We start from the raw sequence: 47,517 nt of genomic DNA, 5'->3' as shown, positions 1-47,517 counted from the left end.
GTCTTTAGTTCACGGTGAATGTGCCGAGCATCTTCGACATCTTTGTCCGGGATGCGTATCATCCGACACGCGAAACGGTCGCCTGCTTGCCAGCGAAGCAGTGCGTTCAGAATCATCTCGGCATCGATTCGATCGGTTTTGGCACGTCGGTGCCGGCGATTCACCTGGATCGACGCCGGTTCAACGATGTGACTGAACACGCCCATCGAGACGAGGCAGCGATGGATCCAAAAGCCATCACGGCCGGCTTCGTAGCAGCTCACGACTAGCGCGTCTTCTGTTAGCTCGAAGCGATCCTTGGCTTTGGCTATTTCCTGTTCCAAGGCCGATAGGTCACCGGCCGCGACATTCTTCAGTCGTGCCTTTCGGCCGAGCTGGTCGGTGAAAGCGACCTTCCAAGTTGAGCTGGAAAGTTCGAGTGCGATGTACAAGGAGCGATCCGAATTGCTAAGTTGTAGTTGCGGGCTTGCGTTCATGGCATCACCTGGTGTTTGAGTAGTGACCAAAACCAGATTGTGTCAGACGCAAGCTCGCTTTGCGATACACATGCCCATAGCATCTCTCCCCCGCTGCGCCGCGAGCGTCAGCGAGTGAAGCAGTGGTGGGAGAGGGGCCGGGGGTGAGGGGGCTCGGGTGCAACGGCGTGACTCATAACGTACGATCCCCAGGGCCGTGTGCCGCATCGAGATACGGCCATGGCGCTGCTGCTCTGCATTCCCCCTCACCCCCGACCCCTCTCCCCCGAAGCCTGACTCGCTTAGGCTCGCCAGGCTTCGGGGGAGAGGGGAGTAAACGTCTTTTTTATGCATAGATTCCGCTGGAGTCAGCAGGTTTCAGATTTGCCTGACTCCGCCGGAATCTGTGTAGGGCTCGGAGCGGGAGAAGGCAGGGTTTTCTCCCCTCTCCCCCGCTGCGCCGCGAGCGTCAGCGAGTGAAGCAGTGGTGGGAGAGGGGCCGGGGGTGAGGGGGCTCGGGTGCAACGGCGTGACCCATAACGTACGATCCCCAGGGCCGTGCGCCGCATCAAGATACGGCCATGGTGCTGCTGCTCTGCATTCCCCCTCACCCCCGCCCCCTCTCCCCCGAAGCCTGGCTCGCTTCGGCTCGCCAGGCTTCGGGGGAGAGGGGAGAAATGTTTTCTTATCGCACATAGATTCCGTTAGAGCCAGCAAATCTCAAATCGAGCACGAGCACGATTCAAACTCGCTACTCGCTACTCGCTACTCGCTACTCGCTACTCGCTACTCGCTACTCGCTACTCGCTACTCGCTACTCGCCACTCGCCACTCGCCACTCGCCACTCGCCACTCGCCACTCGCCACCAACCAAACTCTGGCGAGTTCAGCTACGACGTCCGCTACGTCGATTCGCACAACCGATCGAAGGCGTCTTCGTCGATGATCGGGACGTTTAATTTTTCTGCTTTGGTTTTCTTGCTGCCGGCTTTTTCGCCGGCGATCAGGTAACTGGTCTTGCCGCTCACACTGCTGCTGGCTCGGCCGCCCAACGCTTCGATCCGCTGTTCGATCTCGTCGCGTTTGTAACGCTGGAGCGTTCCGGTGACGACGAACGTCATGCCTTGCAGCGGCAGCGACTCGGTCTCGACTTGCGGTTCGGTCATGTCCACACCGGCCGCGGCCAGCGCATCGAGCGTCGCGCGGCCGTGGTCGCTGTCCAGATAGTCGCGGACGCTCTTGGCGATCACCGGTCCGACTTCGTCGATTTCCGCCAATTGCTCCTCGGTGGCACCGCGAAGTCGATCCAGGGTGGGGAATGTTTGGGTCAGCCGAGCGGCGGCCCGAGGGCCGACATGACGGATCGCGACGGCGGTCAGGACGCGAGCCAGTCCGCGGTCCCTGGTCGCCGCGATCGCTTCGACCAGATTGTTGGCTTTGCGCGTTTTGACTTTGTCGAGGTGTTCGATGAAGTCTGCACGGGTTAGTCCGTACAGATCGTGGTAGTTGCTGACCAGCCCTTTGTCGACCAACTGATCGATCAGTTTTTCGCCCAGTCCGTCGATGTCCATCCCGGTGCGGCTGGCATAGAACGCCAAACGCTGGCGGAGCTGTGCCGGGCAGGCTGGATTGACACAGCGGATGGTCACGCCACCGGGGTCGCGTTCCAGGCGGCTGCCGCACTCGGGGCACTCCGTCGGGTACTCGAAAGCGGCCAGTGGTTCGGTGCGCAGGTGTTTCTCCACCCGAACCACCTTGGGAATGATCTTGCCGGCTTTTTCGACCACGACCGTATCGCCCTCGCGAACATCCAAGCGCTCGATCTCGTCGGCGTTGTGCAGCGAAGCACGGCTGACGGTTGTGTCGGCGATGTCGACCGGCTGGAGGTGCGCGACCGGCGTGACCGCGCCGGATTTGCCCACCTGTACCTCGATCTGTTCGAGCACCGTGGTCGCTTCGTATCGCTCGCGTTTGTATGCGATCAACCAGCGAGGGCTTTTGGACGTCGTACCCAGCCGCTGGCGTTGGGCAAAGTCGTTGACCTTAAAGACGATCCCGTCGACCTCAAAGTCCAGGTTCGGCATCTGCTCCTCGAGAGCTTCCGCAGCGGCCAGGGCGTCGGAAGTCGAAGCGAACAGCCGCACGTTGGGCGTCGGCGGCAGCCCCCAATGGCCGATCTCTTCGAGGAACGTCATGTGGTCGGTGGCCTGCAAACCTTCGACGTAGCCCACGCCATGACAAAAGAACCGCAGTCGTCGCTGGGCCGCGATCCGCGAATCCAGCAGACGGATGGTCCCGGCGGTCACGTTTCGGGTGTTTTTGTAGGCGGGCAAACCGGCGGCGGCTTGCTTTAGATTCAACTCCACCAGGTCCGCATTGGTCATGTAGACCTCGCCCCGCACCTCCAGCACGGCCGGCATCCGCTCGCCGTGCAGCCGCAGCGGCACCCCGCCGACGGTGCGAAGATTGTGAGTGATGTCGTCGCCGACTTTGCCATTGCCGCGGGTGACCGCCCGCACCAGGTGGCCGTCTTCGTAGATCAGCGAAGCGGCCACGCCGTCGATCTTGTATTCCATCACCCACTGGATCGCTTCACCGTCGAGCGATTTCGTCGTGCGTTCGAAGTAGGCGGCCAGTTCATCCAGGCTGTAGGTATTGTCGATCGACAGCATCGGCAAGCGATGCGGCACCTGGTCCAGGTGGGGCACCGGGGCGTCGCCGAGCCGCCGGGTGGGACTATCGGCCGTCACCAGCTCCGGATGAGCGGCCTCCAGCTGCTTCAGCTCGTCCAGCAGGGCGTCGTACTGCCGGTCGCTGATTTCCGGGCGGGCTTCGACGTAGTACAGCCGGTCGTGATGGCGGATCTGGTGCCGCAACGCTTCGGCCCGTTGGGCCGGGGAAGTACTTGCCATAGAACGTCGAGATGCGTTTTTACGGAGTTCAGAGAAGGCGGACACGGGTCTCGCGGCAGCGCACACCGGGCCACGTCCGCGGCCCCTTGCTGCTCGATCGGAGGCTCTATCCTAGCGAAAAGTGGGTCTGCGGCGGAATGCCGCGCACTGCCCTGCTCCGTGGGGGCTCTCAGAGCTGGGGAGGCCCCCCAGAAAACCCTCTCCGGGCCTGAGAGCCCGACTCTCCCAGAGGGAGAGTAATGCCGAAACCCGGTTTGCGACGTGCTGAACCGTGGCGAACGCCAAAACGGCTGAGACACCGAAAAACAAAGCCTAGTGGTATTGCGGGCTCTCGGTTACCTTTAAAGACAGCGACCTATCAACAGTGCGCTCCCGATGATCTCCGGTTTCGTTCGTTTTTCCAGGCTTTGCCTCCCGATGCAGTTACCGATTGTTACGGATTCCCCCGCTCCCGCCGCCGCCTCGACCGAAACGGGTCCCGGAGGTCGCGGAAATTACGCAGTCATCAGCTTGGGATGTCCGAAAAACCTGGTCGACACCGAACAGATGCTCGGACGCCTGGACCAGGATGGTTACCGGATGACGGGCGAGACCGACGATGCGGATTTCGTCGTGATCAACACCTGTGGTTTCATCGATTCGGCCCGCCAGGAATCGCTGGGTGCGATCGACGAAATGCTGCAGTTGAAACGCGAAGGCAAGATCCGCGGCGTGATCGTGACCGGATGCCTGGCCGAACGCCAGCGGGAAGATCTGTTGTCGGCTCGGCCCGAGATCGATGCCCTGGTCGGGGTTTTCGGCCGCGACGAGATCGTCCAGGTCGCCGATCGGCTCTCGGGCGGCTTGAGCGAGCAGCGCACGCTGTTTCGCCCCGCGCCGGTGCGAGCCCTGCCCGATACCCACCGCGTGGCCGTCACGCCCCAGCACTTTGCATATCTGAAGATCTCCGAAGGCTGCGATCGACTGTGCACCTTTTGTGCGATCCCCAAGATGCGCGGCAAACACGCCAGCAAGCCGATCGAAAAGATCGTGCAGGAAGCTCGCCAGTTGGCCAAGTCGGGCGTTCGGGAAATGGTCGTCGTCGCCCAGGACACCACCTACTACGGCATGGACCTGTACGGCGAACCGCGGCTGCGCGAGTTGCTCGAACAACTGGACACAATCGAAGGGTTGGAGTGGATCCGCCTGATGTACTTCTATCCGATGTACATCGACGACGCCCTGCTGGACACGATCGCCAACAGCCAGCGGATCGTTCCCTACATCGACATCCCCTTGCAACATGGCAGCGACATCATGCTGCGGCGGATGGCGCGACGCGTCAATCGCGACTCGATGCGTGAAATCCTCGGACGCCTGCGTGCCAAGATCGATCGCCTGGTGCTGCGGACCACGTTCATCACCGGCTTTCCCGGCGAAACCGACGAAGACTTTGCCCAACTGGCCGAGTTCGTCGAAGAACAGCAATTCGAACACCTGGGCGTCTTCACCTACTCGATCGAAGAGGATACGCCGGCGGCCAAACTGCCCGGCCGCGTTCCCGCCGCGGTCGCCGAGCAGCGCCGCGAGCAATTGATGGCCATCCAGCAACCGATCGCCTTCCAGTGGAACGAGCGCCGCGTCGGCACCTGCGAAGACGTGTTGATCGACAGTGTCCTACCCGACCAGGAAGGGGTGTGGCTGGGCCGCACCTACAGCGACGCGCCGGACATCGATGGCCTGGTGTATGTCACCGAAGATCCCCAGCATCCTCTGTCGGCCGGCCGGATGGTGCCCTGCGAGATCGTCGCGTCCCAGGGATACGACTTGGTTGCGGTTCCGGTTGGCCCTGCGAGGTAAGTAAAACGGATGGATCGAGAGATTAACGAACCCATGACTACGGTACCCACAACCGCAGCGGCTTCGCCGTGGAACGTCCCGAACCTGCTGACCACGATTCGTCTGGTCCTGGCCGTGGGGGTGATGGCGTTGATCGCCAACCACTGGTACGGCTGGGCATTCATCGCCTTCGTCGTCGCCGCCTCGACCGACTGGATCGACGGTTTCTACGCTCGGCGGTACGGACAAGTCACGAAACTGGGACGCATCTTCGACCCCTTCGTCGACAAAATCATCATCTGCGGCGCGTTCATCGCCTTGGTGGAGATCGGCGGTTCGGGGATCGCCGCCTGGATGGCGATCATCGTCGTCGCTCGGGAATTGTTGGTGACCAGCCTGCGCGGCTTGATCGAAGGCGCCGGAGGCGATTTTTCGGCCAGTCAGCTGGGAAAATGGAAGATGGTGCTGCAGTGCGTTGCCGTCGGTGCGGTACTGCTGTGCCTGCGACAAGACCCGCCGCCGCAGTGGCTGTCCTGGCTGCGCTTTGGATCGGTTTGGGGAGCGGTGCTGCTGACCGTGTACTCCGGATTCGATTACGTGGTTGGAGCCGCTCGTATTCTCAATTCCGACGAAGCGGCGTAGCGACGGCCCATGACCGATATCGGGATCAAGATGATCTTCGTACTCCTGCTCAGCCTGTGCGCGGGCGGGTTGGTCGCGTGGACGATTACCATTCGACGCTGGCTGCGACGGTTGCCGGCCTATCCGCCTGAGCCCCGCCTGGTATCGACCTGGGGCTTCGCTGAGTTCCTGTTGTGCCTGGGCGTCTACATCCTGTTTACCGGCTTGGCCGGGATGGCCCTGCTGCGAGCCGGTTTTCATCTCAGTCCTGAAGAGTCGGCGTCGGACGTGGCCGCGGTGGTCAGCGGCACCCCGGGTGAGTTAGGCGAGCCCGGCGAGCTCGCTCCCACGGTTCGGCAGAAGGATCCGGAGTCGGCCGACATGGACGCTGCGGCGCAGCCTGAAGCCGAAGACAAGGCGGCCGATGACAACGCGGCCGATGACAAGGCGGCCGATGACAAGGCGGCCAAAGACAACACGGCCGAAGACAACACGGCCGTAGACAACGCCGCCGATGCGACCAAACTGCGGCAAGCTCGCGAGCGAACCGGGGCCCTGATCGCCGCCGATGGCATGGCTCGCTTGCTCACGATCGCCGTGGTCCTGACGATGTTGGGCGTGTCCGACCGCTTGATCCTGCGGCGGTTTGGATTGATCCCTCGAGCACGCGACATCGCGATCGGATTGGTGGCGTCCTGCATGCTGCTGCCGCCGGTGTTCGCGATGCAGGCGGCGCTGACCCACTGGGTTCCCTATGAACACAAGGTCCTGGAACTGCTGACCGAAGCGCCTCCGGCGTGGGTCCTCGTATCGATGGCTTTCACCTCCATGATTGTGGCTCCGGTGGCCGAAGAGTTTTTCTTTCGCGGGCTGCTGCAGGGTTGGTTCCAACGCCTGGCCGGCTCGCGAGGAAACGCGGCTGCGTCAAGGAGCGTGACCGACGACGCCCAGCCAACCGACTACACGGCCGATTCGCCTTACCGGTCGCCGGGCGAATCAGACGCAGCGGACGATCCCGCGCGGCTGGTCTCAGGCGATCAGGTGCAGCAGTGGCCGTGGTGGCCGGTGATCGCCTCGAGCCTGATCTTTGCGCTTGCGCACTTCGGGCAGGGAGCGGCTCCGGTGGTGCTGTTCTTTCTGGCCCTCGGCCTCGGCTACCTCTACCGCGTTACCGGCCGGCTGTGGCCCAGCATCACCGTGCACTTCGTCCTGAACAGCATCAGCACCCTCATGACGATCTTCGCCAGCTAGGCTCCGGCAAGATTTAATCTTAGGGTCTGGCCGTAACGGAAGTCGCCAGACTTTGGCCCTTCTCGCCGCTTCGATCCAATTACTGGCCAGCTCGGCCGCTTGAGAATGGTATGCCGCCATGGATGACGTCGTGATCGTGGGGGGGCGAGTCCTCGGTTGTTGGAACGGTTCATGCCGCGACCGAATCGCTCGGGATGAGACCCGAGGCTAGCGTCTACGGCTCAGGAGGCGATTGGCCAGGGAACGTTTGTGGCGGCGGTAAACCCGTCAGCCGACGCCGCGCACCTTCGCGCGTCGCTTCATCGCGGGCAACAAAAAAACCTGCACGTCGCGGAGGACGTACAGGTCGATGGGCTGGCGGCGTTTCGCTCGGCGGCCGCTGTTATTTGGACAACGGACAGCGAGCCGAGGGCTGCTGGATTCCGACATAGATGACCGGGGCGTGCTGGCCAACGGCACCAGTCTTTTCCGCTTTGGGCGGCATCAGCACCGAATCGATCACGTGGATCACTCCATTGGACGCGTCGAGGTCCGTCTTCAGCAGCTGGGCATCGTTGACCATCGCTTTTCCATTCGTCGACTGGATCTGCACGGCTGGTCCCTCTAGCGTGTCCGCTTCACCAGCCTTCAACGCCTGGTCGCTGTACACGCGGCCCGAGACGACGTGATATTTCAGGATCGCGGCCAACTGTTGGCGGTTCTCTGGTTTCAGCAACTGCTGGACAGTTCCCTCGGGCAATTTGGCAAAAGCGTCGTCGGTCGGAGCAAACACGGTATAGGGGCCCTTGCCCGCCAACGCTTCGGCCAGTCCCGCGGCTTTGGCGGCGGCCAGCAGGGTGTTAAACGCTCCGGCGTCCTTGGCCGTTGCGACAATGCTGTCCTGGCTGGGCATCAGCACACTGTCGACAACGTGGATGACGCCGTTAGAGCACTGGATGTCGGCCTTGACCACTTTGGCTCCATCGATCGACACGCTGCCATCGTTGGCGTCGATGTCGACGCGCTGTCCGTTGACTGTCGAGGCGGTCTTCATCTTGACGACCTGGCCGGAAGGCACCTCACCGGCGACGACGTGATAGGTCAGGATGCCCACCAACTTCGATTTATTTTCGGGTTTCAACAACGACTCGACGGTGCCATCGGGCAGTTGAGCAAAGGCTTCGTCCGTGGGGGCGAACACCGTGAACGGTCCTTCGCCCTTGAGCGTATCGACCAGCCCGGCGGCTTGTAGCGCGGCGGCCAACGTGTTGAACGAGCCGGCTTCGACGGCCGTATCGACGATGTCTTTGTCGGCTGCTTTCACGGTCACAGGATTCGCGGTGAAGGCAAAGGCCACGGCGGCCAACGCGAGGTGGCAGATTGTCCATTTCATGGTACTAGTCCAGTTCGGAGTAAATGTGGTCGGTTTGGTAAGCGAAAGAAGCTTCGTAGTGGCCACTGCGTTTGCTCTTCTCTAGCACCCTAGAGCTACACCCGAACGCGACAACCGAAAAACAAAAAACATTTTTGGTCTCGATCGGCCCGGCTACGGGACAACCCCCGAACCGTCGCTCTTTCGTTCGTGCGGCTCGGCGGCGAAAAGACTCCTGCCCGCTCGTTGCCGCTTGTTTGATGGAGCACCAAGGGAGCGGCCGATTCGGTATAGTGAGAGCAGGCGGTCGGGTCTTGAATTGGTTCCGGACCGCGGGAGCTTCGAACTAGACAGGAGTCAGGCATGAGTAAGTCGTTGCAATCGTTGGTCGAAACCGGGACGAAACTTTATCTTGATAGCGTCGCTCCCGAGGAGGTCGACAAGAACCTTCAGTGGGGCGCCGTCGGCGCGACGTCGAATCCGGCCATCATCGCGGGCATCGTCCAGGAAGGAGGCTTGGATTCGGAGATCGAGTCGCTGTTGGACGCGGGCCACGACGACGCAGCGATCGCCTGGAAATTGACCGATAAACTGGTTCGCGAAGCCCAGGACAAATTCCTTCCGATCTGGCAGTCCACCAAGGGCAATGCCGGCTGGGTCAGCTTCGAACTGGATCCGCTGCTGGAAGACCCCGAAGAATCGTTTTCGGATGCCGACCGCACCGAACGTTATGTGGAACTGGGCAAACAATGGTCCGAGGGGCACCAGAACCGCATGATCAAGGTTCCCGCCACGCCCGCCGGCCTGGCCGCACTGGAACCCTTGGCCGCCGCGGGCGTGACCCTGAACGTGACCCTGATCTTTACGCTCCAGCAGTACCGCGATGCTCGCGACGCGGTCTGGAAAGGTGCCCAACAGCGCAGCAACCTGGAAGGCTTTAAGAGCGTCTACAGCATCTTTATCTCGCGCATCGACGTCTACACCGCCAGCGAAGTCCCCGAGTTGTCCGATGCGGCTCAGGGCCAGGTGGGCATCCTGAACGCCAAACGGGCGTGGGCCGAAAACCAAGCGTTCTGGCGCGACCTGCCGACGACCTTAGAGCAGGAAATGATCTTTGCCAGTACGGGCGTCAAAACCGAAGGCGACAAACCGTGGCGGTACGTGCAGGCCTTGGCCGGCAGCGACATCCAGACCAACCCACCGGAGACCAACGAAGCGATCGCCGAGAACGACCTCACGTTCACGCGTACCGTCGATCAGTTGCCCGACGAAGCGGTCCAAAAGGAGATCGATCAGAAAGTGGAAGAGAAACCGTTGTACGACCAGTTGATGGCCGAGGGCGTCGCGAAATTCGTCAAGCCGCAGCGGGCTCTGCTGAAGATCATCGCCGAGAAACGAGCGGCGCTGACCACGAAGTAATCGCGTCGCCTTTCGCAGTGTCGCCTTTCGCTCCGCGAAAGTAGCTGCTGTATTCCTCGGCTACTTTCGGCGGAGCGAAAGGCAACTCTCTACTTTCGGCGGAGCTGCTGCAGGAGATCGCGCATCTTTTCCAGCTGCTCGGGATGCTCGGCGGCCAGGTTGTTCTGCTCGCCGCGGTCGGCCTCGGTGTCGTACAGGGCGCCCGGAGGATCGATCGAGATCCGTTGCCACGGTCCCAGATGGTCTCGGGTGCGTTGCGGGGGCACGAATTTCCATTTGCCCATCCGCAGCGACAACGCGCCGGCTTCGTGGACCAGGTGCGGGCGTCCGGTCGCGTCCTCGCCCAGCAGCGTATCCAGTTCGTTACGGCTGTCGCCGCAAGCTCCGTCGGGAACTTTCACCCCGGCCAGGGCCGCCAGCGTGGCGGCCAGGTCGACTTGACCGAACAGGGCGTCGCTGACCTGTCCGGCGGGCACCTTGGCGGGCCACTGCAGGACCATGGGAACGCGGGTGCCGCCTTCGAACGCAGAGTACTTGCCGGCTCGCAGATCGCCGCTGGGTTGGTGATCCCCCAGTTTTTCGTTGGCGAAATCCTCGTAGCCATCGTCCAGCACCGGACCGTTGTCGCTGGAAAAAATCACCAGCGTGTTGTCATCCAGGTCCAGCTGCTGCAGTCGATCGAGCACCTGGCCGACGCACCAGTCCAGCTGCACGATCGCGTCGCCTCGCGGTCCCATCCCCGACTTGCCGGCAAAACGCGAATGCGGCACGCGTGGGACGTGGATATCGTGGGTGGAAAAGAACAGGAAGAACGGTTCTTCTTTGTGGTCGTCGATGAACTCGACCGCCTTGTGCGTGATCACGTCGGCCATGTCTTCATCGACCCAGCGCGCCGCTTGGCCGCCGGTCATCCAGCCGATCCGCGAGATGCCGTTGACGATCGTTTGGTTGTGGCCGTGGGACCAATCCTGTTTCAGCGTCTCCCGGGCCTCGGCACCGGACGGGCTGGGATCGATCCGCTCGCCGTAGCTGACCTGAATCGGGTCGGCCGGATCCAGGTCCACGACTCGCCCTTGTTCCAGGTACACGCAGGGCACACGGTCGCCGGTGGCCGGGATCAGGAAGTGATAGTCGAAACCGATCTGGTTGGGACCAGGCTGGACGACTTGGTTCCAGTCGACCTTGCCTTCTCCCAGCCCCAAATGCCACTTGCCGACCACGGCGGTCGTATATCCGGCTTCTTGCAGCAGCGAGGGCAGGGTCACGCTGCCGGGCGTGATGATCAAATTGGCGTTGCCGCGGAGGATGCCGGTGCCCTTTTGACGAAAAGCGTATTGCCCGGTCAGCAGGGCAAATCGCGAAGGCGTACACGTGGCGGCCGAACAATGGGCATCGGTAAACCGCACTCCCGCCTTAGCGATCCGGTCGATGTTCGGCGTGGCGAGTTCCGTAGCGCCGTTACAGGAGACATCGCCGTAGCCCAGGTCATCCGCATAGATCAGAACGATGTTGGGCGGCGTATCAGCAGCATTAGCTGCGGGCGTGAACACCGCGGCCCCGAGTAGCGCGGCGATCAGACAACCGGCCAACGAGGAGGAAAGGCGAGCAAACAGAACCGAACCGGGGCGAGGCTCGGGCGTTACAACAGAAGCCGGCAGAATCGACATACGGAAGACTCGGCAATAAAAAAAAGAAACAGAAGGCGTCCCGACCGGAATCGGTCGCCTTCAGTTTCCTTGCCAGCGTCGGTCAAGTCAAACCAACGAACGGGGTGCGGCGGGGAGGGTCAATCCGAGAGGTGTTTCTCCAGCAGACGAGCGTTCCGCAAATTGGCTTTCCAAAACACGTCGAACACATCGCCGACCAAAGGCACCGTTCCCACCGTGGCGTCGACCGCAATGTTTCCCACCATTTTAACCAAGGTGCCGCGTGTGACCCCCGCACCGTAGGCTTCGCGCAGCAGCCACGCGCCGGTGGCGACCGAAACCAAGTCGCCCACGCCGGGCACCAGTCCGACGATACTGTCCCAGCCGAACTTGATCGGGGTTCCAGGCACTTTGAACGAGGAGTCCATCATGCGCGCCATCCGCTGCACCCGCCGCAGCCGCCGCATTTGTTGACGCGTGGACGAGGCGGGGAGTTGCAGACTGCCACCGATCCGGTGGCGAGACGCCGAGGAAGAGGTATCAGCACTCATCGATCGCTTCACTTTCGATATTTCATCTGCAGGATCGGGGCGAGCACATCTTTAAGCGCCTGATCATCGGTCGTCCGGCCCGCCATCAGAGCCGAAGTGCGAAGCCGGTTCAGGGCCGTCGCCACGCTCGCATTCAAATTGTCTTGCTGTCCCAGCGAAGCGTAGTGCAACTGGTTTTCGTCCAGACGCAGCTGCACCCAGGCGGCATCCTGTTTGTGACTCGCCGGATCGGCCGTCGTATACCGCTGGACCGCCGTAGGCCGCACCGCTGGCGACTGCACGCCCGGCGTTGCCGGCAGGGCCGCCGATTCCTGTTCGCCTTCATCGATCGGTGCATCGGACGTTTGCGGCACGGCCGGGGCGGGCCGTTCGGACTGGGGCAATGTGGCGGGCGTTCGTCGCACCAACGGGTTGGCATAGGTGCCTGGACGCACCACGCCCACTTCGGGATCCAAAGCGACCGCGGGCTCGTCATCGACGGCCGAGTCAGTCGTGGACTGCGCGGCGACTTGTTGGTCGTCGTCGAGCAGGTCGTTGGTCCGGGGGTCTGCGGAACGCGGAGCCAGCGGGTTGTCGACTTGATAGTCCACATCGGGATCATAGTCGTCGGCATCGTAGATGGAATCCACACTGTAGGGCAGCGTGGTCGAGCGCGTTTGCATCTCGCGTTGGCTGATCCGCCCCGCGCCGACTTCGGGGCCGGGAACGTCCGAAGCGGGCGCCGCGGCGATGGCTGCTTCCACACCGTCCTCGGCGGCATCGACCGGGTCGACCGATTCGCCGGGCGTTTCGTCGACATAGTCCTCGACGCCAAACGGTTCGATCTCCCGCTCCGGCCCCGTGGCCACTTTATCCTCCACGGCTCCGGGCGCCGTGCGGCCACTGGTCGCGTGCGGATCGCCCACGGTCAAAGCACGCGGCGGCGGATCGACGGCAGGCCGCCGCACGACCTGAGCGTCGGCCGCGACGTTTCGTGCCAGAGCAGGGTTCGGCGTCGCTGGGCCGTTTTCGGCCACCTGCGTCGGCCGCGGCGTTTGCTTCCAACCGAATTGCTCCAGCGCCTCGATGACCTGGGTCGACTGCGCGATCAAGCGTCGCAGCGCCTCGGCATCGACTTGCTCGGGTTGTTTGCGAAGGGCATCGATCGCCAGCTTCTTGGTCAGACTCGCGTCGCTCCAGACCACCCCGGCCAATGCCCAATCGCTGATCACTTCCGGAGCCACCGCAGGGGCGGCGACCTCCGGTGCAGGCGCCGTCTGGACGGGTTCGGCCTGCAGCGGTTGGGCCGCCATAGCGGACGTGCCTAGAGAAAGCCCGGCCGCGGCGGCCAAGGACAGCGGCAGGCGGCGGATCGTTGTTCGATGAATCATTGCGTTCGTTCCCATTGGGTTGTGTGAGGCGTGCACGAACCGGCTCGGCGGACCAATGCACTGCGGCAAAGCTCTGCCACGGCTGCATGGACAGAGATCTGTCACAGCGCGCCGAAGAACCGTCTCGGTCGTGTCGTGGAACCGTGGCCACCGAAGGCGACCACCACGCGGGATGAATGTGCAAATCCAATACCAACGATTGCCGCCTGCTGCGGCCATGGTCCCTCGAGCCCCGACGCCCCGCGGGCCGGTTGACGGGCTGTGGATTCATTCGAAAACGCAAGGCTTACGTGAGCCGTTTGGGCGACGGCTCCGGTTTTGCAGTGACGAAACCGAAGCTAGCGCATAAACCTCGCAATAGATCGACCGGCCGCTCGAGGATGCAGCTGGCCAGTTTGGAATGAGGTTTGCATTTACCGTTTCGCAGCGTCCCATTTTTCTGGCGACGCTTGGGCGCTCGGCACCAGCGAATGTGCCGATCTCGGTGCCCGGCGAAACATGAACGTGACCATTTAGAACGCACGTTCGAAAAGCAAACGAACCTACAGGAGAAGCAGGTATGTTTTGGTTATTGGGCTGGATCGTGTTCGGTTTTCTGATCGGGCTGATCGCCCGTGGGCTGTATCCGGGCCGTCAATCGATGGGGCTGGTCGCGACGACGTTGCTGGGCATTGCCGGCTCGCTGCTCGGCGGCTTCGTCGGTTACCTGATCGCTCCCAACGGTTCCATGCTGCAAGGCGCCGGCTGGATCGGCTCGTTGCTCGGCGCGGTGGCTTTGATCGCCATCGCCCAACGAACCGGTCGGCGGCGAATCGAACAGCCCTAGTGGCCGCCTTCTTTCATGGCGGCGCGGCGCTGTAGCTCCGCCGCCAATTCGTCCAGCTCGTCACTATCGACTTCTTCAAAGTCGATCTTGGCTTGTTTACCGCTGACGGCGATGGCAACCCAAATCGCCGCCGGCCAGTTCCACAGGGCAAAAATGCCGCCGGTCACCAGAGACGCGATCCAGCCGCCGTCGAAATAAACCAGGATCGCATAGGCAACCGGATTCAAGAGGAACTCGCCAATCGACAATTTGCTCGCCCCGCGACTGGTCATCGCGATCAAGTTCATGCAGGCCACGATCGCATGAATGTTTCCTGCGATCGTAAAGCCGGCAAACAGAAACAGCCTCAGGCTCAGCAGCCCGATCACCATCGCGATGCCCTCTTCTCCGCTGACAGCCACCCCGATGATGACTACCAACAGAAAGATGATCAGCCCGATGGCGGCCAGGATATTCAGCGAAGCGGCAACGATCCCGAAGATGCCCGGCGTCCGGTAGTAGGCTTTCGGCCGTTTGTACGTTTTTTTCCCCTTGGGGATGTCCGTGCCCGATTTTTTTGCGAACAGCGGGTTCGTCGCCTGGAAATCGCTGTCGGTCAGCAAGCTGTCATCGACCTTTTTCTCCTGACCGAAGGGAGAAAAGGCGGGCGGTGCAGAAGGGGCCGGCGGCGTGGTCGCCATCGGGGCTGCGGTTGCCGTGGCCGCCGTGGCGGACGGGACGGCCAAGACGGTTCCACAAGCCGGGCACTTGACCCGTTTCCCGGCCGCTTGATCCGGCGCTTTTATTGTGCGGGAACATCCAGAACAACGGATCGGTATCGGCATGAGCGCAGAAGCATGGAGGAAAATCGGCCAGGGGCGTCCACCCTACTGTACCAAGGAACCTGGTTTGCGAGCAATAAAAGCAAGGAGGCTCTTGCCGGAAACCGATGGAATTGGCATACTACGACCGTAATGCTCGCACGACTGCCCGCCGACTGGCATAGCGTTTCCCCGCCGTTCGGTTTGGGCAGGTCGGTTCCAAGAGGATTTTGGAATCTTTAAGAATGGTCGCGAGCGAACGTCCCCCGTTTTGTTCAACAGAGAAACGTAATCGATGGCACCCCGTCCCCTCAGCAACCGTAGCCGCGCCCGCAAACGGTCCCGCGTGCGTTCGCGTACCAAGAAACGTGATCCGATCTTCGTCGATGGCCAACGGCCGCGTCCGATGTACATCGATTACAAGGACGTCGAATTGCTGAGCAAATTGGTGAACCGCCACGGCCGTATCGTGGGTCGTCGCAAGAGCGGTTGCACGGCGGTCAGCCAGCATGCTGTGTCGGCGGCCATCAAACGCGCCCGCTACATGGGCTTGATGCCCTACGTCGGCGAATAAGCGGCGGCGCGGCGGCCTTGCCTCCAACCCCTCGGTTCGTCCACACACGCCGCGTCGAGTTTCGTGACACCGACGCGGCCGGGATCGTTCATTTCTCGGCCTTCTTTCCGATGATGGAAGAGGCCGAACACGCGCTGCTGCGCTCTCTCGGCCTGTCCGTCATGCAACCCGACGGACCCGATGCCCACCTCGCATGGCCACGCGTCGCCGCCCACTGCGACTATCAAGCGGCGGCCCGCTTTGAAGACGAGCTGACGATCGAGGTCGCCGTCGAGCATCTCGGTGGCAAGAGCGTCCGCTATGGGTTTGCGTTTCGCCGTGACCAGACGCCGATCGCCCGCGGTCAGTTGACCGCCGTATGCTGCCGCCTGTCCGACCAAGGCCTCGAGTCGGTGCCGATCCCCGCCGACATCCGCCGCAAGCTCGCCCCAAAGTAGCTCGGCTGTCCCAAAGTAGCTCGGCTGTCCCAGCCGAGACGAAGACCAGCCTCGGCTGGGACAGCCGAGCTACTTTTTCAAATTCCAGCCTCGGCTGGGACAGCCGAGCTACTTTGTTTTGCTGGAGCCGGGGGGGGGGGGCGGCCTGGAAACCGGCAAGACCGCGGCGGAAAATCGGCGAACCCGATAGCAACCGCCTGCGTAATGCCTGCTCCAAGCTCTTTTCCTGTCCTTCTTCCGATTCCGAACTCGTGGATTTTGCGTGATGCTAGACGCAGGGCTATTGTGCCATCTCGACCCGATGGCGACCGTTGGCATGGTCCCCATGGAAATATCACAGTGGTTGCCGGTATGGATCACCCCGTTTTGGGTCATCGCCGTGGGCCTGACCGCTGGCCTGGTGTTGGTCGCGGCGATCTATGCCGTCCTGGCCGCCCTGTCCTTCGTTCCCGGCATCGGCACCCTGGCCGACAACCGCCCGCTGGCCACGACCGTCGCCGCGATCATCGCCGCGGTCGTTGCCTTTGCACTCTGTTGGCAGTACGTGCCACAGGTCGAACCGGCGAAGTACAGCCTGCACCTGGTCCTGCCGATGATCATGGTCGGAATCATTATCGGCTGGGGAATCGTCTACGGAGCCTGGTCGCGCACGCGCCGCGAGCTGCTGCAGATCGCCCGCGAGGGGCCGATGCCATACCTGCTCGGTACGGCTGTCACTCTGATCGTGATCGGGTTTGCGGGCACCAAACTGGTGGAGAATCCTCGAGGCATCCTGGCATCGGTCCGGCAGGTGAATCTGCTGGACGACGGCACCGAAACGATCTCGGTCACCGTTCCCGGAATCGACAGCGACACGCAAGCCAGCCAGGCGCCGTTCGTCAAGATTCAAGACCTGCGGTACGACCAGGATCGCTTGACCGAGATGCGGGTGGAATCGGATAAGTTTGTTCGCATCGCCGATGCCGAAGACCCGGATGACTTTACGATGATTCCGGTCGCCCTCCAGCCGGCCGAAGAACTGGTACACCGCGACACCGACAACACGCCTCCGCCGCTGCCTCGAGACAGCGACGGCATCTACGTCCAGAACACCGAAACCGACGACGCCACGATCACCTTTACGCTGGTCCGCCACCCCAAGATCAAAGAGGCCTCGACCATTCCCTTGGTGGCCGTATGCCTGACGTTGACGTTGATGGGATTCATCACGTTCCGGCAAGCCGCTCCGCGCATCGCGGCCGTTGCCCTGTCGACGGCCAAAAGCGAAATGGCCCAGCCGTTGTACTTGGTTTTGACGGCCGTGGGCATCGCCACCATCATCCTGCTCGGCATCGTGCCGTTCTATACGATGGGCGACGACATCAAGATCATGAAGGACTGCTGCATCACCTTGATCATGGTGTTTGCGTTGATTCAGTTCGTCTGGTCCGCCGGCTCGACCGTGTCCGAAGAAATCGAGGGACGGACCGCCCTGACGGTGCTGAGCAAGCCGATCAATCGCCGCGGATTCCTGCTGGGCAAGTACACGGGGATCCTGATCACGGTGCTGGTCCTGTTCGTTCTGCTGGGAGCCGTGCTGCTGATGTCGGTCAGCTACAAACCGCTGTACGACGCCCGCGAAGCGTCGATGAAGCAGCCCGAATGGACCGTGTCGCACATGGAGATCCTGTCGACGATCCCGCCGCTGGCCCTGTACTTCATGGAAACCATGGCGATCGGTGCCATCGCGGTGGCTCTGGCGACCCGATTGCCGCTGTTGGCCAACTTCATCTGCTGCTTCACGATCTACGTGATCGGCAACCTGACCGCGCCGCTGGTGCAGTCATCGGCTGGTGAAAACGCGTTGGTCGGATTCGTCGGAAAACTGATCGCGGTGATCGTCCCGAACCTGAACTCGTTCAGCGGCCAGTCGGCGATCGACGCGGGGATTTCGATCCCGCCGATCTACCTTGCCGGGGCGTTCAACTACCTGCTGTGCTTTTGCGTGATGGTGCTGATGCTGGCGTTGCTGCTGTTCGAAGACCGCGACCTGGCGTAGTCGTAGGGGCCAGAGCGCAGTCGTTCGGCCCAGAGCTCAGTCGCGCGGCAGCGTAGTCGCGCGGCGGCTCAGCCGTCGCGATCGATTTGTCGCAGCTCCGCGCCACCGGCCAGCACCACCTCGACCTCGCCCTGGCGCCGCTTGGCGGCGACGCCGTACAGGGCGACGCCCTGGGCTTCGGCGTACGCGCTGGCCGCCTCCCGTCCGGCGACGAACAGGCCGGTGGCCAACGCATCCGATTCGGTCGCCTGCGCGGTGACGACGGTCAAGGACTCCAGGTCGCCGGCCGGCATCCCGGTGCGAGGGTCGATGACGTGGCCATAGCGTTTGCCACGGTGATGAAAGAACTGCTTGCCCGGGCCACTGGTCGACATCGCCGCATCGCACAGCCGGATCTCTCCCAGCCGCTGCTTGGGAAGCTGGGGGTGCTGCAGCCCCACCAGCCAACCGCCGTCGGGATCGCTTTCGGGATCGGCGGAACCTCGAGCGGCGATGGTGCTGTTGCCGCCGTGGATGAGGAAATCGGTCACGTCCCGCTGCAGAAGATCCGCAGTGACCCGATCGATGGCGAACCCTTTGCCGATGGCGCCGAAATTAATTCGCGCCGATGGGCTGCCCAGGCGGACGCGGCGACGGTCGGCATCGATAGCGACCTGTCGCCAGCCGACCTCCGCCAGAGCCGCGGCAATCTCGTCGGCCTGCGGCTTGCGGCCACTGCGCGTGGTGAATCCCCAGGCATCGACCAGCGGCCCGGCGGTGATATCGAACGCCCCTTCGGTTTGCTGGGAAACGGCTGCGGCGCGCTTGAGCACTTCGATGACGTCCGCGTGCACCTCGCACGGCTCGCCGCCGGCCCGATTCAACCGCGACACGTCGCTGTCGATCCGATAGACACTCAGCCGAGCCTCGATCTCGGGGACCAGCCCGAGCGCATCGAGCGCCGAATCCAACTGGTGACCGCAGTCCGGCGGCAACAGCACCACAAAATCCGTGGCCATGGCTCGCACACGCACCTCGTGCAGGAAGCGAGGCGAAGCAGAGCCAGCCGGAGAAGAACGAGATTTCCGCATGTTTTTTTCAAGATTTGAGGTGCCCGCAGCCGTTAATACGGTGTCTGGATGGCGGGTGAATTATAGAAATCCGCGAGAGACGAAAAGTGCGGGTTGCAGATTTCGGCCGGATACAGCAAAATCTGGCCCTGCAACGTCACGGAGCGGTGGCTGAGTGGTCGAAAGCGCCGGTTTGCTAAATCGGTGAAGGGGTCAAACCCTTCCGCAGGTTCGAATCCTGTCCGCTCCGCTTTCAGATGCAGACCGGTTCGTCGCCCTGGGCGGCGAATCGCTAAGTGAAGTCGGAGGTGTAGCTCAGTCGGTAGAGCAACGGACTTTTAATCCGTAGGTCCTGGGTTCGAGCCCCAGCACCTTCACTTCATTTTTTTTCTTGCGTCCGCTGCTGCGGTGCCCGATCTTCTTTCTCGGGCCTTTGGGCTGGCTATAATAGGCCGTTTCCCGCCTCTCTGCCCGCCCCTTTTCCTGGTCTGGACGATGATACGATCTTTGTTGTTGGTTTGCGTACTTTGCGTGGCCCGCTCCGGTGCTCCTGCCTCGGCTCAGTGGCCCGACCGACATGGCCCCAAGCTCAACGGCCACGTTCCGGCCGAGCACGCCGAGGAATTGCCGCTGAGGTGGAGCGAGGAACAGAACGTCGCCTGGAAAGCTCCGCTGCACGACGAAGGCCACTCCTCGCCAGTGATCCTCGACGGCCGCATCTGGTTGACCGCGGCCAGCGCCGATGGCAAGCAGCAGTACGTCCTGTGCTTTGACGAACAGACCGGCGAAACGCTGCACGACGTGCTGTTGTTTGAAAACGAAACGGTCGAACCGCTCGGCGGTGCCGTCGGGTTCAACAACTACGCCGCACCGAGTTGCGTGCTGGCTCCCGGCGCGGTGTACGTTCACTTTGGCAGCTATGGCACGGCGCGACTGAATCCGGAAACGGCCGAGGTTGTGTGGCAGCGCCGCGACCTGCCCTGCCAGCACTTCCGCGGCCCGGGATCCTCGCCGGTCCTTTACGGCGACAAATTGATCCTGACCTTCGACGGCGTCGACCAACAGTACACCACCGCCCTGGACACCGAGACGGGGGAAACGCTGTGGCGGACCGATCGCAGCACCGACTACGGCGACTTGGGGCCCGATGGCAAACCCAAAAACGATGGCGACTACCGCAAGGCCTACTGCACGCCGGCCCTGGCACCGGTGGGCGACCGCATGCAATTGTTGTCGGTCGGGTCGCGAGCGATGCAGAGCTACGACGCGGACACGGGCGAAGAACTGTGGAAACTGCGTCACAGCAGCTACAACGCCGGCATCCGTCCGCTGTACCTGCCCGAGCACGACCTGGCCCTGATCAACACCGGCTCTCGCGGTGCCGAGCTGATCGCCGTGGAACTGGACTCGGCGACGCAAGGCGATATCACCGATAGCCGCGTGCGCTGGGTTCGCGAGAAACTGAATCCACGTTTCGCGATGCCGATTTATTCCGACGGCCTCATCTTTCAAGTCACCGACATGGGGGTGGCCTCCTGCATCGACGCCGAAACCGGCGATGAGCTGTGGAAGAAACGGATTCCGGGCGAGTACTTGGGTTCGCCCATCCTGGCTGGCGACCACCTGTACCTGTTCAGCAAGCAGGGCCGCGGAACCGTGCTGAGAATGGCCGATGAATTCGAGGAAGTTGCCGTCAATGAGGTCCCCGAGATGGGCACGACCGCCTGCCCGGCGGTTTCCGAGGGCGCGATTTTTGTCCGCGGCAAAACGCACCTCTACAAGATCGCCAACGCGGACCAATAAGCGACCAGGCGGCGGGTCCTGCGATTTCCCCAGGGCCCGCCACAAGGCGGCTGCGGACGGGTTTCAACCGCTAGCAAGACGGAGGGTTCTAAGGTATCATCCCGCACCATTAGGACATTCTCCCTTCGAATCGCATTTGGGACCTTTGTTTTCATGGCCGCACCTCGCAACATGGTCGTCGCACAAAGCGGCGGCCCCAGTCCCGTCATTAACAATACACTCCGCGGGATCATCGAGACCGCTCGGGACCTGCCGGAGATCGGAACCGTTTATGGGGCGCGACACGGCATTGAGGGCGTGCTGAAGGAGGAGCTGCTGGATCTGACGGCCCAGTCGGCCGAAGAAGTGGCGCTGTTGCGTTACACGCCGGCGGCCGGTTCGATCGGCACGTGCCGCTACAAATTGAAAGAAGGTCAGGACGAGGATTTCGACCGCGTCATCGAAGTCTTCAAAGCCCACAACGTCGGCTACTTTGTCTACATCGGCGGCAACGACTCGATGGACACCGCCAACAAGATCGCCCAACTGGCGCAGTCGCGCGGCTTGGATCTGGTCGGCATCGGCGGCCCCAAGACGATCGACAACGACGTCGGCGACAGCGAATTCAAGCTGATCGACCACACGCCGGGCTACGGTTCGACGGCCAAGTACTGGATGCACAACGTCCAGTACGCCAACGAAGAAAACGGCGGCTCCTGTCCGGCCGACCCGGTGCTGGTCTTGCAAGCGATGGGCCGGCGGATCGGGTTCATTCCCGCCGCGGCGCGTCTGGCCGACCCCAACCGGGAAATGCCCCTGCAGATCTATCTGGCCGAAAGCCCCTGCTCGCTGGAGCAGATGACCGACAACATCAACGACCAACTGAAACGCGATGGACGCTGCATCGTGGTGGTCAGCGAAGGCTTTGACGTCGGCTCGCTGGGCGAAGTCCGCGACTCCTTCGGACACGTCTCCTTCAGCGCCAGCCAGATGACCGTGGCGCAGAAAATCGTCAACCACCTGAACTCGGTCGGTTTGGCCGCCAAGGGTGCCGCCCGGGCCAACGTCGCCGGCACCGACCAACGTCACTCGATGGGCTACGCCTCCACGGTCGACCTGGAGGAATCCTACCACGCCGGCGAAATGGCTTGCCGCCTGGCCGCGGGTAACGAGTCGGGATACATGTCCACGATCCTCCGCAACGAGGGTCCCATCTACAGCGTTCGCTATGACAAGGTCCCGCTGTCGGAAGTGGCCAACAGCGAGCGTACGTTCCCCAAGGAGTGGATCACCGAAAACGGCTACGACGTCACCGACGAATTCGTCCGCTACGCCATGCCGCTGGTCGGCGAAGGCATGCTGAGCCTGCCGATGGTCGGTGGTCGCCAACGCATGACCCGTTTCGAAAAAATCTACGCCGATCAGAAACTGTCCAGCTACGTTCCCCAGGCCGACCGCGACAGCAAGTAAGCCCTTCGGGGGCGCACGCGCGGCGTACGGACATCCAACTCATTCTCAGCGACAATCAATCATGTACAGCATTGAACCCAAGCAAGAGTATTTCGTCGGGATCGATTCCGATGGCTGTGTCTTTGACACGATGGAACTGAAGCACAAAGAATGCTTCATTCCCAACATCATCAAGTACTACAACCTGCAGGCGATCAGCAAGTACGCTCGCGAAGCGGCCGAGTTCGTGAACCTGTACAGCAAGAGCCGCGGCATCAACCGCTTTCCGGCCCTGGTCGAAGCCCTGGAATGGCTGCAGAAGCGCCCCGAAGTGCAGGCTCGCGGTGTCGAGATCACGATCCCTCAGTCCCTGCGGCAGTGGATTGAAACCGAAACCAAGCTGGGCAACCCGGCGCTGAAAGCCAAAGTCGAAGAGACCGGCGACGAGGACCTCAAGCATGCCCTGGAGTGGTCCGAGCAGGTCAACCGGACGGTCAGCGAATTCGTCCACGACGTGCCGCCCTATCCGATGGTTCGCGAGTCGCTGCAGAAGCTCTCCGGCAAGGCCGACATGCTGGTCTGTAGCGCCACGCCCAACGAAGCCCTCAAGGCGGAATGGAGCGAACACGACCTGACGCAGTACGTGACCGAAATCTGCGGCCAGGAATCGGGCAGCAAAAAGGAAACCCTCTCCAACGCCAGCAAGTACGCGGCCGACCACAGCCTGATGATCGGCGACGCCCCGGGTGACTACAAAGCCGCAGTGGCCAACAACTGCCTGTTCTACCCCATCAATCCGGGCGAAGAAGAAGCCAGTTGGAAACGCTTTCACGACGAAGCGATCGATCGCTTCTTTGCGGGCACCTTTGCCGGCGAGTATCAACAAAAGCTGCTGGAAGAATTCGACAGCTACCTGCCAGAAAAACCCAAGTGGCCCGTTTCGGCCTAAGCACCTGACATACCTTTCTTTCCATACTGGGAAACCGCAGCAATGAGCGATTGTGATTTTGGCCTGATCGGTCTGGCCGTGATGGGCGAGAACCTGGCCTTGAACGTCGAAAGCCGAGGCTACAAGGTGGCCGTCTACAACCGCACCACCGAGAAAGTGGATGCGTTGATCGAGGGCCGCGCCGCCGGCAAGAACTTCGTCGGCTGTCACTCGATCGAAGACTTCGTCAAAGCCGTCAAGCGGCCGCGCAAATTGATGCTGCTCGTGAAAGCCGGTCCGGCTGTCGATGCGATCATCGATCAACTGATCCCCCTGTGCGAAGAAGGCGACATCATCATCGACGGTGGTAACACCTACTACGTCGACACCGAACGCCGCACCAAGAAGGTCGAAGACGCGGGACTGCTGTTCGTCGGTACGGGCGTCTCCGGTGGTGAAGAAGGCGCGCTGAAAGGACCCAGCCTGATGCCCGGCGGCAGCGAAGCTGCGTGGCCGCACATCAAGGAAATGTTCCAGTCGATCAGCGCCAAGGTCGGCCCCAACAACGATATTCCCTGCTGCGAATGGGTCGGTCCCCGCGGTGCCGGGCACTACGTCAAAATGGTGCACAACGGCATCGAGTACGGCGACATGCAGCTGATCTGCGAAGCCTACCAGTTGCTGAAAGAACTGGGCGGACTGAACAACGACGAATTGTACGACGTGTTCGACCAGTGGAACCGCGGCGAACTGCAAAGTTATCTGATCGAGATCAGTCGCGACATCTTCAGCGCCAAAGACGACCAGGGCGGGGACGCCTACCTGGTCGACCAGATCCTGGACGTCGCCGGTGCCAAGGGTACGGGCAAATGGATGAGCCAGTTGGCGCTGGACCTGGGTGTGCCCAGCACGCTGGTGACGACCGCCGTGTTCGCGCGTGGTTTGTCCGCTCAGAAAGAGGCTCGAGTCCGCGCCAGCAAGGTCTTGAACGGACCGGCCGAAGGCTCCAACCCCGAAATGGTCAGCGCCGCTCGCGGTCTGATCGGCGACCGCAAACAATTTATCGAAGCGGTCCGCCGGGCCTTGTACGCCTCGAAGATCGTCAGCTACGCCCAGGGCTTCGTCCAGTTGCAAGCCGCTTCGGCCGAACACAACTGGAACCTGGACTACGGCCAATCGGCCCTGCTGTGGCGCGGTGGCTGCATCATCCGCGCTCAGTTCCTGGACCGCATCAAGGAAGCCTTCGACGATCAACCCGATCTGGAAAACCTGTTGCTGTACCCGTACTTCGAGAAAGCCCTCGAAGAAGCTCAGGAAGCGTGGCGAGCGGTGGTGGCCGCGGCCAGCCTGCTGGGAATCCCGGTGCCGGCCTTCAGCACCGCCCTGAACTACTACGACGGCTACCGCTTGGCCCGCCTGCCAGCCAACCTGCTGCAGGCCCAGCGAGACTACTTCGGCGCCCACACCTACCAACGCGTGGACCGGGAAGGCGCCTTCCACAGCGAGTGGCTGGATCTCCGCAAAGACCCGAAATAGTTCGGCTGCCCCAGCCGAAAACCAGTAGAAATAGTAGCTCGGCTGTCCCAGCCGAGAGCCAGCAAACTTCCCAGCCACGAAGCTTTCCCGGGACTTACGCCGGGCGGTGTTTCGCGGCAGGAGGGAAGCGTTCGAGGATCCTCGCGTGGGACACACGAGCTACTTTTTGTCGCGTCGCGGCTGCACCCAAGGCCGTGACTGCGACTTTCTGTCCATTGACACCGGGGGCGGAAACGTCCACAATGCGGGCACTATTGAGACTCATTCTCAGTTAATGGACCCCCCACGCATGTCGCCCACCAGTTCTCTGGCCTCCGAGCCAGTCTCGCCTTCGGCCCCGGTCGTTTCGTCACAGCGTTTGTCGGCGGCGGATTGCGGCCAGTTTCAGATCACCGGCTTTGAACTGCCCTCCGATCAGGAGCATCGTCTGCGGACGATGGGTCTGTATGAAGGCCAGTCCTTGGAAGTGCTGCGCCGCAGCGATCCGGTGATTTTTAAAGTTGCTGGAGCGAGAATGGCCCTGGCGCGAGCGATCGCCGGCGGCGTCCACGTGGCGAGCGCAAACGGCGGCTGACCCCGTCCGAAGGCTCGATTCCAATCCCATTGTTCGAGACGCGCTCTGGCGTCCTCCGTTAGCAATCCCTTTTTGGCGTGCTATGAACTTGCCCATCGTCGACTCGGTCGAGCCCCAACGACCGACGGCTACGCTTCCGTCTTCACCCGCCAAGACGATTGCTCTGATTGGCAATCCCAATGTCGGCAAGACGTCGCTGTTTAATCGGTTGACGAATCTTCTGGCGAAGACGTCGAACTTTGCCGGCACGACGATCGAGCGACGGGTCGGTTCGCTGCGATTCTCGCGTTCCGCGGGGACGCCCCCCCAACCGCAGATCCGCGTCGTGGACCTGCCCGGCGTGTATTCGCTGGACGGAACGACACTGGAGGAAACGGTCACTCGCGAATACCTCGATGGCGTGCGCAGTGACGCCAAAATCCCGCTGCCCGATGCCCTGGTCGTGGTGGTGGATGCAACCAACCTGCAGCGCAGCCTGTTTATTTCGCGTCAGGCGTTGGAGCTGGGTAAACCCACGATTGTGGCGGTGAACCTGCACGACGTCGCCGCGCGTCGCGGAATCGAAATCGATTGCGAGGGGTTGTCGCGAGAACTGGGCTGTCCGGTGGTCGCCGTCTCGGCTCGCAGTGGCACCGGCATTGAACAGCTGGAGTCGTTGGTGTTGGACGCGACGGGCGAATCCGCCGCGACCGCCACGGTGCCGGAATGCTCCAGTTGTTCGGCCTGTCCGTATGCTCAGGGACACCAATGGGCCGCCTCGGTGGCCGCCGGGAACTCGCGGCGGCGGTTTGTGGCTTCGGCCGAATGGACCGACCGGCTGGACCGCTGGATGACCAATCCCTGGCTGGGTCCGGTCGCCTTCGTAGCGGTCATGCTGTTCCTGTTTTCGCTGGTGTTCTGGCTGGCTCAGTACCCCATGGAATGGCTCGACGGCGGCTTCGGCGGACTGGCCGAAGTGGTCGGTGGTGTGTTGCCCGAGGGCGACCTACAGAGTCTGGTGACCGACGGCGTGATCGCCGGCCTCGGCGGCGTCCTGGTCTTTCTGCCGCAGATCATGATCCTGTTCTTCGTGCTGACGTTGCTGGAAGACTCGGGTTACCTGTCGCGAGCGGTGGTGGTGGTGGACCGCTGGATGCGGCGAGTGGGCCTGCCGGGTCAAGCGTTCGTGCCGCTGTTGACGGCCCACGCCTGTGCGATCCCCGCGATCATGTCGACGCGCACGATCGCCGACCGCCGCGACCGCTTGGTGTCGATCATGGTGATTCCCTTGATGACCTGTTCGGCGCGTTTGCCGGTGTACACGATGATCGCCGCGATGCTGTTTCCCCAGCAAGCCTTGTACGCGGGGTTGATGTTCGCCGGAGCCTACTTCCTGGGCATGATCGCCGCGTTTCTGATGGCGCTGGTGTTCAAATGGTCGATCCTGCCCGGCCAGCCGGCGCCCTTGATCCTGGACCTGCCACCCTACCGCATGCCGTCGCTGGTCAATGCCCTGCGGACGGCTTGGGACCGGGGCTGGGCCTTCATCCGCGACGCCGGCACCATCATCCTGCTGATCTCGCTGGCGATCTGGGCCCTGTCGACGTATCCCAAGCCCTCCGAAGATCAATTGCTCAGCCAGATGGCGGCGGTGCAGGCCAGCGAGTCGGCCGTGACGCTTTCCAGCGACGCCGACATCGACCGGCTGCGCAGTCAACTGCAGCAGGAACATTCGGCCCTGGGGCGGATCGGCAAAGTCGTCCAGCCGGTGTTCGCGCCGCTGGGTTTCGACTGGAAGACCAGCGTCGGAGTGATGGCGTCCTTTGCCGCCCGCGAGGTGGTCGTTTCCACGCTGTCGATCCTCTACGGGATGGGCGAGGACCCGGGTGACGAGGAGATCGCTTCGCTGCACACGCGGCTGCGCACCGCCACCACGGCCGACGGCGTGCGGGTGTTCGACACCGCCACCAGCGTGGCCCTATTGGTCTTCTTCGTCTTGGCGATGCAGTGCTTGCCGACGCAGGCCGTCACGAAGAAGGAAACCGGTTCGTGGAAGTGGGCGGCGTTTCAGTTCGGTTATATGAGCGTGTTGGCCTATGTCGGAGCCTTTGCGGCTCGGCACCTGATCCTGGCACTGGGAATCGCCTGATTCGGTCTTGGCTCGGACTGGGGAATCCGCGTAAGCTGCGCTTTCTGAGGCACCTTTTCCGCCCCCCCAAAACCGTAAGAAGTTGAGCCAGTCAATGAGCAAGTCGGCACTGATCACCGGCATCACCGGCCAGGATGGTAGTTACCTAGCCGAACTGCTGCTGGAGAAAGGCTATACCGTCCACGGATTGGTTCGCCGCAGCAGCACGTTCTCCACTGAACGCATCGATCACATCTACCGTGATCCGCACGAAAAGACGCAGATGTACCTGCACTACGGCGACCTGACCGATGGCCAGGCGCTGACGAACCTGACCTTGGACGTCGAACCGGACGAGATCTACAACCTGGGGGCGCAGAGTCACGTCCGCGTCTCCTTCGACCAACCGGTCTACACCCTGCAGACCGTGGGCGTCGGGGCCCTGAACGTGCTCGAGGCCGCACGCTTGCTGAACAAACGCAAGCCGGTCCGCGTGTACCAGGCGTCCAGCAGCGAGATGTTTGGCGACGTGATAGAAACGCCGCAGAAGGAAACCACGCCCTTCAGACCCCAGTCGCCGTATGCCTGCGCAAAGGTGTACGCGTTTCACCAGACGATTAATTATCGCGAAAGCTACGATCTGTTCGCCTGCAACGGCATCCTGTTCAACCACGAATCCGAACGCCGCGGCGAGACCTTCGTCACCCGCAAGATCACGCGGGCCGCGGGCCGGATCAAAATGGGCCTGCAGAAAAAGCTGTACCTCGGAAACCTGGACGCCAAACGCGACTGGGGCTACGCCAAGGATTACGTCAAAGCCATGTGGTTGATCCTCCAGCAGGAACAGCCCGAGGATTTTGTGATCGCCACCGGCGAAACGCAGACCGTGCGTTCGTTCCTGGAACTGGTTTTCCAGCAGCTGGATCTGGATTACCGCGACTACGTCGAAATCGATCCGCGATACTTTCGTCCGGCCGAAGTGGAACTGCTGCTGGGCGATCCCAGCAAAGCCAAAGAGAAGCTGGGCTGGACGGCCGAGACAGACCTCCGCGAGCTGGCTCGGATCATGACCGAGCACGACCTGGAACTGGCCCGCCGCGAAGCCCACGCCGAGAACTACGTCACCAGCAAATAACGCCGGCTTGGATACCAGAGTAGCTCGGCTGTCCCAGCCGAGTTTCCTCGCGTGGGACACACGAGCTAAGCACGTCGCAAGATGTTTTTAGGTATTACTCTCCCTCTGGGAGAGTCGGGCTCTCAGGCCCGGAGAGGGCCCACACGAAGACCCTCCCCGGGCCTAAGAGCCCGACCCTCCCGCTGCGCGGGAGGGTGTTGTCGTAGGGTTATACCGAAATACTCATGCCGACGTGCTTACTTTGTGCGACTTCTATCGCTCGATAGCTAGTCCAGGCCGAGCCATCTAAGATAGAGCGTTTCCGATCTCGCTCTATTTCTGTCCTGGGTTGCCGATGCGGCTTCGCTGTCCCGAATGCCAACACCGCTTTCGCATTCCGGCTGCCAAGCCCGGTCGCTACCAGCCGCGTTGCAAGCGGTGCGGACGGCGGTTTCGGCTGACGATCGATGCCGGCGACCCACCGCGGGTGCAGGTCTCGCGGATTGCGCCCAGCGAATCGCATGACCAGCCCGAGCACACGATCGCCGCCGACGCGGCCATCGCGGCCGAGCGTCCTCCGCACGCCACCCCTCCGCCGGTCGCTTCTTCAATCCCCGAAGAACCGCCCGCGGGCGAACCCGTCCCCACGCCGGCCGACAACGCGGTGGAGACGCCAAAGCACCTGGGCGGCTATCGCGTGGTGCGACTGATCGGCATGGGATCGATGGGCGCGGTCTACGAAGCTCGTCAGTTGTCGCTGGACCGGACGGTGGCGCTGAAGACGATCCTGCCGCGCTGGAGCGATCAACCTTCCTCGATGGCTCGCTTTACGCGCGAAGCCTACGCCGCGGCCCAACTGGCGCATCCCAACGTCGTGCGAATCTACGACTTCGGTTTCACCGACGGCCGGTATTATTTTTCCATGGAGTGGGTTCGCGGCGGGTCGTTGGCCGATGCGGTCCGCCGCTCCGGGCCCATGGCCCCCTTGGTTGCCGCCGGTTATATCCTGCAGGCCGCTCGCGGATTGCAGTACGCCCATCGCATGGGCATGATCCATCGCGACGTCAAACCGGCCAACCTCCTGCTCGACGACGACGGCACGGTCAAGGTCGCGGACTTGGGACTCGTCAAGTTGCCCGACCAGAACGATTTCTCCGGGGCCGAAGAGGGCTTCCCGGACGCGGCCGGCAGCGACAGCGTGACCGAAGTGACCATCGCGGGCAGCACGGTCGGGACGCCCTCCTACATGCCGCCCGAACAGGCCGTCGACGCGGCCTCGGTGGATCACCGGGCGGACATCTATTCTCTGGGTTGCTCGCTGTACCATCTGCTGGCCGGCAAGCCACCGTTCGGCGGCGCGGACGTCTCGCGGGTGCTCGCCCAGCATCGCAACGCAACGCCCGTCCCGCTGTCGCGTATCCGCGCCGACATCGACGAGGCGCTGGGACGCATCGTCGGGCGAGCCATGGCTCGGCGCGTCGAGGATCGGTACGAGAACCTGGGCCAGATGATCGACGAACTGCAAACCTATCTGGGCGTCGCGGGCGATTCGCCCCTGGCCGACGCCGGCGCACAAGCCGGACGCCTGAAGGCGGCGATGGAACAGTTCGAAGCAGCGCCGCAGGCCGCTTACCAAACGCCCGCCCTGGCCGCCTTTTGGACCGCCGCCCTGGTCCTACCGATTCTGTCGGCCTTGTTGGACGTCACCTGGTTGCTGCTGTTGCCGGCTTGGGTGATGGGTTTGGCCGGCGGGTACCTGGTTCCGGCCACCTGGTTTGGTAACAGCCCCTTGCAGCGTCACCTTCATCAATGGGTTCGCCTACGGCCCTGGCAGTCCTGGGCCGTCGCGGCGACGTTGGTGTTGGTGTGGGGCGTCGGTGTGGTGCTGATGGGATGGTCGGTTGCGGCAGTCGCCCTCGCGTTTTTCGGTACAGCCTGCGGTGCGGGACTCTGGGCGAGCCTCCAGTGGCGCTTGTCCGCGGTGCGGAGGGAAGCGATGAAATCGGCCGAACGGGTTCTGCGAGAGATGCGGATCGGAGGCGTCGACGAGATCCGGCTGCGTGAATTCATCGCCGGACATGGCGGCCGGCATTGGCAGGCGTTCTTCGAAGCCCTGTTCGGCTACGAAGCCCTCGAGCGGGAACGCGAGCGACTGGCACAGCGAAAACAGCCGACGACCGATCCGCTGGCCGGGCGGATCCGCGCGGCCGTCATCCGCTGGCTGCAGCGACGGATCGAAGCGGCCCGGCTGGCCGAAGACCGCAAGAAACTGGCCCGCGTCGAACAACAGGGACTGCGTGCCACTGGCATGAACGACGCGCAGGCCGAAGCCGAAGCGTGGCGGCGGGCCGCCGCGGTGATCGAAGCTTCGCGATCGGCCATGGCCGAAGCCGGCCAGGACGAGGGACGTCCCGGCGAGAGTCCGCTGGCGGCGATCGATGCCAAGGCCACCGCCGCCCTGAAGCGAGCTCGCATCAAAGCCATGTTGGCCGACGCCCGCAGCGGTGCGGCGACGGCGGCCGCCTCTCAGCCGGCCGGCCCCCCTGCTCCGCCCGCCCGCCTGCTCGGCCCCACCCCGCGACTGGTCGTCGGGGCCGTGCTGTTGCTGCTGTTCGGCGTCTGGGCGCACCACAACCGATTGTTCGGCGTTCGCGGCGCCCGGCTGGTGCTTCACAGCGTCGAGGAAGCACTGCCCGAACACCTGTCCGATCCGCAGCCCGGCGAAGACGCCCCCGAACCAACCGCTGCACCCGAGAACGGCGCTGCACCCGAGAACGCCGGCGAGTCCGAGACCACGGCGTCATCGGACGCCGCTGCGGCGATCGAAGCCGGCACGGTGGAGGCCGACGGACCGCCGCCGCCCACCTACCGGCCGCTGCCGCTGGTCGGCCGCTGGTTGGACGGGGTCCCGTTGCTGGTCGCCGGACTGTTGTTGGTGTTGTCCGCCGGGGTATCGAGCTGGCGCATGAGTCTGTTTGCGTATCCGGTGGCCGCCATCGCCCTGTGGGGTGCGATGCTGGGGATTCCGGCTGCCGGACCGTTGTCGGCGCAGTCGCTCAGTTTTGTTGTCGCCGGCGTGCTGTTCGTCGTCGGCGTGTTCGCCTCGCACGACCCGGCGGCGGACACGTTTTAATAATTCATCTCGACCAACGGCCGCGTGCTCTGCGCTGGCGACTACTGCTCGACGGCGGTGGTCGCGTCCTCGGGTTTGGCGGTTCGGCGGCGGGCTCGCTTGCGATTGGGCTTGGCGATCCACTCCTTGGTCAAGGCCTCGAAGACCTGCGGGGATTCGTAGCGGACGATGTTTTTGTTTTCCGGCATGGGGCCGACAAGTCCGCGAAAGATCGGCAGACCGCGAAGCGCCAGATCGGTGCTGCAGTCGTCGATGCCGATCTGCATGTGAGTCTTCAGCAGCGGTTCGACGTTGGGGTAGTCGCGGATCTGCAAGGAACCGTCTTCGGCGCGGGTGACGACGCGGAAGGTATCTTTCTTGGCCATGGTACCTCCAGGATGGATTGGGGTGCGCCCGCTGCGAGGGCAGGCACAGGGCGAGGACAGGCATCAGGCATCTTCGACGCGACCACAACAATCGGTCTTCACGGATTGCGGAGGGAGGTCGCCCGGTGCCAACTGGAACCAGGGCAGGCGACCGGCAAGTGAGTCCCGTTGCAGGCAGGACGTGGCCGCGTCGAAAATGCTCGATGGGGGAAGGCCGAGGCGGCTTTCTAAGAAGTCTTTTCGACACGCCGCGGTCAGAAAGCAACAAAAGAGTTGTCGCGCCGCACGTTGGACACATCGGGCAGAAACGGTGCAAGCGTTACCGTGATAACGCTTGGCACCACCCCGCCCGGGCAACTAGCGCAGGGTATCGCGTTCGATCACCTGTCGGGCTTCGCCCTTGCCGATCAGAACCAAGGCGTTCTGCTGCGGCCGGCCGGCGGTCTCGGCCACCCGATCAAAGGGAACCGCATAGCAGGCGTACGCCCCGGTGCTGCTATCGAGCACGTAGACGACCGCCCCGGAGCTGATCGGTTGATTCGAAGCCCCGGGAAAATCCGCAAAGCCGGTCACCATCAGGTACCCACCGCCTTTGCCGCCGCCGGGCAGAACCTCTTTGACGTTGGCGGCAAAACTGGCCCCGAAGCGCCCCATCCGCGGATACAGCACGTGGCACTGCAACAGGCCCGTGTCATGGTCGAGCATGAAGAAGCCCTCGGAGCTCTTGCCGACCGAACCGGTCGCGACCGAGAAACTATCGCCCGTCGCGCTAGCCGTGGCATCGAGCGGCAAGGCGGGGAAGTCTATCGTGGGCGTTGCCGCGGGAAGGCCGTACCGCCCCGCCAGGAAGGCCAGCCCCAACAGGCTGGAAACCCCCAACATCGTAAGGGCGATGCGGGTTCGGGACAGACGCGGTCGTGGGACGCTACTCATGCGCGACACTCCTGTTCATGCGGTGTGCAGGGTCAAAGGAAAAAGGTTCAGCGTTACCTCCGATTGTACGCAATCGTAACGAACTTTACGATTGTGGCTCGAGAGAACTTCATCCATTTGCATCCAGCGACAAGGGAATCTCCATGGGCATCAACGCTCCGCTCAACCGTAAACTCCGCATGGGCCTGGTCGGCGGTGGCCAGGGGTCGTTCATCGGTCGCGTGCATTCGATCGCCGCCTGCCTGGACAATCGTGCGGAATTGGTCGCCGGGGCGCTGTCCAGTAACCCCGAGCGGTCCAAAGCCTCCGCGCCGGACTACGACATCGACCAACAGCGGGCCTACGGTTCCTACGAAGAGATGTTCGAGGCCGAAAGCAAGTTGTCCGACGATGCCCGGATCGACTTTGTCAGTGTGACCACCCCCAACCACACGCACTACGCGATCGCCAAAGCCGCGGTCGAAGCTGGTTTCAACGTGATCTGCGACAAACCGATGACGTTCGATCTGCAGCAAGCCGAAGACCTGCTGAAAACCGTCGAAGCCTCCGACGTCGTCTTTGCGGTCTCGCACAACTACACCGGGTACCCGCTGGTACGGCAAGCCCGCGAGATGATCCTCGGCGGCGAACTGGGCGAGATCCAAGCGATCCGTACCCAGTACATCCAGGGCTGGCTGCGCGACCGCCTGGAAGCCGAAGAGCAGAAGCAGGCGTCGTGGCGAACCGACCCCAGCAAAAGCGGCGCGGCCGGCGCCTTCGGCGATATCGCTACCCACGCCTATAACCTCGGCCGCTACATGACCGGATTGCTGCCCGATCAGGTCAGCTGTCACCTGCGGACGTTTGTCGAAGGACGCCAACTGGATGACTACGGCACGGCCGTGATCCGGTACGAAAACGGCGGACTGGGAACCGTGACCGCTTCGCAGATCAGTCACGGCCGCGAAAACGATGTGCTGATCGAAATCGACGGCACCAAGGGATCGCTGCAGTGGCGCCAGGAAAACCCCAACGAGATGATCGTTCGGCAAAACGGCCAGCCTCACAAGATCTACACTCGCGATCCCGGGGCCAGCTACACCAATGCCGCCGGAGCCGCCGCCTGCCGGTTGCCGGCCGGACATCCCGAAGCGTTCTTCGAGGCCTTCGCCAACGTCTACGTCGCTGCCTACGATGCCATGGTCGAGCGTGCCGAGGGCGGCTCGCCGCAGCAACGCGACACGGTCTATCCCAACATCTACGATGGCGTCGAAGGGATGTACTTCATCCAACAGTGCGTCCAGAGCAGCAAGCAGGACGCGACCTGGTTGCCCCTGAAACATCAGGCGGCTCGCCGATAACGCTATGTCCCCCTCGGAATCGTCCCCCGCTGAAGCGTCCCCGTCTGAATCGTCCCTCGCCGGCGAGGCTGCGAACGTCCCGCCGGGATCGGTGGCCGCGATCCTGCCGGCGGCGGGCCAGAGTCGGCGTTTTGCCGAGCGCGGCGAGAAAAAGATTTTCGTTTCGCTGGCCGGCAAACCCGTCTGGAGGCACGCCGCCGAAACCCTGCGGTCTTGCCCCGCGATCGGACCGATCATCCTGGCCGTCGCCGATTCCGACCGGCCCCGATGGCAGCAGTGCGAGGCCGAACTGCGGCGGCTGGACATCACGCTGTGCAGCGGCGGCGCGGCCCGCAGCGACAGCGTGAACAACGGCCTTCAACTGGTCGGCGAAGCGGCGTTGGTGGCGATTCATGATGCCGCGCGCCCTCTGCTGCCGCCCGAAGATTTGCAAAACGTCGTTGCCGCGGCCCAGCGGTCCGGAGCAGCCCTGCTGGCCACGCCGGTGCGCGCGACGCTGAAGAAAGCCGACGACGATCTGTCGGCCTGCCACACCGTGGACCGGCGGCGGGTCTGGGAAGCCTTGACGCCCCAGGTCTTCCGAACCTCCGTGCTCCGCAACGCCTATGCTCGCTGGCAAGGCCGGCCCGCCACCGACGACGCGGAACTGGTCGAACGCAGCGGCCACGCCGTGCAGATCGTCCCGGGGTCGGCGATCAATCTGAAAATCACGCTTCCCGAAGATTTGGATATTGCCGCCGCCCTGCTGAACGCTTGAAGCAAACTCCGCGATACAGGACAATAGCTCGCCGCCCTGCGGCCCGTTTCCGATCAGCCACCCCAGACAACTCTTACCCTTCTCAGGCCAACCGGGTCTCGAACCGTTCGACAGAGGAATGATGCATGAATGAGGCGGATGGCGGAACGACGCGCAGGAAATGGCAGGAGAACCACGGCAACGTTCTGGCGATCTTCCTGGGAATTGTCCTGATCCTGGGCGCGCTGTTGGTCGTTTACCGCCAGAACCGAGCCCACAAAAGGCACTCGCCTCCCGACGTTCCACCCCGCGTCTACGCCCCGGCGCCCCCATCCCCCGCGGACGCGGATTCGCCCGCGGACGCGGATTCGCCCGCAGACGCAGATTCGCCTGGGGACGCGGATTCCCCTGCGGACGCGGATTCGCCCGCGGACGCGGCGTCGATGGGTGCAGCCGAATCCGCCGGCTCGCCGGACGCCCCGGCCGGGCGAGCCGACGAGGATGCGACTCCGACGCCCGTTGATCCCGAAACACCGGCCGGCTCCGCACCGGAGCCGCCTTCGGAATCGGCATCGAATCTCCAGCGGCCGAACGCAGACCAGCTCCAGGACGATTCTTGATCGATGTGGTTTGAACCGTTTTCCATCGTGCTGGCCCTGCTGCCACTGGCCTCTTACCTGCTGCTGCTGGGCGCGATCCGGCTGTTCTCCCAGCCCCTGGTGACCAGTGGCGGCCGCGACTTGGCGGCCCTCTCGGTGGCCCTGGTCGGATGGGTGGCGATCGGTCCGATGGAATTATTTTTTCCCGGCGCGGCGGCTGCCACGTTGGGCCCCTACGTCTGGCTGTGCCTGCTGCTGTTCTTTATCCTGTCCGTGACGCTGGTGATCCTTTCGTTGCCGCCGCGTTTGGTGATCTATGGCGCGTCGGCTCCGGAGGTGCTGGATCCCCTGCTCGAAGCGGCTCGGCGACTGGATCCCGCCAGCCAGCTGGATCGCGGCGAACGCCAGGTGTGGATGCCCACGTTAAAGATTCGTCTGCGAGTCGACGGACACCACAACTTTGACATCTCGCAGATCGCCGCTTTTGAACAGCATTTGAATCCGGCCTTCTGGCGGCAGCTGCTCGGTGGCTTGCGGCACGAAATCCGCTCCGCGCCCACGGCCTCGCGCTGGGGAGGCCTGGGAATGTTGGCGTTCGGAATGTTGTTTTTGGGCGGCGTGCTGTTGGTTGTCTGGCTGCAGCCCGGGGAACTAGCCGCCGGGTTCCGCCAGTGGCTGTGGCGCTAGGCTTCCTTTTGGAGTAGCTGATCTCGCCAGAGATTGGACCGAAGCGGCCAGCAGATCCAAAGTCTGGCGACTTCAGCTACGCCCAGACCTTAAGATCAGCCGTCTTGTCGCAGTTGCCGCGCCGCATCGCGTGCAAAATAGGTCAACACGCCGTCCGCGCCGGCACGCTTGAACGCCAGCAGACTCTCCATCATCACGGCCGTGCGATCGAGCCAGCCCTGCTCGGCGGCCGCGGCCAGCATCGCGTACTCGCCGCTGACCTGGTAGGCGTAGGTCGGCACGGCAAAGCGTTCTTTGACTCGCCGGACCACATCCAGGTAGGGCATGCCCGGTTTGACCATCACGCTATCGGCGCCTTCGCGAAGATCCAGCGCCACCTCGTGCAGGGCCTCGTCGGTCGCCGCCGGATCCTGCTGGTAGGTCTTCTTGTCGCCGCCGCCCAGGTTCCCCGATGACCCTACGGCATCGCGAAACGGGCCATAGAACGCGCTGGCGTACTTGGCGGCATAGGACATGATCTGCACATCTTCGAAACCGTGGCCATCGAGCGCCTTTCGGATCGCCCCGATTCGGCCGTCCATCATGTCACTCGGCGCGATGATGTCACAGCCGGCCTCGGCCTGCACGATCGCCTGTTGACACAGGACCTGGACGGTTGCGTCATTGACGACGTATCCGCCGCGGACCAGTCCATCCTGGCCGTGGCTGCTGTAGGGATCCAGGGCCACGTCACAGACGACGCCCACGCTCTGGCCAACCTCCTGTTTGACCGCACGCACGCTGCGGCAAACCAGGTTGTCGGGATTGACCGCTTCGGCCGCATCCTCGGTCTTCAATTCCGCCGCGGTCGCCGGGAACAGGGCCACCGCCGGAATCCCCAATTCCGCCGCCTCGGCAACCGCTCGCCGCAGCGAATCGCTGCCCAGCCGATGCACGCCCGGCATGCTGGGAATCGCTTCGTCGCGATCCCCCTCCACCACGAACAGCGGCCAGATCAGATCGTCAACCGACAGATAGGTTTCGCGAACCAGCCGCCGCGACCAGTCATGTCGTCGCAGCCGACGCAGCCGCACAGCGGGATAGCTCCCACGGGGCGAATCAAACATCACAGCTTCCCCTTTGGCACCCTCAAACGTCCAAGCCCACGGCAACCGCCAGGGTCGGCGCGATTACCAAGGGCCACGCACGTAGTACACACCGAATTGATCGGTGTGACTAGGCCACGCCGGCGTGTTCTGGAAGCCCGCTGCCGGAGCGTAACCGTAACCGGGGTTGGAACGGCCGTACTGGTGGTGCAGCGGGTACATCAGGTTCTGGCTGACGCCCCAGGAGTAGGTCTGACGCATGTGAGCCGTCGGCGGCACGACCAAGGCCAGCGGCTGGCCGTATTCGATGTGCTGGTAACCGCCGTGCCAGGGGCGGGTCTGAGCAAAGTTATGCGACCACACGTGCGTCACGGCGTAGGGATCGAACGCATGGGCTGGCGAGCTGTCGCTGGCAACCGCCGCGGCGGCCAACACCGTCAGGCAAAACAGTTTTTTCAACATGATGATCTCTTCAGTTCGACAGGCGAGAGGAGAAAAACCCCGGGGGCAGAAAACCGCAGGTCAGGGCAGCCGACGGCGTTAGCGAGGAATTCGCAGCACGTTCCAGTAAAAATTGCTGGCCGCCCGGCCGACGTGCGGGTACGTGTAATGCACCCTGGTGCGATTCATACCGCGACCGTTGTCATAGTAGTTGTGGTACCGGTCTTTGTGGGCGTACAGCATCTCGTGCGGCATAAAGGGCTGGTACGTGTAGTAGGTGTGCCCCACGTTCGGGGGAACCGGCCGAGGCGCCAAATACATCTGGGCGTTGACCCGGTTGGCATAGCCCTGGGTGTAGTAGTTGTAGAACAGGTCGGGCTGGCCGTAGGGCCGGCGGGCCATCATCCCCCCATCGACGACGACGCCGCCATCGACGACCGCTCCGCCATCGACGACCGCTCCGCCGCTGCTCAGGTCGCCCACGTACTGGCTGCCTGGGGCTGCGACCACTTCGTCGGAGACCACATGGGAATTGACGATGTACTCGCCGTGTTGCTGTGCGCTGGCAACCGACGCGGTCACAACCGCCAACGCCGCCGTCGCGATCACCGTGTGAAATTTGATTTGCATGACGTTCGCCCTTGCTTGAATCGAACTGCCTGTTGAATCGCTGGTTCGCCCACCCTCAGTGGACCACCTAGGTTAACTCCGCATTGACGCTCAATCGGCCATCGCCCCCTTCCCGGACCAATGTTTCTTTACCGAATCCCCCGTTGCCGCGGATATTGCCGGCGCTTCCCAAATTGACGTCTGGGGCCATTGCGGTGCAATCGTTACAATCCCCAAAGGCTGCCTCTGGCACCGGGGCGGGAAGAAACAGGTCCCTGGCAGTCGACATACAATCCAACGCCTCACGAACCGACATTCCGCTCCATCCAATAGGACCTTCTGCGTGGCGAAACGGCGCACTACGTCTCGAACCAAGGCCAAGACCAACGGCAAGGCAGCGAGCCCCCAGGCGGCGATCGAACAATCGCTTCAGCAATCCTCGGCGGTCCCGCTGCGGCTGGCCGCCCAGTCCCGCTATCTGAACTACTCGCTGTCGGTGATCACCTCGCGAGCCCTGCCGGACGTGCGCGATGGGCTCAAGCCGGTCCAGCGGCGGATCCTGTATGCGATGGACCAGCTGAACCTGACGGCCACGTCGAAGCATCGCAAGTGCGCGAAAGTCGTCGGCGATACGATGAGCAACTATCACCCGCACGGGGATAGTTCGATCTACGAGGCCCTGGTGCGGATGGCCCAGCCGTTTGCTCTGCGGATGCCCCTGGTCGACGGCAGCGGCAATTTCGGGTCGGTCGACGGCGACAACGCGGCGGCCATGCGGTACACCGAGTGCCGGATGACGGCGGTGACCGCGGAACTGCTTGCGGACCTGGCCACACGGACGGTTCCGTTCCGTGCCAATTACGACGGCACGCGTCAGGAACCGGTGGTTCTGCCCAGCCGGATGCCCAACCTGTTGGTCAACGGCGCCACGGGCATCGCCGTGGGGATGGCCACGAACATCCCGCCGCACAACCTGAAAGAGGTTTGCAATGCGCTGCTGAAACTGTTGAAAGATCCGGACATCAAGGAATACCAACTGGTCGCCAACGATGCGGTCCAGGGACCTGACTTTCCGACCGCCGGCCAGATCATCAACACCAAAGAAGAACTGCGGGAGATCTACGCCACCGGCCAGGGCACGATCAAGCTGCGCGGCACCTCGCAGGTGGTCCAGCCGGAGGGCGCGCGGCGAGGCAGCAAGCGGCGGGCGGCCGGACAACAGCCGGTCCTGCAAATCACGTCCATTCCCTACGGCGTCAACAAGGCGGCGATGGTCGAACGGATGTCGGAACTGGTTTATTCCGGCAAACTGCCTCTGGTCGAAGAGGTCCGCGACCTGTCGACCGACGAGATCCGGGTCGACCTGCTGCTGAAGGCCGGGGCGGATGCCGACAAGGTGCTGGCTTACCTTTACAAGCACACGCCGCTGCAGACGCTCTTTCACGTCAACCTGACCTGCTTGGTTCCCAATGCCAACGCCAATGCCGAAACCAGCTCGCCGGCCCGGCTCGGCCTGAAGGAGATCCTTTGGCACTTCCTGCACTTCCGCCTGGAAGTGGTCACCGAACGGTTGACCAACGAACTGAACACGCTGGAAAAACGCATCCATCTGCTGAAGGGATTCGCATTCGTCTTCGATGTGCTGGACGACATCATTCGCATCATCCGGCGCAGTGACGGCAAAGCCGACGCGGCGGCAAAGATCCTGAAAAAGTATCCGGCCGAAAAAGGCGGACTGGACGCGGAGCAGACCGATGCGATCCTCGAACTGCGGCTGTATCGTCTGGCGCGCTTGGAAATCAACGTGGTCCTGGATGAATTAAAAGCCAAACAGAAGCGGGCTCGCGAGATCCGCAAACTGCTGAAGGACGACACGGCCGACACCAACGCCTCGGGCCGCTGGCAGATCGTGCGAGAAGAGATCGAAACACTCCGCGACACCTACAGCAGCGACAAAGCGAATCGGCGGCGGACCGTGATCGCGACCGCCGCGGAAGAACCCGAGTACAACGCCGAAGACTTTATTGTGGCCGAGGACTGCCACGTGTTGATCACCGGCGACGGCTGGATCAAGCGGCAGAAACAGATCGTCGATCCCAGCAAGAGCCGCCTGCGGAGCGGTGATTCGGTGTTGGCTTGCATCGCCGGCTCGACGCGTCATACCCTGGCGCTGTTCTCGTCGCTGGGCGTCTGTTATACGGTGCGTTTTGCGGACATCCCCCAGTCGACCGGATTCGGCGAACCGGTCCAGAAACTGTTCAAGTTGAAAGACGGCGAGCGGATCATTGCGGCGTTGTCGCTGGACCCGCGAGTGATCGGTGACATCGCCGAAGACCCCAAGAAACCGGAACTGTGTCCGGAAACCCATGCTCTGGCCGTCACCGACAACGGCTTTGCCCTGCGGTTCGGACTCGAGGGTTTCGTCGATCCCTCGACCCGCAGCGGCCGCCGCTTCGCCCGCCCGGCCGCCGGCGCCGCGGTGCTGGACGTGCGACCGGTTCACGGCACCGAGACCGTGCTGGCGGTCAGCGAGAACTGCCGGGCGATGGTGTGTCCGGCCGAGGAAGTGAATTACCTGTCGGGTCCGGGCAAGGGCGTGACCCTGCTGCGGCTGGCCAAGGGCGACCGTCTGCTCGGCTTCAAAGCCTCCGAGGGCGACCGCGACCTGATGGTCGTCAAAACCAATCGCGGAGCCAAGAAGACGATCTCCACGGCCAAGTACCGCGTCACCTCGCGTGGCGGCCGCGGCACCGAAATCCAAAAGAACGGCAAGATCGCCGAGATCGTCGTCGATCCTCCGGCCGCGCCCGCCCCGCTGGAGGAAGTTTGAGATTTGCTGGCTCTAACGGAATCTATGTATGAAGAGATCTATGTATGAAGAGAATCGTTTTCTCCCCTCTCCCCCGCTGCGCCGCGAGCGTCAGCGAGTGAAGCAGTGGTGGGAGAGGGGCCGGGGGTGAGGGGGCTCGGGTGCAACGGAATGACTCATAACGTACGATCCCCAGGGCCGTGCACCGCATCGAGATACGGCCATGGTGTTGCTGCTCTGCATTCCCCCTCACCCCCGACCCCTCTCCCCCGCCTCGCTTACCATCTCCCTCGTTTTCAAACTACGGAAAGTACCGCCCCTGTGAGTACGGTTGCCAAACAATACAACGCTAAAGACATCGTCGCCCTGGAAGGTTTGGAACCGGTGCGAAAGCGACCCGGGATGTACATCGGCGGCGTCAGCAGCGCCGGCCTGCATCACCTGGTCTGGGAAGTCGTCGACAACAGCGTCGACGAAGCGATGAACGGACACGCCACCGAGATCAAGGTCGTGCTTCACAAGGACGGCTCGTCGATCACGGTCAGCGACAATGGGCGGGGCATCCCGGTCGACAAGCATCCCAAGACCAAGAAGCCTGCTCTGGAGATGGTCCTGACGGTGCTGCATGCCGGCGGCAAGTTTGACGGCAACAACTACAAGACCAGCGGCGGCCTGCACGGCGTGGGGGCATCGGTCGTCAACGCCCTGTCGAAAGAGTTGACGGCGGTCGTCAAACGCGATGGCAGCCAGTACCGCATGCAATTCGCCAAGGGCGTGGCCACGTCGAGGTTGCAGAAATTAAAAGGCACCGTTCGCGGGACCGGTACGGCGATCACCTTCGCCCCCGACCCGACCATCTTTCCCAAGACGCACTTCGACAGCGAAACCATTCGCCAGCGGCTCGAGACGGTCAGCTTCATTCATCGCAGTCTGAAGGTCACCTACGTCGACGAAGCGGCCGGGACCCAGCAAACCTATCTGCACGAACAGGGCATCGTGGACTACCTGGGCAAAGTGCTCGAGCAGCGCAGCGCGCGGCCGATCCACGAGAAACCGTTCACCTTGCGTGAGGAGAACGAGCACCGCCTGGAACTGGTCCTGCAGTGGACCGAATCGACCGACGAACACGTTCGTTCCTACGTCAACGGCATCCCTACCGGCAGTGGCGGCTCGCACGAGACCGGCTTCCGCAGCGGTTTGGCCAAGGGCGTTCGCAACTACATCGACACGCACAGCCTGACGCCTCGCGGCGTGAAGCTGTCGCACGAGGACATCCGCGAAGGCTTGATCGCGATCGTGTCGGTGTTCACGTCCGAGCCGCAGTTTCAAGGCCAGACCAAGGACCGCCTGAACAACCCCGAAGTCCAACCGTTCGTCGAAGGACTGGTGCGTCCGGCGATCGAACAGTGGATGAACGACAACCGCTCGGTCGCCGACACGATTGTCGCCCGGATCATCGCGGCGGCCCGGGCCCGGGCCGCCTCGCGAGCGGCGTCCGAAGCGGTCTCGCGCAAAGGCGGATCGAAACGCACGATGCTGCCGGGCAAGCTGAGCGACTGTGTGTCCAGCGGTCGCGGCGATTCGGAGCTGTTCATCGTCGAAGGTGATTCGGCCGGCGGCAGCGCCAAACAGGGTCGGGACCGCAACTTCCAGGCGATCCTGCCGCTCCGCGGCAAGGTGCTGAATACCGAGAGTGCGACGATCAAAAAGATGCTGGAAAACAAAGAGATCCAGGACATGCTGACGGCCATCGGCTGTGGGATCGGCGCGGGCCTTGACCTTTCCAGCCTCCGCTACGACCGCATCATCCTGCTGGCCGATGCCGATTCCGACGGACACCACATCACGACACTCCTGCTGACGTTCTTCTACCGGCACATGCCGGCCCTGATCAGCGACGGACGTCTGTACATCGCCCAGCCGCCGCTGTTCCGCGTCGACATCGGCAAAGAAACCTACTGGGCCGCCGACGAAGCCGACCGGGACCGCATCCTGCAAGAACACAAGGGCCGAGCCAATCCCGAGATCACACGTTTTAAGGGCTTGGGCGAAATGATGCCCAAGGTGCTGTGGGAGACCACGCTGAACCCGGCCACGCGGCGATTGTTGCGGGTGGAGGTGGACGACCACTTGGAGACCGACCGGGTGATCGCCGACCTGATGGGCCGCGACGCTTCGGCCCGTTTCCGCTTCATTATGGAACGAGCCGAAGAGGTCGAAGAGCTGGACGTGTAGGCCAGAGTCGCCTTTCGCTCCGCGAAAGTAGCGGAGCATCCCCTCTCAGGCTTCGGTGCCTGTGAAACAGTTTGTTCTCGGCTGGGACAGCCGAGCTACTTTGTGGCTTAGGCGGCGGCCGTTTGTTCGTCGGTTGCGGGCAGGCGGATGATGAAGGCGGTTCCTTTGCCGACGGTGCTCTCGACCCGAATTCGGCCTCGATGCGTCTCGATGATCTCTTTGCAGGCGGCCAGTCCCAGCCCCGTGCCTCCTTTACCGCTTTCGTCCGGCCCCTGCTTGGTGGAATAAAACGGCTGGAAGATCTTGGGCAGTTCCGACGCCGCGATGCCGCTGCCGTAGTCTCGCACCGACAGCACCAACTCGCCGCCGTCGGCCCGGGTCTGGATCAAAACCGTACCGCCTTCGGGCATCGCTTGCCGCGCGTTGATCAACAGGTTCAGCAGCACGCGTTGGATTTGGTTGGCGTTGGCCACGGCCAGGGGCGTATCGTCGGCCAGGTCGGTTTCGATGGAAACGCGATACTTGCGCATTTCGCGTTCCAGCAGGACCAGCGAATCGGCGATCAACTCGCGCACATCGGTGGGTTTTAATTCGCCATCGCGATGACGGGCCTGGGCGAGGATGGTGGCCGTGATCTTGGCGGCCCGCTGCGAGGCGTCCAGGATGCGGTCGAAGGCTTTGTCCCGCGAGGACTCGTCCTTGTTGCGGATGCCGAGGCGCGCGTAATTGATAACGGTCGTCAGCACGTTGTTGAACTCGTGCGTCGCCGTGCTGGTCAACTCCCCCAGGGTGGCCATCGACTGCATGGCCGAGAGTTGCTGCTGTAGCTGGGCGACTTGCTGTTCCAGTTGTTCCGACACGGATCGGCTACCTTGTATGGGGGGCAATGACGTCGAGGGATGGATTCCGGTTGGAATGATCTATCGGGACGTAGCAGCCGTTCGCTATAGAAGGATTACGTCGGCCCGCACGCTTTGACATTCGATGCTTTAGGTTTGTCCTGCCGTGGTGCCGACAAGCTAGGCACGCGATCTTTCTTTCGGTCGCAATCCAAACTCCCACCGAGGGTGTCGAGATGTCTGAGAGCCAGCAGGATGCTGCCGTAATCGAACGAAACGTGGTCCAGCGAATGCGTCAGCGGCTGGCCGAAGCTCGGCGGGCCGGGTTTCGCATCCGCACCGAATGGCTTTGTGGCGAGACCACTGGCTGGTGCGAATTCGGCGGCTCGCGTTGGATCTTTGTCGACCTCTCGCTGTCCCTGCCGGAACAGCTCGCCCAGCTGGAAGAAGCCCTGCAGTCCTACCACGCGGCCGCCTAGCATCGTGGCCTGCGGCTTCCCTACTCAAACATCTGTCGCCGCAGCAGGCCAACCGCCTGCTTCTCTGCGGCGGTCAATTGGTCGTCGGCATCGGCGACGGCTTGATCAAAACGATCCGGCAGGACGAACAGGATGGCCGGGTTATCGATGTCGCTGTTTTCGGCGATCGTGTGCAGCAGCGTCTGATGGTGGTAACTGATGCGGTGCAGCCGGCACAGCTGGTTCCACAACCGTTCGGACGCTCCGATCCGCCGCTGTTCGGGATCGCTGTAGCAGTAAACCGCATATCCGGCCAGGGCGGCCAGGATCGGTACGGCCGCCAGCACGGCATAACTGGTCAGAGAACCGGGATGGATCATGCTCGAGCCTCGTTTCGGTGCTGCAGGGCCTCCAGGGCGGCATCGCGAATCGCCCCGACGGGCCCCTCGGACAACTGCAGCAGTAGGCGGTAGGAAGATTCATCCGTCGCGAATTTCAACGCATCGAGCGCCCGCACGCGAGCCTCCAAGTGATCGTTGGCCACCATCCTCAGCAGCGGTTCACAGACGTCGTCGACGACCTCGAGGGCCACAGCCGCCAGGATCCCTTCCAGACGTCGCCCGAGCACCGGATGACGCAGTCGATCGGTAACGGTCGCGATTGCCTGAGGATCGATCTGCAAGACGACGCGTCCGATCCTCCGGCGGGTCGCCATCCGCAGCTCGTCCCACTGGCCCATCACCGCCGCTGCAGAGAGCGGCGAAAAGATGCGGCGGAGCGGTTTGGCGTAGGGCGATCGGTCCTCCGCCAGAGCGTGAATGGCTCGCCGCAACAACCGCACGGCCGGCTCCTCGACCTGCACGGCCCGTTCGGCGACCTGCGCGACCCGTTCGGCGACCTGGGCGGCGGGCTCGGCGGCGGGCTCGGCGACCTGGGCGGCCCGTTCGGCGGCCGCCAGGCCGGGACTGGCCGCCGCTCGCAGCAGCAGATCCTTGTCCAGGACCGGAAACCGCAGCAGCGTCTGCATCAGCGGACCGGCCAATTCCGAAGCGTCCTGATCCAAACTCTCCAGAGCGTCCAGCAACCGCGTGAGCGCCCGCACCGAGTCGCGATCGCTGACCGCGTAGACCAGAGCCAGCGTCAGCCGGTCATGACGAGAAAGCGTTTGCGGCTCCAGGTGCTCGGGCTGGAAGCATCGTGGCAGTCCCATCAGCGCCAAGTTCCGCCGCGTATGGCCGCTGAACTTGTCGCCGATCGAAGCCAACAACTGCCTGGCAAACACCGCGTCGCTACGCTCGGCGATACGCTCCTCCAGCTCGCTGCACAGCCGTTGGCGATGGACCATCGCGGCCAACAGCTCCGTGACGGCGGCCTCGCGGCTGGTTGCCAGCCGCCGCAGCAGCACCTCTCGCGTATCGGTTCCCGGGGCCAACAACGTCAACAGCTCGCTGTCGTTGGGCCCACAGCAGCTGAGCAGGGCATCGACCAGTCGGTCCTGTTGATGGACCGGGTAACGCAGCACCGAAGTCGCCAAGGCTCGCTGCAGGGGCCGTCGGACGAGCGGACGATCGCGGTCCTGCCGGGCTTCTGCGCCGATCTCGCTGGCCAGGTCGAAGACGGTCCGCTGCGCCAAGACCCGCACCGGCTGGCTGGCATAGCTTTCCGCCACATCGATCACGGCCGGAACCAATCCGAACGAGCGGAGCGTGACCATCATCTCCAGGGCTCGCAGCAACCGCGCGTCGTCCTGGCCCTCGAGCACCGTTTGCAGGGCGGCAGCCAACCCGGCCGGCGCGTCGGCCAACCGCGCCCGGGCCTCGCCGTCGAACTGGTCCCAGAGGTCGATCACCAACTCGTAACCCTCCGGCTCGTCCCGCCGCACGATCGTCTCCAGAGCCCGTCGCCGCACCACCGCTTGGTGCGTGCGCAGGGCCGGCCGCAGCACCTCGAGGACGGGGTCCTGCGGAGCGGTCTCGAGGAATTGAAAGGTGCGTTCCAGGCCGTTCATGAAAGGCAACGAGCAGAGGGATGGCGGTTCCGGATAAAAGACCTCATCGATTGCCTGACCGGCAAGCTTGACTCAGAACACAGGCTTTGCCAGCGAACCATCCCAAGTGCCGCCTTGGAATCGTTGCAACCCACAGGATCCTCGCCCCGCCCGACCTCTCCATCGACGTCGCGGAAACGGTATACTGAGTGGTTGAACGTTGCCTCCCCCTCCCACCTTTGACTGCTATGTCTTCGCCAGCTGACGCTTCGACGTTGCTTGACCGTCATTTCCTGGAAGTTCGCGCTCGACTGCTGGAAGTCGCGGCGACCTTGGACCGTTTGGACCGAGCTCAAGGGGACGTGTCGGGCGACCCGCGTAAAGACCAATTGGACCGAGCCATCGCGATGTTAGCGGACCCCGAAGCGGGACGTGCCGAGCGATTACAGCGATTGTTCTCGCGGGCCTACAGCGAGGACTGGCGGTCCCAGATGGAGTTGTAGGGATTGCCGGCTGGCCTTCGAACAGCGCTCCCCCCAAACGGTTCTCTCTGAAGCTTCTTTTTTTCTCGCCCCCATCCGCAGCCGCAACGACATGGATTACATCGATCCGCACATCCACATGGTCTCCCGTATCACCGACGACTACGCGAC

The 47,517-nt window shown here is 62.9% G+C and carries 40 protein-coding genes, 2 tRNA genes and 1 pseudogene (1 of these 43 cut by a window edge); 27 read left to right on the top strand and 16 right to left on the bottom strand.

All coding sequences use genetic code 11. The features are described from left to right. Positions 1 to 476 (bottom strand): annotated as a pseudogene (locus GE027_RS10515) (IS110 family transposase); the annotation flags it as partial. A gap of 881 nt (positions 477 to 1,357) precedes the next feature. Continuing rightward, a complete protein-coding gene (gene ligA / locus GE027_RS10510; protein WP_153557144.1) occupies positions 1,358 to 3,367 on the bottom strand; it encodes an NAD-dependent DNA ligase LigA in 2,010 nt (669 codons plus the stop codon). A gap of 417 nt (positions 3,368 to 3,784) precedes the next feature. Here ligA and rimO point away from each other — a divergent pair, with 417 nt between their 5' ends. Genes rimO through GE027_RS10495 form a run of 3 tightly spaced genes read left to right on the top strand, consistent with a single transcriptional unit; the run spans position 3,785 to position 7,057 of the window. Next, positions 3,785 to 5,206: a 30S ribosomal protein S12 methylthiotransferase RimO gene (rimO, locus tag GE027_RS10505; protein ID WP_153557143.1), complete on the top strand. Its 1,422-nt coding sequence runs from the start codon at positions 3,785 to 3,787 to the stop codon at positions 5,204 to 5,206. A 33-nt stretch (positions 5,207 to 5,239) separates the two neighbouring features. Then, on the top strand, positions 5,240 to 5,827 hold the full coding sequence (gene pgsA, locus GE027_RS10500) for a CDP-diacylglycerol--glycerol-3-phosphate 3-phosphatidyltransferase (protein WP_153557142.1): 588 nt from the start codon (positions 5,240 to 5,242) through the stop codon (positions 5,825 to 5,827). Positions 5,828 to 5,857: 30 nt separating this feature from the next. Then, entirely contained in the window at positions 5,858 to 7,057 is a 1,200-nt protein-coding gene (locus GE027_RS10495) for a CPBP family intramembrane glutamic endopeptidase (RefSeq protein WP_162006670.1), read from the top strand. A gap of 382 nt (positions 7,058 to 7,439) precedes the next feature. On the opposite strand, the gene GE027_RS23900 is transcribed toward GE027_RS10495, so the two are convergent. After that, positions 7,440 to 8,429, bottom strand: coding sequence for a fasciclin domain-containing protein (locus GE027_RS23900; protein ID WP_153557140.1), 990 nt, complete (start codon positions 8,427 to 8,429; stop codon positions 7,440 to 7,442). A gap of 342 nt (positions 8,430 to 8,771) precedes the next feature. Here GE027_RS23900 and GE027_RS10485 point away from each other — a divergent pair, with 342 nt between their 5' ends. Beyond that, entirely contained in the window at positions 8,772 to 9,827 is a 1,056-nt protein-coding gene (locus GE027_RS10485) for a transaldolase family protein (RefSeq protein ID WP_153557139.1), read from the top strand. 89 nt (positions 9,828 to 9,916) lie between these two features. Here GE027_RS10485 and GE027_RS10480 read toward each other — a convergent pair whose 3' ends face one another. The 3 genes from GE027_RS10480 to GE027_RS10470 all read right to left on the bottom strand — a co-directional run bounded on the left by GE027_RS10480 (position 9,917) and on the right by GE027_RS10470 (position 13,394). Further along, positions 9,917 to 11,494, bottom strand: coding sequence for a sulfatase family protein (locus GE027_RS10480; RefSeq protein WP_153557138.1), 1,578 nt, complete (start codon positions 11,492 to 11,494; stop codon positions 9,917 to 9,919). 119 nt (positions 11,495 to 11,613) lie between these two features. Beyond that, positions 11,614 to 12,024: a DUF4112 domain-containing protein gene (locus tag GE027_RS10475; protein WP_202617384.1), complete on the bottom strand. Its 411-nt coding sequence runs from the start codon at positions 12,022 to 12,024 to the stop codon at positions 11,614 to 11,616. 8 nt (positions 12,025 to 12,032) lie between these two features. Next, entirely contained in the window at positions 12,033 to 13,394 is a 1,362-nt protein-coding gene (locus GE027_RS10470; protein ID WP_153557137.1) for a hypothetical protein, read from the bottom strand. 559 nt (positions 13,395 to 13,953) lie between these two features. Here GE027_RS10470 and GE027_RS10465 point away from each other — a divergent pair. Beyond that, on the top strand, positions 13,954 to 14,220 hold the full coding sequence (locus GE027_RS10465) for a GlsB/YeaQ/YmgE family stress response membrane protein (RefSeq protein ID WP_153557136.1): 267 nt from the start codon (positions 13,954 to 13,956) through the stop codon (positions 14,218 to 14,220). Here GE027_RS10465 and GE027_RS10460 read toward each other — a convergent pair. After that, positions 14,217 to 14,945: a hypothetical protein gene (locus GE027_RS10460; RefSeq protein ID WP_153557135.1), complete on the bottom strand. Its 729-nt coding sequence runs from the start codon at positions 14,943 to 14,945 to the stop codon at positions 14,217 to 14,219. The genes GE027_RS10465 and GE027_RS10460 overlap by 4 nt on opposite strands. Before the next feature lie 370 nt (positions 14,946 to 15,315). Between GE027_RS10460 and rpsR the strand changes: the two genes are divergently transcribed. The 3 genes from rpsR (at position 15,316) to GE027_RS10445 (ending at position 18,069) form a co-directional block, all read left to right on the top strand. After that, positions 15,316 to 15,594: a 30S ribosomal protein S18 gene (gene rpsR / locus GE027_RS10455; RefSeq protein ID WP_153557134.1), complete on the top strand. Its 279-nt coding sequence runs from the start codon at positions 15,316 to 15,318 to the stop codon at positions 15,592 to 15,594. Positions 15,595 to 15,611: 17 nt separating this feature from the next. Next, positions 15,612 to 16,031 carry an acyl-CoA thioesterase gene (locus GE027_RS10450; protein ID WP_237607451.1) on the top strand — a complete coding sequence of 140 codons (420 nt, stop codon included), beginning with the start codon at positions 15,612 to 15,614 and terminating at the stop codon, positions 16,029 to 16,031. A 325-nt stretch (positions 16,032 to 16,356) separates the two neighbouring features. Then, positions 16,357 to 18,069 (top strand): ABC transporter permease, encoded by a 1,713-nt coding sequence (locus GE027_RS10445; RefSeq protein WP_237607450.1) that lies wholly within the window; start codon positions 16,357 to 16,359, stop codon positions 18,067 to 18,069. Positions 18,070 to 18,137: 68 nt separating this feature from the next. Here GE027_RS10445 and GE027_RS10440 read toward each other — a convergent pair whose 3' ends face one another. After that, a complete protein-coding gene (locus tag GE027_RS10440; protein ID WP_237607448.1) occupies positions 18,138 to 19,139 on the bottom strand; it encodes an FAD:protein FMN transferase in 1,002 nt (333 codons plus the stop codon). Between the two features lie 140 nt (positions 19,140 to 19,279). Between GE027_RS10440 and GE027_RS10435 the strand changes: the two genes are divergently transcribed. The 10 genes from GE027_RS10435 to GE027_RS10390 all read left to right on the top strand — a co-directional run bounded on the left by GE027_RS10435 (position 19,280) and on the right by GE027_RS10390 (position 31,741). Beyond that, positions 19,280 to 19,368: transfer RNA gene (locus GE027_RS10435), tRNA-Ser, on the top strand. Positions 19,369 to 19,422: 54 nt separating this feature from the next. Continuing rightward, positions 19,423 to 19,495 (top strand) — tRNA-Lys (locus tag GE027_RS10430). Positions 19,496 to 19,613: 118 nt separating this feature from the next. Then, complete coding sequence (locus GE027_RS10425; protein WP_153557132.1) at positions 19,614 to 20,921, top strand: PQQ-binding-like beta-propeller repeat protein; 1,308 nt, start codon at positions 19,614 to 19,616, stop codon at positions 20,919 to 20,921. Between the two features lie 153 nt (positions 20,922 to 21,074). After that, the gene (locus GE027_RS10420) at positions 21,075 to 22,370 is read left to right on the top strand and encodes a diphosphate--fructose-6-phosphate 1-phosphotransferase (protein WP_153557131.1); all 1,296 of its coding nucleotides are present in this window, start codon (positions 21,075 to 21,077) and stop codon (positions 22,368 to 22,370) included. Between the two features lie 61 nt (positions 22,371 to 22,431). Next, entirely contained in the window at positions 22,432 to 23,298 is an 867-nt protein-coding gene (locus tag GE027_RS10415) for an HAD family hydrolase (protein WP_153557130.1), read from the top strand. Positions 23,299 to 23,340: 42 nt separating this feature from the next. Next, a complete protein-coding gene (gene gnd, locus GE027_RS10410; RefSeq protein ID WP_153557129.1) occupies positions 23,341 to 24,813 on the top strand; it encodes a decarboxylating NADP(+)-dependent phosphogluconate dehydrogenase in 1,473 nt (490 codons plus the stop codon). A gap of 289 nt (positions 24,814 to 25,102) precedes the next feature. Next, a complete protein-coding gene (locus GE027_RS10405; protein ID WP_162006669.1) occupies positions 25,103 to 25,387 on the top strand; it encodes a FeoA family protein in 285 nt (94 codons plus the stop codon). Between the two features lie 82 nt (positions 25,388 to 25,469). Beyond that, positions 25,470 to 27,515 carry a ferrous iron transport protein B gene (gene feoB, locus GE027_RS10400; protein ID WP_153557127.1) on the top strand — a complete coding sequence of 682 codons (2,046 nt, stop codon included), beginning with the start codon at positions 25,470 to 25,472 and terminating at the stop codon, positions 27,513 to 27,515. Positions 27,516 to 27,609: 94 nt separating this feature from the next. Continuing rightward, positions 27,610 to 28,629 carry a GDP-mannose 4,6-dehydratase gene (gmd, locus tag GE027_RS10395; RefSeq protein ID WP_153557126.1) on the top strand — a complete coding sequence of 340 codons (1,020 nt, stop codon included), beginning with the start codon at positions 27,610 to 27,612 and terminating at the stop codon, positions 28,627 to 28,629. A gap of 334 nt (positions 28,630 to 28,963) precedes the next feature. After that, positions 28,964 to 31,741, top strand: a complete 2,778-nt coding sequence (locus GE027_RS10390) for a protein kinase domain-containing protein (RefSeq protein WP_153557125.1) — start codon at positions 28,964 to 28,966, stop codon at positions 31,739 to 31,741. A gap of 41 nt (positions 31,742 to 31,782) precedes the next feature. On the opposite strand, the gene GE027_RS10385 is transcribed toward GE027_RS10390, so the two are convergent. Together GE027_RS10385 and GE027_RS10380 are read right to left on the bottom strand one after the other, a co-directional pair. After that, on the bottom strand, positions 31,783 to 32,106 hold the full coding sequence (locus GE027_RS10385) for a hypothetical protein (protein WP_153557124.1): 324 nt from the start codon (positions 32,104 to 32,106) through the stop codon (positions 31,783 to 31,785). A 357-nt stretch (positions 32,107 to 32,463) separates the two neighbouring features. Next, positions 32,464 to 33,039, bottom strand: a complete 576-nt coding sequence (locus GE027_RS10380; protein ID WP_153557123.1) for a hypothetical protein — start codon at positions 33,037 to 33,039, stop codon at positions 32,464 to 32,466. A gap of 143 nt (positions 33,040 to 33,182) precedes the next feature. Between GE027_RS10380 and GE027_RS10375 the strand changes: the two genes are divergently transcribed. The 4 genes from GE027_RS10375 to GE027_RS10360 all read left to right on the top strand — a co-directional run bounded on the left by GE027_RS10375 (position 33,183) and on the right by GE027_RS10360 (position 36,401). Continuing rightward, on the top strand, positions 33,183 to 34,379 hold the full coding sequence (locus tag GE027_RS10375) for a Gfo/Idh/MocA family protein (protein WP_237607447.1): 1,197 nt from the start codon (positions 33,183 to 33,185) through the stop codon (positions 34,377 to 34,379). Between the two features lie 4 nt (positions 34,380 to 34,383). Then, complete coding sequence (gene ispD / locus GE027_RS10370) at positions 34,384 to 35,136, top strand: 2-C-methyl-D-erythritol 4-phosphate cytidylyltransferase (RefSeq protein ID WP_153557122.1); 753 nt, start codon at positions 34,384 to 34,386, stop codon at positions 35,134 to 35,136. 125 nt (positions 35,137 to 35,261) lie between these two features. Further along, a complete protein-coding gene (locus GE027_RS10365; RefSeq protein ID WP_153557121.1) occupies positions 35,262 to 35,735 on the top strand; it encodes a hypothetical protein in 474 nt (157 codons plus the stop codon). Between the two features lie 3 nt (positions 35,736 to 35,738). Then, complete coding sequence (locus GE027_RS10360) at positions 35,739 to 36,401, top strand: hypothetical protein (RefSeq protein WP_153557120.1); 663 nt, start codon at positions 35,739 to 35,741, stop codon at positions 36,399 to 36,401. A gap of 95 nt (positions 36,402 to 36,496) precedes the next feature. Here the strand turns inward: GE027_RS10360 and hemB are convergent, their stop codons facing one another. The 3 genes from hemB to GE027_RS10345 all read right to left on the bottom strand — a co-directional run bounded on the left by hemB (position 36,497) and on the right by GE027_RS10345 (position 38,557). Then, complete coding sequence (gene hemB, locus GE027_RS10355; RefSeq protein WP_153557119.1) at positions 36,497 to 37,507, bottom strand: porphobilinogen synthase; 1,011 nt, start codon at positions 37,505 to 37,507, stop codon at positions 36,497 to 36,499. Positions 37,508 to 37,570: 63 nt separating this feature from the next. Then, positions 37,571 to 37,948, bottom strand: a complete 378-nt coding sequence (locus GE027_RS10350; protein WP_202617382.1) for a hypothetical protein — start codon at positions 37,946 to 37,948, stop codon at positions 37,571 to 37,573. A 78-nt stretch (positions 37,949 to 38,026) separates the two neighbouring features. Then, positions 38,027 to 38,557 carry a hypothetical protein gene (locus GE027_RS10345; RefSeq protein ID WP_237607446.1) on the bottom strand — a complete coding sequence of 177 codons (531 nt, stop codon included), beginning with the start codon at positions 38,555 to 38,557 and terminating at the stop codon, positions 38,027 to 38,029. Positions 38,558 to 38,879: 322 nt separating this feature from the next. On the opposite strand from GE027_RS10345, the gene GE027_RS10340 reads away from it, so the two are divergent. After that, positions 38,880 to 41,366, top strand: a complete 2,487-nt coding sequence (locus GE027_RS10340; protein WP_153557117.1) for a DNA gyrase/topoisomerase IV subunit A — start codon at positions 38,880 to 38,882, stop codon at positions 41,364 to 41,366. Positions 41,367 to 41,666: 300 nt separating this feature from the next. Then, on the top strand, positions 41,667 to 43,580 hold the full coding sequence (locus GE027_RS10335) for a DNA gyrase/topoisomerase IV subunit B (protein ID WP_153557116.1): 1,914 nt from the start codon (positions 41,667 to 41,669) through the stop codon (positions 43,578 to 43,580). 107 nt (positions 43,581 to 43,687) lie between these two features. On the opposite strand, the gene GE027_RS10330 is transcribed toward GE027_RS10335, so the two are convergent. Beyond that, on the bottom strand, positions 43,688 to 44,440 hold the full coding sequence (locus tag GE027_RS10330) for a sensor histidine kinase (protein ID WP_390621584.1): 753 nt from the start codon (positions 44,438 to 44,440) through the stop codon (positions 43,688 to 43,690). 215 nt (positions 44,441 to 44,655) lie between these two features. Between GE027_RS10330 and GE027_RS10325 the strand changes: the two genes are divergently transcribed. Continuing rightward, positions 44,656 to 44,898: a hypothetical protein gene (locus tag GE027_RS10325; RefSeq protein ID WP_153557115.1), complete on the top strand. Its 243-nt coding sequence runs from the start codon at positions 44,656 to 44,658 to the stop codon at positions 44,896 to 44,898. Positions 44,899 to 44,918: 20 nt separating this feature from the next. Here the strand turns inward: GE027_RS10325 and GE027_RS10320 are convergent, their stop codons facing one another. Continuing rightward, on the bottom strand, positions 44,919 to 45,257 hold the full coding sequence (locus GE027_RS10320; RefSeq protein ID WP_153557114.1) for a hypothetical protein: 339 nt from the start codon (positions 45,255 to 45,257) through the stop codon (positions 44,919 to 44,921). Next, positions 45,254 to 46,885 (bottom strand): hypothetical protein, encoded by a 1,632-nt coding sequence (locus GE027_RS10315; protein WP_153557113.1) that lies wholly within the window; start codon positions 46,883 to 46,885, stop codon positions 45,254 to 45,256. Before GE027_RS10315 ends, GE027_RS10320 begins: the two co-directional genes overlap by 4 nt. A 227-nt stretch (positions 46,886 to 47,112) precedes the next feature. Between GE027_RS10315 and GE027_RS10310 the strand changes: the two genes are divergently transcribed. Continuing rightward, entirely contained in the window at positions 47,113 to 47,367 is a 255-nt protein-coding gene (locus GE027_RS10310) for a hypothetical protein (protein WP_153557112.1), read from the top strand. Between the two features lie 91 nt (positions 47,368 to 47,458). Beyond that, on the top strand, positions 47,459 to 47,517 hold the 5' portion of the coding sequence (locus GE027_RS10305) for a TatD family hydrolase (protein WP_153557111.1). 754 nt of this gene lie beyond the right edge of the window; 59 of the gene's 813 nt are visible here — the first part of the coding sequence; its start codon is at positions 47,459 to 47,461; its stop codon lies off the right edge, out of view.

The sequence above is a fragment of the Roseimaritima sediminicola genome (genome assembly GCF_009618275.1).
Classification (GTDB): domain Bacteria; phylum Planctomycetota; class Planctomycetia; order Pirellulales; family Pirellulaceae; genus Roseimaritima; species Roseimaritima sediminicola.
The sequence above is the reverse complement of the archived record's forward strand: the minus strand, read 5'-3'. Positions and strand labels throughout refer to the sequence as shown.

Bases quoted from the DNA above. Each gene is read 5' to 3' on its own strand.
- GE027_RS10480 (WP_153557138.1), bottom strand. From the start codon at position 11,494: ATGTCGATTCTGCCGGCTTCTGTTGTAACGCCCGAGCCTCGCCCCGGT.
- GE027_RS10325 (WP_153557115.1), top strand. From the start codon at position 44,656: ATGTCTGAGAGCCAGCAGGATGCTGCCGTAATCGAACGAAACGTGGTC.
- GE027_RS10425 (WP_153557132.1), top strand. From the start codon at position 19,614: ATGATACGATCTTTGTTGTTGGTTTGCGTACTTTGCGTGGCCCGCTCC.
- GE027_RS10315 (WP_153557113.1), bottom strand. From the start codon at position 46,885: ATGAACGGCCTGGAACGCACCTTTCAATTCCTCGAGACCGCTCCGCAG.
- feoB (WP_153557127.1), top strand. From the start codon at position 25,470: ATGAACTTGCCCATCGTCGACTCGGTCGAGCCCCAACGACCGACGGCT.
- rpsR (WP_153557134.1), top strand. From the start codon at position 15,316: ATGGCACCCCGTCCCCTCAGCAACCGTAGCCGCGCCCGCAAACGGTCC.
- GE027_RS10465 (WP_153557136.1), top strand. From the start codon at position 13,954: ATGTTTTGGTTATTGGGCTGGATCGTGTTCGGTTTTCTGATCGGGCTG.
- GE027_RS10310 (WP_153557112.1), top strand. From the start codon at position 47,113: ATGTCTTCGCCAGCTGACGCTTCGACGTTGCTTGACCGTCATTTCCTG.
- rimO (WP_153557143.1), top strand. From the start codon at position 3,785: ATGCAGTTACCGATTGTTACGGATTCCCCCGCTCCCGCCGCCGCCTCG.
- GE027_RS10360 (WP_153557120.1), top strand. From the start codon at position 35,739: ATGTGGTTTGAACCGTTTTCCATCGTGCTGGCCCTGCTGCCACTGGCC.
- GE027_RS10345 (WP_237607446.1), bottom strand. From the start codon at position 38,557: ATGCAAATCAAATTTCACACGGTGATCGCGACGGCGGCGTTGGCGGTT.
- pgsA (WP_153557142.1), top strand. From the start codon at position 5,240: ATGACTACGGTACCCACAACCGCAGCGGCTTCGCCGTGGAACGTCCCG.
- GE027_RS10420 (WP_153557131.1), top strand. From the start codon at position 21,075: ATGGCCGCACCTCGCAACATGGTCGTCGCACAAAGCGGCGGCCCCAGT.
- GE027_RS10320 (WP_153557114.1), bottom strand. From the start codon at position 45,257: ATGATCCATCCCGGTTCTCTGACCAGTTATGCCGTGCTGGCGGCCGTA.
- ligA (WP_153557144.1), bottom strand. From the start codon at position 3,367: ATGGCAAGTACTTCCCCGGCCCAACGGGCCGAAGCGTTGCGGCACCAG.
- GE027_RS10445 (WP_237607450.1), top strand. From the start codon at position 16,357: ATGGAAATATCACAGTGGTTGCCGGTATGGATCACCCCGTTTTGGGTC.
- GE027_RS10415 (WP_153557130.1), top strand. From the start codon at position 22,432: ATGTACAGCATTGAACCCAAGCAAGAGTATTTCGTCGGGATCGATTCC.
- GE027_RS10380 (WP_153557123.1), bottom strand. From the start codon at position 33,039: ATGAGTAGCGTCCCACGACCGCGTCTGTCCCGAACCCGCATCGCCCTT.
- GE027_RS23900 (WP_153557140.1), bottom strand. From the start codon at position 8,429: ATGAAATGGACAATCTGCCACCTCGCGTTGGCCGCCGTGGCCTTTGCC.
- GE027_RS10385 (WP_153557124.1), bottom strand. From the start codon at position 32,106: ATGGCCAAGAAAGATACCTTCCGCGTCGTCACCCGCGCCGAAGACGGT.
- gnd (WP_153557129.1), top strand. From the start codon at position 23,341: ATGAGCGATTGTGATTTTGGCCTGATCGGTCTGGCCGTGATGGGCGAG.
- GE027_RS10375 (WP_237607447.1), top strand. From the start codon at position 33,183: ATGGGCATCAACGCTCCGCTCAACCGTAAACTCCGCATGGGCCTGGTC.
- GE027_RS10405 (WP_162006669.1), top strand. From the start codon at position 25,103: ATGTCGCCCACCAGTTCTCTGGCCTCCGAGCCAGTCTCGCCTTCGGCC.
- GE027_RS10495 (WP_162006670.1), top strand. From the start codon at position 5,858: ATGATCTTCGTACTCCTGCTCAGCCTGTGCGCGGGCGGGTTGGTCGCG.
- GE027_RS10470 (WP_153557137.1), bottom strand. From the start codon at position 13,394: ATGATTCATCGAACAACGATCCGCCGCCTGCCGCTGTCCTTGGCCGCC.
- GE027_RS10390 (WP_153557125.1), top strand. From the start codon at position 28,964: ATGCGGCTTCGCTGTCCCGAATGCCAACACCGCTTTCGCATTCCGGCT.
- ispD (WP_153557122.1), top strand. From the start codon at position 34,384: ATGTCCCCCTCGGAATCGTCCCCCGCTGAAGCGTCCCCGTCTGAATCG.
- GE027_RS10365 (WP_153557121.1), top strand. From the start codon at position 35,262: ATGAATGAGGCGGATGGCGGAACGACGCGCAGGAAATGGCAGGAGAAC.
- GE027_RS10485 (WP_153557139.1), top strand. From the start codon at position 8,772: ATGAGTAAGTCGTTGCAATCGTTGGTCGAAACCGGGACGAAACTTTAT.
- GE027_RS10440 (WP_237607448.1), bottom strand. From the start codon at position 19,139: ATGCGGAAATCTCGTTCTTCTCCGGCTGGCTCTGCTTCGCCTCGCTTC.
- GE027_RS10475 (WP_202617384.1), bottom strand. From the start codon at position 12,024: ATGAGTGCTGATACCTCTTCCTCGGCGTCTCGCCACCGGATCGGTGGC.
- gmd (WP_153557126.1), top strand. From the start codon at position 27,610: ATGAGCAAGTCGGCACTGATCACCGGCATCACCGGCCAGGATGGTAGT.
- hemB (WP_153557119.1), bottom strand. From the start codon at position 37,507: ATGTTTGATTCGCCCCGTGGGAGCTATCCCGCTGTGCGGCTGCGTCGG.
- GE027_RS10350 (WP_202617382.1), bottom strand. From the start codon at position 37,948: ATGTTGAAAAAACTGTTTTGCCTGACGGTGTTGGCCGCCGCGGCGGTT.